The 47591-nt window shown below is 73.1% G+C and carries 42 protein-coding genes; 15 read left to right on the plus strand and 27 right to left on the minus strand.

The genetic code is table 11. The features are described from left to right. Positions 1–347: 347 nt before the first annotated feature. Complete coding sequence (locus AR3_RS17190) at positions 348–1001, minus strand: O-methyltransferase (RefSeq protein ID WP_067915234.1); 654 nt, start codon at positions 999–1001, stop codon at positions 348–350. A gap of 57 nt (positions 1002–1058) precedes the next feature. On the opposite strand from AR3_RS17190, the gene AR3_RS17195 reads away from it, so the two are divergent. Next, positions 1059–1661 carry a TetR/AcrR family transcriptional regulator gene (locus AR3_RS17195; protein WP_067915235.1) on the plus strand — a complete coding sequence of 201 codons (603 nt, stop codon included), beginning with the start codon at positions 1059–1061 and terminating at the stop codon, positions 1659–1661. Positions 1662–1672: 11 nt separating this feature from the next. On the opposite strand, the gene AR3_RS17200 is transcribed toward AR3_RS17195, so the two are convergent. After that, complete coding sequence (locus tag AR3_RS17200; RefSeq protein WP_067915269.1) at positions 1673–2185, minus strand: hypothetical protein; 513 nt, start codon at positions 2183–2185, stop codon at positions 1673–1675. Positions 2186–2374: 189 nt separating this feature from the next. Between AR3_RS17200 and AR3_RS17205 the strand changes: the two genes are divergently transcribed. Then, complete coding sequence (locus AR3_RS17205; protein ID WP_067915236.1) at positions 2375–2746, plus strand: ClpX C4-type zinc finger protein; 372 nt, start codon at positions 2375–2377, stop codon at positions 2744–2746. A gap of 82 nt (positions 2747–2828) precedes the next feature. Here the strand turns inward: AR3_RS17205 and AR3_RS17210 are convergent, their stop codons facing one another. The 3 genes from AR3_RS17210 to AR3_RS17215 all read right to left on the minus strand — a co-directional run bounded on the left by AR3_RS17210 (position 2829) and on the right by AR3_RS17215 (position 4035). After that, a complete protein-coding gene (locus AR3_RS17210; protein WP_067915237.1) occupies positions 2829–3026 on the minus strand; it encodes a DUF397 domain-containing protein in 198 nt (65 codons plus the stop codon). A gap of 24 nt (positions 3027–3050) precedes the next feature. Further along, entirely contained in the window at positions 3051–3326 is a 276-nt protein-coding gene (locus AR3_RS29795; RefSeq protein ID WP_083951623.1) for a DUF397 domain-containing protein, read from the minus strand. A gap of 115 nt (positions 3327–3441) precedes the next feature. After that, complete coding sequence (locus AR3_RS17215) at positions 3442–4035, minus strand: DUF5753 domain-containing protein (RefSeq protein ID WP_106258303.1); 594 nt, start codon at positions 4033–4035, stop codon at positions 3442–3444. 261 nt (positions 4036–4296) lie between these two features. Here AR3_RS17215 and AR3_RS17225 point away from each other — a divergent pair, with 261 nt between their 5' ends. The 3 genes from AR3_RS17225 to AR3_RS17235 all read left to right on the plus strand — a co-directional run bounded on the left by AR3_RS17225 (position 4297) and on the right by AR3_RS17235 (position 9592). After that, positions 4297–5571, plus strand: a complete 1275-nt coding sequence (locus AR3_RS17225) for a DNRLRE domain-containing protein (protein WP_146150189.1) — start codon at positions 4297–4299, stop codon at positions 5569–5571. A 673-nt stretch (positions 5572–6244) separates the two neighbouring features. Further along, positions 6245–8761 (plus strand): DEAD/DEAH box helicase, encoded by a 2517-nt coding sequence (locus tag AR3_RS17230; RefSeq protein WP_067915270.1) that lies wholly within the window; start codon positions 6245–6247, stop codon positions 8759–8761. A 30-nt stretch (positions 8762–8791) separates the two neighbouring features. After that, positions 8792–9592, plus strand: coding sequence for a carbon-nitrogen hydrolase family protein (locus tag AR3_RS17235; protein ID WP_067915241.1), 801 nt, complete (start codon positions 8792–8794; stop codon positions 9590–9592). Between the two features lie 15 nt (positions 9593–9607). Here the strand turns inward: AR3_RS17235 and AR3_RS17240 are convergent, their stop codons facing one another. From AR3_RS17240 to AR3_RS17260, 5 genes are all read right to left on the minus strand, one after another. Next, a complete protein-coding gene (locus AR3_RS17240) occupies positions 9608–10657 on the minus strand; it encodes an NAD-dependent epimerase/dehydratase family protein (RefSeq protein ID WP_067915242.1) in 1050 nt (349 codons plus the stop codon). Between the two features lie 84 nt (positions 10658–10741). Continuing rightward, the gene (locus AR3_RS17245) at positions 10742–11299 is read right to left on the minus strand and encodes a Clp protease N-terminal domain-containing protein (protein WP_067915243.1); all 558 of its coding nucleotides are present in this window, start codon (positions 11297–11299) and stop codon (positions 10742–10744) included. A gap of 4 nt (positions 11300–11303) precedes the next feature. Continuing rightward, on the minus strand, positions 11304–11537 hold the full coding sequence (locus tag AR3_RS17250; protein ID WP_067915244.1) for a helix-turn-helix domain-containing protein: 234 nt from the start codon (positions 11535–11537) through the stop codon (positions 11304–11306). A 69-nt stretch (positions 11538–11606) separates the two neighbouring features. Then, a complete protein-coding gene (locus AR3_RS17255) occupies positions 11607–12626 on the minus strand; it encodes a CNNM domain-containing protein (protein WP_067915245.1) in 1020 nt (339 codons plus the stop codon). Continuing rightward, positions 12623–13966, minus strand: coding sequence for a hemolysin family protein (locus AR3_RS17260; RefSeq protein ID WP_067915246.1), 1344 nt, complete (start codon positions 13964–13966; stop codon positions 12623–12625). The genes AR3_RS17255 and AR3_RS17260 overlap by 4 nt, the downstream gene beginning before the upstream one ends. 235 nt (positions 13967–14201) lie before the next feature. Between AR3_RS17260 and AR3_RS17265 the strand changes: the two genes are divergently transcribed. Then, positions 14202–15206: a hypothetical protein gene (locus tag AR3_RS17265; protein ID WP_067915247.1), complete on the plus strand. Its 1005-nt coding sequence runs from the start codon at positions 14202–14204 to the stop codon at positions 15204–15206. 9 nt (positions 15207–15215) lie between these two features. On the opposite strand, the gene AR3_RS17270 is transcribed toward AR3_RS17265, so the two are convergent. From AR3_RS17270 to AR3_RS17280, 3 genes are all read right to left on the minus strand, one after another. Beyond that, complete coding sequence (locus AR3_RS17270) at positions 15216–16418, minus strand: Cmx/CmrA family chloramphenicol efflux MFS transporter (RefSeq protein ID WP_067915248.1); 1203 nt, start codon at positions 16416–16418, stop codon at positions 15216–15218. A gap of 95 nt (positions 16419–16513) precedes the next feature. Continuing rightward, positions 16514–17086 carry a TetR/AcrR family transcriptional regulator gene (locus tag AR3_RS17275; protein WP_067915249.1) on the minus strand — a complete coding sequence of 191 codons (573 nt, stop codon included), beginning with the start codon at positions 17084–17086 and terminating at the stop codon, positions 16514–16516. A 41-nt stretch (positions 17087–17127) separates the two neighbouring features. Further along, entirely contained in the window at positions 17128–18501 is a 1374-nt protein-coding gene (locus AR3_RS17280; protein ID WP_067915250.1) for an FAD-binding oxidoreductase, read from the minus strand. Between the two features lie 250 nt (positions 18502–18751). Between AR3_RS17280 and ileS the strand changes: the two genes are divergently transcribed. Further along, positions 18752–21865: an isoleucine--tRNA ligase gene (gene ileS / locus AR3_RS17285; protein ID WP_067915251.1), complete on the plus strand. Its 3114-nt coding sequence runs from the start codon at positions 18752–18754 to the stop codon at positions 21863–21865. A 235-nt stretch (positions 21866–22100) separates the two neighbouring features. On the opposite strand, the gene AR3_RS17290 is transcribed toward ileS, so the two are convergent. Next, positions 22101–23561, minus strand: a complete 1461-nt coding sequence (locus AR3_RS17290) for an aldehyde dehydrogenase family protein (protein ID WP_067915252.1) — start codon at positions 23559–23561, stop codon at positions 22101–22103. Positions 23562–23949: 388 nt separating this feature from the next. Here AR3_RS17290 and AR3_RS17295 point away from each other — a divergent pair, with 388 nt between their 5' ends. Both AR3_RS17295 and AR3_RS17300 read left to right on the plus strand, forming a co-directional pair. Then, a complete protein-coding gene (locus AR3_RS17295; protein ID WP_067915253.1) occupies positions 23950–24858 on the plus strand; it encodes a type IV toxin-antitoxin system AbiEi family antitoxin in 909 nt (302 codons plus the stop codon). A 783-nt stretch (positions 24859–25641) separates the two neighbouring features. Further along, on the plus strand, positions 25642–26544 hold the full coding sequence (locus AR3_RS17300; protein ID WP_067915254.1) for a DUF1444 domain-containing protein: 903 nt from the start codon (positions 25642–25644) through the stop codon (positions 26542–26544). Here the strand turns inward: AR3_RS17300 and AR3_RS17305 are convergent. From AR3_RS17305 to AR3_RS17325, 5 genes are all read right to left on the minus strand, one after another. Continuing rightward, positions 26498–27550, minus strand: coding sequence for a lysylphosphatidylglycerol synthase transmembrane domain-containing protein (locus AR3_RS17305; protein WP_067915255.1), 1053 nt, complete (start codon positions 27548–27550; stop codon positions 26498–26500). The two genes, AR3_RS17300 and AR3_RS17305, sit on opposite strands and share 47 nt — an antisense overlap. 771 nt (positions 27551–28321) lie before the next feature. Then, positions 28322–29389: a threonine aldolase family protein gene (locus tag AR3_RS17310; RefSeq protein WP_067915256.1), complete on the minus strand. Its 1068-nt coding sequence runs from the start codon at positions 29387–29389 to the stop codon at positions 28322–28324. Beyond that, positions 29370–30065, minus strand: a complete 696-nt coding sequence (locus AR3_RS17315; protein WP_067915257.1) for an SDR family NAD(P)-dependent oxidoreductase — start codon at positions 30063–30065, stop codon at positions 29370–29372. Before AR3_RS17315 ends, AR3_RS17310 begins: the two co-directional genes overlap by 20 nt. A gap of 189 nt (positions 30066–30254) precedes the next feature. After that, positions 30255–30803: a hypothetical protein gene (locus AR3_RS17320; RefSeq protein ID WP_067915258.1), complete on the minus strand. Its 549-nt coding sequence runs from the start codon at positions 30801–30803 to the stop codon at positions 30255–30257. A 247-nt stretch (positions 30804–31050) separates the two neighbouring features. After that, a complete protein-coding gene (locus tag AR3_RS17325) occupies positions 31051–31779 on the minus strand; it encodes a histidine phosphatase family protein (RefSeq protein ID WP_067915259.1) in 729 nt (242 codons plus the stop codon). Positions 31780–31835: 56 nt separating this feature from the next. Here AR3_RS17325 and AR3_RS17330 point away from each other — a divergent pair, with 56 nt between their 5' ends. After that, positions 31836–32204, plus strand: coding sequence for a hypothetical protein (locus tag AR3_RS17330; protein WP_067915260.1), 369 nt, complete (start codon positions 31836–31838; stop codon positions 32202–32204). Further along, positions 32197–32622 (plus strand): hypothetical protein, encoded by a 426-nt coding sequence (locus AR3_RS17335; RefSeq protein ID WP_067915261.1) that lies wholly within the window; start codon positions 32197–32199, stop codon positions 32620–32622. The genes AR3_RS17330 and AR3_RS17335 overlap by 8 nt, the downstream gene beginning before the upstream one ends. 54 nt (positions 32623–32676) lie before the next feature. Here the strand turns inward: AR3_RS17335 and AR3_RS17340 are convergent, their stop codons facing one another. Continuing rightward, positions 32677–33444, minus strand: coding sequence for a nuclease-related domain-containing protein (locus AR3_RS17340; protein ID WP_227022995.1), 768 nt, complete (start codon positions 33442–33444; stop codon positions 32677–32679). A 315-nt stretch (positions 33445–33759) separates the two neighbouring features. On the opposite strand from AR3_RS17340, the gene hrpB reads away from it, so the two are divergent. Further along, complete coding sequence (gene hrpB / locus AR3_RS17345) at positions 33760–36333, plus strand: ATP-dependent helicase HrpB (RefSeq protein ID WP_067915262.1); 2574 nt, start codon at positions 33760–33762, stop codon at positions 36331–36333. Positions 36334–36345: 12 nt separating this feature from the next. Here hrpB and AR3_RS17350 read toward each other — a convergent pair whose 3' ends face one another. Then, complete coding sequence (locus tag AR3_RS17350) at positions 36346–37119, minus strand: TetR/AcrR family transcriptional regulator (RefSeq protein WP_067915263.1); 774 nt, start codon at positions 37117–37119, stop codon at positions 36346–36348. A 120-nt stretch (positions 37120–37239) separates the two neighbouring features. Here AR3_RS17350 and AR3_RS17355 point away from each other — a divergent pair, with 120 nt between their 5' ends. Beyond that, positions 37240–37947 carry a hypothetical protein gene (locus AR3_RS17355; protein ID WP_227022994.1) on the plus strand — a complete coding sequence of 236 codons (708 nt, stop codon included), beginning with the start codon at positions 37240–37242 and terminating at the stop codon, positions 37945–37947. A gap of 228 nt (positions 37948–38175) precedes the next feature. On the opposite strand, the gene AR3_RS32255 is transcribed toward AR3_RS17355, so the two are convergent. Genes AR3_RS32255 through AR3_RS31160 form a run of 3 tightly spaced genes read right to left on the minus strand, consistent with a single transcriptional unit; the run spans position 38176 to position 40227 of the window. Beyond that, positions 38176–38949, minus strand: coding sequence for an anti-sigma factor family protein (locus AR3_RS32255; protein ID WP_067915265.1), 774 nt, complete (start codon positions 38947–38949; stop codon positions 38176–38178). After that, positions 38946–39566 (minus strand): sigma-70 family RNA polymerase sigma factor, encoded by a 621-nt coding sequence (locus AR3_RS17365; protein WP_083951625.1) that lies wholly within the window; start codon positions 39564–39566, stop codon positions 38946–38948. Before AR3_RS17365 ends, AR3_RS32255 begins: the two co-directional genes overlap by 4 nt. Before the next feature lie 52 nt (positions 39567–39618). Next, on the minus strand, positions 39619–40227 hold the full coding sequence (locus AR3_RS31160; protein ID WP_067915266.1) for a COG4315 family predicted lipoprotein: 609 nt from the start codon (positions 40225–40227) through the stop codon (positions 39619–39621). Positions 40228–40452: 225 nt separating this feature from the next. Here AR3_RS31160 and AR3_RS17375 point away from each other — a divergent pair, with 225 nt between their 5' ends. After that, positions 40453–41085: a DUF2269 family protein gene (locus tag AR3_RS17375; protein WP_217998601.1), complete on the plus strand. Its 633-nt coding sequence runs from the start codon at positions 40453–40455 to the stop codon at positions 41083–41085. A gap of 112 nt (positions 41086–41197) precedes the next feature. Continuing rightward, positions 41198–43270, plus strand: a complete 2073-nt coding sequence (locus tag AR3_RS17380) for a CehA/McbA family metallohydrolase (RefSeq protein WP_227022993.1) — start codon at positions 41198–41200, stop codon at positions 43268–43270. Between the two features lie 174 nt (positions 43271–43444). On the opposite strand, the gene AR3_RS17385 is transcribed toward AR3_RS17380, so the two are convergent. The 3 genes from AR3_RS17385 to AR3_RS17395 form a co-directional block, all read right to left on the minus strand. After that, entirely contained in the window at positions 43445–45901 is a 2457-nt protein-coding gene (locus AR3_RS17385) for a GMC oxidoreductase (protein ID WP_067915267.1), read from the minus strand. After that, a complete protein-coding gene (locus AR3_RS17390; protein ID WP_067915268.1) occupies positions 45901–47013 on the minus strand; it encodes an alpha/beta fold hydrolase in 1113 nt (370 codons plus the stop codon). Before AR3_RS17390 ends, AR3_RS17385 begins: the two co-directional genes overlap by 1 nt. A gap of 270 nt (positions 47014–47283) precedes the next feature. Continuing rightward, positions 47284–47591, minus strand: a 308-nt coding sequence (locus AR3_RS17395) for a response regulator transcription factor (protein ID WP_169803851.1), incomplete at its 5' end; no start/stop codon positions are given.

Consider the following 47591-nt stretch of genomic DNA (forward strand, 5'->3'; position numbering starts at 1 on the left):
ACCTCTCTGTCGCGTCCTGGACGATCTCCCACCGTCCGACCGTCCGGTACGCCGAGTCGTAGATGTCGCACCCGTCACCGGGCTGCAGGGCGTAGTGCTTCAGGTTCCCGCCCCAGTACCGCAGGATGCGCCCCAGCTCCTCGGCGGCCTTCCCGTCGAAAGCGGTCTCGCCCATATCGACTTCGAGAACGAATTTCACCGGCACCCCTTTTCTGCGTTTTCGTGCACTTCAATCGTCTCATTGAAGTGCTGGTTGGGACTTTCGGTGGCATTCCCCCTGATCGTCGGGGGTTCATCCCCTCGAAAACCTCAACTCGGGGTGCAAGCGGCGGTGTCATCGGAACCGGTCAAAGACGGCAGCTGATCTCCATGCCGTCCTCCACGGGGAACGTCGCACTGTGGTACCCGTTGGCGGGGTCGCGGACGTACTCCAGATAGGGCGCCACGTCGGGCATGGTGACGTCGTCGCCGACGACGAGGGTGCCGGGCGCCAGGCGCGGCTCCAGCACCCGCAGCACCGGCAGATACAGCTCCTTCCAGCCGTCGAGAAGGACGAACCCGGCGGGTTCGTCGAGGGCCGCCAGGGTCTCCAGCGCGTCCCCCTCCAAGAGAGTGATCACGTCGTCCAGGCCGGTCTCGGCGAAGGTGCGGCGCGCCGCGGCCGCCTTGTCCGGGCTGAGCTCCGTGGTCACGACGCGTCCGGTGCCGTTGTCGCGCACCGCGGCGGCCAGGAACAGGGTGGAGATGCCGAACGACGTGCCGAACTCCACCACGGTGCTCGGTCGGACGGCGCGCACCAGGCTGTAGAGGAGCCTGCCTCCCGCCTCCGAGACGGGCATGTAGACGTCCGAGGCGGCGTCGGCGCGTTCGTGCGCGGTCATCGCGGCGAAGGCGTCGAGATCGGCTGCGGCCAGGGCCTCCTTGTCGCGGTCGGCGGCCGCGAACATCCGGTCGAGAGCGTGCGCGACCCGCGGGTCGGCGAGCGTGTTGGCGTACGTCATGCGCGTCAGAGTAGACGCAACGTTGCGTCTAGTCTAGCCGGGTCTATCCTGCGGCACATGACAGGCGCAGCGCACACCGCCCGGCGGCACCACGGCAACCGGCACGGCCGCAGCGAGGAGGCCCGCCGGGCCGTCCTCGAGGCCGCCGACGACCTGCTCGTCGAGAAGGGGTTCGCGGGGGTCACGATCGAGGGCATCGCCGCGCGCGCCGGCGTCGCCAAGCAGACCGTCTACCGCTGGTGGAAGACCAAGACCGACATCCTGGTGGAGGCGTTCCTGCAGGACCTCGCCGAGGACCTGACGCCGCCCGACCACGGCGACCTCGCCCGCGACCTGCGCGCCTACCTGCGCTGGCTGTCCTTCTTCCTCGGGCGCACCGACGCGGGCGCCGTGTTCCGCGCGCTGATCGCCCAGGCCCAGCACGACCCGGCGTTCGCCGCCGACTTCCGCGCCCGCTGCCTCGACCGCCAGCGCGCCCTGGACCGCCTGCCGCTGGAACGCGCGGCACGGCGCGGCGAACTGCCCCCCGACCTGGACGTGGCCGCCGAGACCGAACGGCTCGTCGGGCCCGTCTACTACCGCGTCCTGGTCACCGGCGAACCGGTGGACGACGACTTCATCGACGGACTCGTCGACGCCTTCCTCGCCGGCCTGCGCTGACCCCGAGACGCTCAGCCGACGCTGACGACGTCCTGGAGCAGGCCCCACACGAAGTGGGCCACGTACGACTCCCGGTCGGACGTCGTGAACGTCACGTGCCAGCGGCTCGGCGCCTCGCCCGGATGATGCTGCACGACGTCGAAGCACCGCTCCAGGTCGCCGACGACACAGCTCCACGGCCGGAGATCCGCGACGTCCTTCACCTCAGGTGCCGTCGCCTCGTCGTCCCTGACCAGCCACTCATGCAGCACCGCCCCGTTCGGGCCGACCAGGATCTCGAACCGCAGATCCGGCCACAGCGAGAACGGCGGCCACCACGCCACCTCGCACTCGACGTCACCGATCCGACGTCGCCTCGTGTCGAGCGGCGGACCCAACACGGCCTCGTACCGGCCCCGCCCACGCGGAAACGTCCGCGACCGCACGATGCGCTGCCAGCGGGCGTTCACCTCCCGCATCTCGGTCCGTGAGGCCCCCAGTGACCGCATCGCCTCCGCGACCAGATCGGGCTGGTAGTCGGCCATCCGCCGAAGCAGAACAAGCTGGAACTCCCGCCGCGCGAACCCCTTCACACCCCCAGCCCTACCGCTCCGAGAACGCCGGCACCCCCATGCACGCTCGAATGCCCGCAGAACGCTTCCCGAGACGCAGCTTGTCAAGGAAACCTTGACGCTCCTATGATCATGTCAAGGCAACCCTGACAGGAGGGCGAAGTGAGAACGTTGAGCACGCCGTCCGAGGACCTCCGCTGTTCGTTCTGCAACAAGCCGCACACGGAGGTGGCCAAGCTGGTCGCCGGACCCGGCCTGAACATCTGCAACGAGTGCGTGGACCTGTCCGCGGCCATCATCGAGGAGTACCGCGACAAGCCGGTCGAGATCCGCCTGCCGATGTGGGAGTCGATGACGGACGAGCAGATGCTCGACCACATCCCACGCGTGTTGGCGGCGGCCGATCAGGTCGAAGCCAACCTGCGCTCCTGGGTCCAGGAGCTGCGCCGGCGAGGAGTGACCTGGGCGAGGATCGGAAAGGCCCTGGGCATCTCCCGCCAGGCGGCCTGGGAGCGTTTCTCAGGCGAGGAATAACCCGCGTCCCTCTAGCCGTCAACGCGCACAGCGCCCGAAGCAAGGCGCTGTGCCCCCACGCCGCCACAGGGACGGGCAAGTGTCAGGGGAGGCGGCCGAAGTCTCCGTCCTTGATGCGCTCGAGCAGAACGGCGAACTCTGCGCGGGAGACGGTGAGGTGTACCGCTGCCGGAGCTTTGGAGTCTCGCGGGCCGATGCCCTGCGACAGGCCCGCGACCTCGACGCATGCCTCGTCGTTGATCACGCCGCTGTGGGAGCTCTTGCGCCACCGCACACTCATGGAAGCATCTCCGTGCCGATCGAGCTAGCGTGGCTTGCTGATCGCTGGCTGTCTGCCGCGGCGCTCCTGTTGCGTGTCCAGTGCAGGGGGCAGACGTCCCTGTTCATGGAGTCGATCGAGCGTTCCGTTCTTGATCCTCTCAACGAGAGCTGCGAACTGCGTGCTGGATAGAGGCAGGTGTCCTGCTTCAGGGTTCTTAGAGTCTCGCAGACCGACTCCTTGTTGCAGCACGGCGACCTCGACGCATGCCTCGTCGTTGATCACGCCGCTGTGGGAGCTCTTGCGCCACCGCACACTCATGGATGCCTCTTCAAGTACTGATCAATAAGATTGCGAGAGCCGTCCTCTGCCAGGGCCTTCGCGCCGATACGGTGGAACGTATCCTCTATCTCTCTGACTTCGCTCGGCGCTTCGATCAAGCGGCCGCCCCCTGAGCGCCTGAGTACGCGACGTCGCGAGACTCCTGGCTGATGATCTGTATCGGGCCGTCCATCCCCTGGTACTCGCCTGCCTCGAAGGGCACGACGCGCAGGATGACGTCCCGGCGATCGGCCATCTCCCGCAGATGAGCGAGCTGCGCCCGCATGACGTCCCGCCCGCCGATGGGGCGCGCAAGGACAGCTTCGTCGATGAGAAACCAGAGGCTCGCGAGGTGGTCGTTGGTCAGGATGCATCGCTTGCGTTCGAGGCGTCCGGCATGAACTTTGTCGAGATCCTTGTGCTTGGTCGGCTGAACGAGCGCCCAGGTGTACTCGTCGGTCTGTAGTGGAAGCGGCAGAACCTGCCCGTGGTACCACCGGATGGAATTCGCCGGCCTCTCGTACTGGATGAACTGTCGAAGCCGCTCGAGGTCGCGGCCCATGCGGGCGTACCAGAGGATCGGCTCTAGCAGCCGTCCAGTACCGCAGGACCCGTCGATGATCCTCGCGTGGTCTTCTTGGAGACGGTGTCGCTCGGCTTCAATGTTCGAAACAGTCGAGCGGGCTGCGCACGAAATCGCGCCGGGCATCGCCCATTGCCTGACTCATAGCAATCGTTGCAGTAAATCCTGACATAGGCGCATGACATGGAATCAAGCGGTCACGCATCCGTATGACCGGGCACCAGGCGGGCGGCCAGGCGCCCTCGGAAAGGCCTCACGCGATCAGGATGACCGATCAGGATGAATTGTCCGCTTTTGGACGCCAAGGGCGGTCGCTGCCCTCCCGCGGAGCCGCTCAGGCGTCTTCTATCGCGTAAGCCCCGCTAAGCCACTCTTTGGGAGAAACGGATGAGGAGCAGGCGAAGCGTGGTGGGGGCCGCCCTGGCGTCACTGCTGGCGGTCACGGTCGCGGGGACGCCAGGGGCCAAGGCCGAGCAGGAACCGCCCCGGGTCCTGGAGCAGATCGTGGCGGTGAAGCGGACAGACTGGGCCACGGTCTCCAAGCGGTTCCCGAACACACCGTCGTGGAACCCCACCGGCGACGCCCCCGTGGGAAGAAGCGTCAGGGCGAGGACGACGTACCGTTCGTTCTTCCGCATGGACCTGCGGCCGCTGGCCGGAGCGACGGTCCAGGCCGCAATGCTGGAGCACCCGGTCGTCTCGGCGGTCTCCTGTGACACACCGGCGCCCGAAGTGTGGGCGACCGGCGACATCGACGCCGCCACGACATGGAAGCGGCAGCCGGCCTGGCTTAAGAACGCGGGACCGACGTCTGGCACCTGCTCGGGACACTGGCTCGAGGCCGACCTCGCCGAGATCGTGCGCGACGCGGTCGCGGCCGGGCAGACGCAACTCACCCTCGGCATCCGGGCCGCCGACGAGTCCGACCCGCGCAGCTACAAGACCCTCAGCAACACCCCGATCATCTCGGTGACCTACAACAAGGCGCCCGACAAGCCGACCGCGCTCAGCATGCTCTCGCACTTCAAGCCGTGCGGCCCGGACCGGATGTGGGTCTCGCAGACCGCTCCGCAGCTCAACGCGACGATCACCGACCCCGACCGGAACGAGACCGGCGGCGGGGACCTCGTGACGGGCCGCTTTGAGTGGTGGCGGCCCGGCGGGGAACGGATCGGCGGCGCGGAGTCCTGGACGGGCAGCTCCGGCGCGAACTTCTCCGTCACCGTCCCGGAGGGCCAGCTCAAGGACGGCGAAACCTACGCCTGGCGGGTCCAGGGGTACGACTACGTGACCACCGGGCCATGGTCGGACTGGTGCGAGTTCACCGTGGACGCGACCCGGCCGGACAGGGGGCCGACGGTGACCTCCGACGACTACCCGCCGACCGGCGAGCACGGCGGAATCGGGATCCCCGGCACGTTCACATTCACCGCCAACGGGGTGGATGACATCGTCGAGTTCCACTACGGGGATTCGCCGGATGTCCTGAGGCCGGTGCCCGCCGACCGGCCGGGCGGCTCGGCAACCGTCACCTACACCCCGGTCCGCGCCGGCTGGCAGAGCCTCTACGTGCGCGGCGTCGACCGGGCGGGCAACCCCAGCCCGATCGTGCAGTACGAGTTCACGGTCGCCTGGCCCGCCGCCGCGGGAACCCGAAAGTAACATCCTCGGCCACCGGGCCGGCCGCGCCTCCGGCCCGGTGGCCCTCGGGCCGGAGGTGAGCGATGCTCTTTTCCACCCGTCCGGCAGGTTGGAGACCAACCGTGCGGCGATCTCCTGGAGCCTCGCTTCGCCTTCCTCCTCTGTCAGCGCCATGGTCACTCCCCATCCGGCTTTCCGCGGAGATCTCCACGAGATGCCCTGAGCGGATCAGGTCGGCGATCGAGTCGACCAGGTAGTACCCGCGTCCGCCTTCAACAGGTTCCCCTCGCCTTTCCGTTCCGGGAGACGTTTCGCGTTCGACCGGAAATCCGGGGTAGACGAGCAACGGCCGCTGCACGCGGTACACCTTTCGGGTGTGCTGATGAGGTCCGCCCCAAAGTCCGCGCCTGGAGAACGGGGGTCCGGTGTGAACAGGAAGACGTCGTCCTGTCCTCCGTAGCCGTCCAGCACCGTCCCCTCAAGAAGCTCCTTCGGCATCAGGTCACGCTGCTCACACACTCGGTCACGTGCGTTCGACTTCGAGCGCCACCCGTTCCGACCGCCGACCGCCGGCCGCTGGTCGCCGGTGGTGAGGAGTTGATCGGGTGCCGCGTGCCGTTGGGCGGGGGTCGTTCGGTGGGCGACCTCGGATGATGGGGGATCGTGGCGCGGGCACCCTGTGGGCACGGGCAGGATGGAGGACGTGAGACTCATCGATCAGCTTCCTCCGAGTACCGACGTCGACCCCGATGCGCTGTTCGAGGCGTTCGGACGGTGGGTGTCCGGACGCGGGATCACCTTGTATCCCACGCAGGAGGAGGCGCTGATCGAGGTCGTGTCCGGCGCCAACGTGATCCTGGCGACGCCGACCGGGTCGGGCAAGAGCCTGGTGGCGGCGGGGGCGCTGTTCACGGCGCTGGCGCGCGACGAGGTCGGGTTCTACACCGCGCCGATCAAGGCGCTGGTGTCGGAGAAGTTCTTCGACCTGTGCGAGGTGTTCGGCCGGGAGAACGTCGGCATGATGACCGGCGACGCCAGCGTCAACGCCGACGCGCCGATCATCTGCTGCACCGCCGAGGTGCTGGCGAACATCGCGCTGCGCGACGGCGCCGACGCCGACATCGGCGTGGTCGTCATGGACGAGTTCCACTTCTACGCCGAGCCCGAGCGCGGCTGGGCGTGGCAGATCCCGCTGCTGGAGCTGCCGCAGGCCCAGTTCCTGCTGATGTCGGCGACGCTCGGCGACGTCTCCTTCTTCAAGGAGGACCTGACCCGGCGGACGGGGCGGCCGACCGCGGTGGTGTCGTCGGCCGAGCGGCCCGTCCCGCTGATCTACGACTACCGCACCACGCCGCTGCACGAGACGATCGAGGAGCTGCTGAGCGAGCAGAAGGCCCCGATCTACCTGGTGCACTTCACCCAGGCCGCGGCGATCGAGCGGGCGCAGGCGCTGATGAGCGTCAACGTGTGCTCCAAGCAGGAGAAGCAGCGGATCGCCGAGATGATCGGCGGGTTCCGGTTCACCACCAAGTTCGGCCGGAACCTGTCGCGGTTCGTGCGGCACGGCATCGGCGTGCACCACGCGGGGATGCTGCCCAAGTACCGGCGGCTGGTGGAGCGCCTGGCGCAGGCGGGCCTGCTCAAGGTGATCTGCGGGACCGACACTCTGGGCGTCGGGGTCAACGTGCCGATCCGCACGGTGGTGTTCACGGCGCTGAGCAAGTACGACGGGCACCGCGTGCGCCGGCTGCGGGCCCGCGAGTTCCACCAGATCGCCGGGCGGGCCGGACGGGCCGGGTTCGACACCGTCGGGTACGTGGTCGCGCAGGCCCCCGAGCACGTGGTGGAGAACGCCAAGGCCCTCGCCAAGGCGGGCGACGACCCCAAGAAGCGGCGCAAGGTGCAGCGCAAGAAGCCCCCGGAGGGCTTCGTCGGCTGGGACGAGGACACCTTCCGCAAGCTGCAGGCCGCCGAGCCGGAGAAGCTCAAGTCGCGGTTCCAGGTCAGCCACGCCATGCTGCTGTCGGTGATCGCCCGGCCGGGCAACGCCTTCCAGGCGATGAAGAAGCTGCTCACCGACAACCACGAGGACCGGGCGGCGCAGCGCCGCCACATCTCCCGGGCCATCGCGATCTACCGGTCGCTGCTGGAGGCCGGGGTGGTGGAGGTGCTGGACGAGCCCGACGAGCAGGGCCGCTACGCGCGCATCACCGTCGACCTGCAGGAGGACTTCGCGCTCAACCAGGCGCTGTCGACGTTCGCGCTGGCCGCGTTCGAGACCCTGGACCCGTCCTCGCCCACGTACGCGCTGGACGTGCTGTCGGTGATCGAGGCGACGCTGGACGACCCGCGGCAGATCCTGGCCGCGCAGGAGAACAAGGCGCGCGGCGAGGCCGTCGCCGAGATGAAGGCGGAGGGCATCGAGTACGAGGAGCGGATGGAGCTCCTCCAGGACGTCACCTACCCCAAGCCGCTGGAGGAGGAGCTGGAGGCGGCGTACGCGGCCTACCGGGCCGAGCACCCGTGGGTCGCCGACCATCCGCTCAGCCCCAAGTCGATCGTGCGGGACATGTACGAGCGGGCGATGACGTTCACCGAGTACATCGCCCACTACGAGCTCGCGCGGGCGGAGGGGCTGCTGCTGCGCTACCTGTCGAGCGCCTACAAGGCGCTGCAGCAGACCGTCCCCGAGTCGATCAAGACGGACGAGCTGATGGACCTCATCGCCTGGCTGGGCGAGCTGGTCCGCCAGGTCGACTCCAGCCTGCTGGACGAGTGGGAGCAGCTGGCCCATCCCGAGGAGGGGCCCGTCGAGGAGCCGATCGAGGAGAAGGTCGCCAAGGTCACCGCCAACGCGCGGGCGTTCCGGGTGCTGGTGCGCAACGCGATGTTCCGCCGGGTGGAACTGGCCGCGCTGGAGAAGTACGAGCAGCTGGGCGAGCTGGACCCGGACCTCGGCGCCGACGGCTGGGCCGAGGCGATGGAGGGCTACTGGGCCGAGCACGACGACCTGCTCACCGGCCCCGACGCGCGCGGCCCCAAGCTCCTGATGATCGAGGAGGTGCCGGAGGAGGGCCTGTGGCGGGTCCGGCAGGTCTTCGACGACCCGGAGGGGCACCACGACTGGGGTATCAGTGCCGAGGTGGATCTGAAAGCCTCGGACGAGGCGGGGGAGGCGGTCATCCGCGTCACCGGCGTCGACCGGCTCTGACCGCCGACCGGCTCCAAGGAGGGGATTCCCATGGTCCAGGTGGCCGTCGCGCAGTTCGCGCCCGGGCTCGACAAGGAGCAGAACCTGGCGGACCTGCGCAAGCTCGTCGAGGAGGCGGCGGCCCGGGGCGCCCGGGTCGTGGTGCTGCCGGAGTTCGCCATGTTCACCGCGCCGCGCATCGACGAACGGTTCGTGGCGTCCGCCGAGCCGTTGGACGGGCCGTTCGTCACCGCGCTCGGCGAGCTGGCCCGGCGGCACGGCGTGCACGTGGTCGCCGGGATGGGCGAACGCGTCGACGATCCCGACCGCATCTCCAACACGCTGGTGGCCGTCGATCCCGACGGCGGGATCGCCGCGACGTACCGCAAGATGCATTTGTACGACGCGTTCGGTTTCCGCGAGTCGGACGTGGTGCGGCCCGGTGAGATCGCCGAGCCGGAGACGTTCACCGTCGACGGTCTGCGGTTCGGGATGCAGACCTGCTACGACGTGCGGTTCCCCGAGGTGACGCGGCGGCTGGTGGACGCGGGCGTGGACGTGCTGGCCCTGCCCGCCGACTGGGTGCCCGGCCCGCTCAAGGAGGACCACTGGCGCACGCTGGTGCGCGCCCGCGCCATCGAGAACACGATCTACGTGGCGGCGGCCGACCAGCACGGGCCGACCGGCGCCGGCAACAGCATGATCGTCGACCCGATGGGCGTGGTCGTGGCGTCGCTCGGGGAGGGCACCGGGACGGCGGTCGCCCCGGTGTCGGCGCAGCGGATCGCCGAGGTCCGCGCGACGAACCCGGCGCTGCGGCTGCGCCGCTTCACCGTCGTCCCGCGCACCTGACCCTGCGCCCGCCGCCTACGGGCGGCGGCCGACGCCCGTGACCAGCTCGCGCAGGCGCATCGGCCCGCCGGCGCCGCCCGCCAGCGGGGGCGTGTCCAGGCCCGCGCCGCTGCGCAGCCCGTCGAGGAACTCCCGCAGCGTGTCCAGGGCGTTGCGGCGGGGCCTCCAGCCCAGCTCGGTGTGGGCCCGGGACACGTCCATGATCGGCAGGTGCAGGGCGAGGTCCAGCAGCTGCGGCGAGGCCGGGACCAGGCCGAGCTCCCACGCGACGGTCAGCGCGGCCCGCACGCCGCGCGCGGGCATCCGGACCTTGCGGGCGTGCAGCAGCTCCGCCAGCTCGTCCGGGCCGATCACCGGGTCGGCGGCCAGGTTGAACGGGCCGCGCACGTCCCGGGTGACCGCCAGCCGGTACGCCTCCCCGGCGTCGTCGGAGTGCAGCGCCTGGAACCGCAGCCCGGGGACGTCCGGGACCACCGGGATCAGTCCCGGACGCACCAGCGGGTTCGGCAGGAACGGCCCGGCGAACAGTCGGCGCTGCCCGGACGCCGACTCCCGTTTGAAGATGAACCCCGGCCGCATCCGGACCACCCGGCAGCCGGGGTGCTCGGCCTGGAAGGCGTCCAACTGCCGCTCCACGTACGCCTTCTCCCGGCCGTAGGCGGCGCCGGGCCAGCTGTGCGTGGGCCAGGACTCGTCCACCGGGCGGTCCTTGGGGCCGGGGGAGTAGGCGCCGACGGACGAGGCGTACACCAGGGCGGGCACCCCCGCGTCCGCCACCGCCTGGAACACGCGGGCGCTGCCCACCACGTTGACGCGCCAGGTGATCGACGGGGCCCGGGTGGGCTGGAACAGCCAGGCCAGGTGGACCACGGCGTCCGCGCCGCGGAACAGGCCGGCCAGGTCGGCGTCGGTGACGTCGGCCCGGACCCACTCGGTCTTGTCGATCTCCAGCTTGGGGCGGCGGCGGGCGAGGCCCAGGATCGAGGTGATCTGGTCGTCGGCGGCCAGCGCCTGCACGGTGCTGGTGCCGACGTTGCCGGTGGCCCCTACGACGACGACCCGCATGATGCCCTCCTTCGCGAGGTCGGCTGCAGGTTCTCGCGCCGTACCCCGCGGCGCCCGGCCCATGCGTCCCCCGGCCGGGCCGGGTCAGGCGGCCTCGCCGGTGATCAGCCGCGTCACCTCGGCGCGCACGGAGTCCACGGCCACGCCGGAGGCCTCCAGGATCCGCACGGCGGGGCAGTCCTTGTCGTGCAGCACGCCCAGGAGCAGGTGGCCGGCCTCGATGCGGTTGTGCCGGAGCCTGATCGCGTGCCGCAGGGCCAGCTCCAGGGACTTCTTGGCGCCCTTGCTGAACGGCACGTGCCACCGCCTGCCGCGGCGCCACCGGCCGGGCGGGGCGTCCAGGGCGCCCTCGCCGAACGTCTCCTCCGTCGCCCTGCGCACCGCGTCCAGGTCGATGCCGATGGAGCGCAGCGCCTCGGGGTCGAGGGGGTCGTCGTCGGCCCCGGCGCGGGCGAGCCGGGCCCGCAGCTCGTGGACCTGCACGCCGTGCCCGCGCAGCGCCCGGCCCGCCGGGCCGTCGTCCTGGGCGAGGGCGAGCAGCAGGTGCTCGGGGCCGATGTGCCGGTGGCCCAGCTCCCGCACCGCCTCCTCCTGGGCCAGCGTCACCGCCGCCCGGGCGTCCTTGGTGAAACGTTCGAACATCGCCTCATCGCTCCTTCTTCAGGATCCGCCGGCCGCCGCCGTACTTCTTGTGGACCGCCTGGCGGCTCACCCCCAGGCACACCGCGATCTCCTGCCAGGACCAGCCGCGTTCGCGGGCGTTGGCCACCTGCAGCGCCTCCAGCCGTTCGGCCAGCTCGCGCAGCGCGCGCACGGCCCGCAGCCCGACGGCCGGGTCCTGGCTGCCCGCCTCTTTGGCGAGCGTCACTCCGTCGTCCATGCTGTCAATCTAGGTTGACAAGCGGAGAAGTGTCAACCCTTGTTGACATGCGTTCGGGCGGGCCGCGGGTCAGGCCGGAGCGAGCAGCGTGGTCAGCAGATCGTCCAGTTTGATCAGCCCGGCGGGACGGCCGTCCGCCGCCAGCACCAGGCCGAGCCGGCTGTGGTGGGCGCGCAGCGTCGCCACCGCCCCGGCCACCGGCGTGCCGATCGGCATCGCCGGCACCGGATGGGCCATGTCGCGCGCCGTGGTCCGGGCGCCCCGGGCGAGCGCCACGTACGCGTCCCGGACGTGCACCATCCGCGCGGGCCGCCCAGGCGCGATCCCGCGCACCATGAGGCGGATGAGACCGTGCCGGGCGGCGGTGTCCACGATCTCCCGCGGGGTGGCGGTCGGCGGCACCGCCACGATGTCGCCGATCGGGACCACCAGGTTCGCCAGCGGGGCGCGCGGCGCGTCCAGGGCGGCGGTGAGCAGCCGCACGTCCGTCTCCCCGATCAGCCCCAGCCGCCGCGACTCCATCACCAGGCTGCGCAGCTGCTCGGGCGTGCGCGACACGCTCGTCGTGTCCCGCGGCGGCACGCCCACCAGCCGCAGCAGCAGGTTGGTGGCGGCGTTCAGCGCCGCCAGCGCCGGGCGGGTGACCGCCGAGAACGCCCGGAACGGCGGCGCCAGCAGCATCGCCGACCGCTCCGGATGCGTGATCACCCACGACTTGGGCGCCATCTCGCCCAGCACCATGTGCAGGAACGTCACCAGGCCCAGCGCGAGCACGAACGCCACGGCGTGCGCCGCCGCGCTCGGCAGCCCGGCCGCGTGCGCGAGCGGCACGAGCCTGTCCGCGATCACCGGTTCGGACACCAGGCCCAGCCCCAGCGAGCACATGGTGACGCCCAGCTGAGCCCCCGCCAGCATCAGCGACAGCTCGCGGATCGCCGCCACCGCCGACCGGGCCGCCCGGCTGCCGCGCGCCGCGGCCCGCTCCAGCCGCGGCCGCCTGGCCGCCACCAGCGCGAACTCCGAGGCGACGAAGAACCCGTTGCCCGCCAGCAGCGCCGCCGTCACCGCCAGGCCCGTCGGCAGGTTCACTCCACGCTCCTCTCCCGGCCCTCGCGCGCCGCCGGGACCGCGCGGATGCGGATCGTCTCGGGGACGTGCCGGCGCACCGTCACCACCTCCACCACGGCGCGGCGCGGCGGCTCGTCCAGGCGGGACGGCGGCAGGTCCACGGTGACCACGTCGCCGGGCTCGGCGACCCGGCCGAGCCGTTGCAGCAGCAGCCCGGCGACCGTCTCGTAGTCGCCCTCGGGCAGCGCGATCCCGGTCTCGTGCGCCACCTCGTCCACCCGCAGCCCCGCGTCGGTGACCCACCACCGGCCGCGCCGCCGCGCCGGGACGACGCCCGCGTCCAGCTCGTCGGCGATCTCCCCGACCAGCTCCTCGGCCACGTCCTCCCAGGCGATCAGCCCGGCGAACCCGCCGTACTCGTCGATCACGCAGGCCACGGCGGTCCCCGCGGCCTGCAGCCGCCGCACCACGTCCGGCAGCGGCAGGCTGGTCGGCAGCATCGGCGCGGGCCGCGCCACCTCCCCCACGGGGGTGCGCGCGCGGGGGTCCAGCCGCACCAGCTCCTCCAGGCCCACCACGCCCAGCACGTCGTCGACGCTGTCGCCGACCACCGGATAGCGGCTGTGCCCGGCGGAGGCGATCACCTCGGCCATGTCGGCGACCGGCGTGCCCGCCGGGACGGTCACCACGTCCACCCGCGGCACCATCGCCTCCTCGGCGGTGCGGTCGGAGAACGCCAGCGCCCGTTCCAGCAGCTCGGCGTGCTCGCGCTCCAGCTGCTCGCCGGACTCGCCGATGATGTGGCCGAGCTCCTCCAGCGTGGCGCCGTGGTGCAGCTCCTGCACCGGCTCGACGCCGACCGCGCGCAGCAGCCGCTCGGCCGCGCCGTCGAAGAACCGGATCAGCGGCGCCGCCGCCGTCAGGTAGACCAGCGTGGACGGGGCCAGCGCGCGGGCCAGCGGCTCGGCCTTGGCCAGCGCCAGGTTCTTCGGGAACAGCTCGCCCAGCACCATCTGGACCACCGTGGCCAGCGCCAGGCCCGCGGCGACGGCGAACCCGCCGACCGCGCCCGCCGGGACGCCGGCCGCCGCCAGCGCCGGGGCGATCAGGTCGGCCAGCGCGGGCTTGGCGAGGAACCCCACCACCAGGGCGGTCACGGTGATGCCCAGCTGGGCGCCGGACAGCATGAACGACAGCCGCTCCATCACCCGCACGGCCCGGGCGGCGCGTCGGTCGCCCCCCGCCGCCAGCGCCTTCAGCGCGGGCCGGTCGGCGGTGACGAACACGAACTCCTGGGCGACGAAGTACCCGGTCGCGGCGGTCAGCACCACGACGGCCGTCAGCCCGAGCGCCAGGTCCACCGAGCCTCCCTCCCGTGCGGGGAACCTGGAGATTTTCCATATCCCCGCTCCGCCGTCCACCACTCGGGACGGCGCCGCCGCGGCGGACCGCCCGAGGAAGCGCGAGAAAGCGGGGAGGTGTGTTCGAGGGGCGCCACGGGGAAGGGCCTATTTGGCATTCTGGAGTGAGTTCCGCCATATGCGGGAGGAACGACAGGGCATCGGTTGCATGGTTCCCTGAGCGCCGGGAGTGCCCATGACCGACGACAACAGTCCCCGTCCCGTCTTCGATCCGGCGATCCCGACCGACGACCGGGCGCTGCTGGCCGCGGCGCCGGAACGGCTGACCCCGGCGAGCCTGCCCGCCCCGCCGCCGGCCCGGGCGAGCGCCGCCACGATCCTGGGCAGGGCGATCTGGATCCCGCTGTTCGCGTTCTTCTACGGCGTGCTGCCCGGAGGCTGGCTGCGGGTGCTCTTCCTGACCTCCCTGGACGACGACGACCTGTCGGGCGGGGCGTCCCGGTGGGGCCGCACCGCGGTGGCCGCCATGATGATCACCCCGGCCGTGCAGATCGTCCTGATCCTGCTCGGCCGCGGCGAGCTGGCCGCGCTGCTGGCGGCCGGCAGCTTCGTCGCCTGGACGGTCGGCGCGCTGCGGCACCTGCGGGAGCCCGCCTCCTCCCGGGCCGCCCGCGAGCACCACGGCCGCTACCTGCTGCCCGCCGACTTCGACCGGCCCGCGGCCCGGCTGCTGGTCCGGGCCCAGCGGGCGATCGACACCGTGCTGGCGTCCCGGGCGCACGGCGCCGGGCTCCTCGACGACGTCAACAACGCGGTGGTGCTGCCGCGCCAGGAGTGGGCGATCGCGTGCGCGCTGGCCGAGCACACCCGGCTGCGCCGCGACCGCCGCGCCCAGCGGCCCGAGCTGCTGACCGCGCCCGTCCGCGAGCTGCTGGAGCCGCAGCGCCGCGCCCTGGAGCTGTCGGTGCGGGCGATCACCGAACGGGTCGAGGCGCTGGAGGAGTACGCCCGCCGGGCCCGCTCCGCCGACGACGCCTACCACGAATGGCAGGTGCTGCGGCGGCTGCCCGAGCAGAACGCCCGCTACCAGGACCTGCTGGCCCGCACCGTCGGCCACGACCTGGCCCGCGACGAGATCAGGCGGCTGGCCGACGACGCCCGCCGCGCCGAGAACGCCCTGCGCGACAGCATCCGCTCCGCCCTGCGCACGGGCCGCTTCCTCACCGAGATCCCGGCCTGACCGGCGCCGTCACCCCGCCGTCCGCGGCGCCGGCTCGGCCGCGGCGGCCGCGTCCGCCGTCGCGGGACGGCGGTCCAGGACGGCGCCGAGCGCGACCGTGCCGAGCGCGGCCAGGCCCAGCCCGGCGCCGATCCACCCGACCGCCGGATACCCGGCGCCCGCGTCGATCGCCAGGCCGCCCAGCCACGGCCCCGCGGTGATCCCGACGTTGAACGCCGACACGTTGGCGGCCGTGGCCAGCGTCGGCGCCGCTCCGGCGAGCGCGAACACCCGGGTGTTCAGCGCCGGGGCGCAGGCGAAGCCGAACGCGCCCAGCAGGAAGACCAGCGGCACGGCCAGGGCGGGCGTGCCCAGCGACAGGGCCAGGGCCGCGGAGACGGCGACGGTCGCCGAGATGCCCGCGTACAGCGTGCCGAAGGGGTGCGCGTCGGACGTGCGGCCGCCGATCGTGATGCCGACGAGCGACCCGACCCCGTACAGCACGAGCACGGCCGGCACCCACCGTTCGGCCAGCCCGGTCGTGTCGGTGAGCATCGCGCCCAAGTAGCCGAACGTCACCAGCAGCGCCCCCGTGGACAGGGCCGTCGTGCCGTAGGCGAGCCACAGGCGAGGGGCGGCCATGACGCGCAGCTCGTCGCGAACCCGGGGCGCGGCGGCCGGGTCGGGGCGACCGCCGGGCACCGTCGCGATGACACCGGCCATGGCGAGCGCCGACAGCGCGGCCACCGCCCAGAACGCCGCCCGCCAGCCCAGGGACTGCCCGATGAGCGTGCCGCCGGGCAGCCCGACGATGGTGGCGACCGTCAGCCCGCCCGCGACGACGCTCATCGCCCTGCCGCGCGCGTCCTCGGCCACCAGGCCCAGCGCGGTGACCGACGCGACCGCCCAGAACCCGGCGTACACGAACGCGCCGACCGCGCGGGTCGCCAGCAGCAGCCCGTAGCCGGGCGCCAGCGCGCCCGCCACGTGGGTGAGCGCGAAGACCGCCAGGAAGGCCAGCAGGGCGGCGCGGCGCGACCGGCGCAGGGTCAGCACGGCCAGCACGGGCGCGCCGACCAGCATCCCGGCGGCGAACGCCGAGATCAGCAGCCCGGCCCGCGGGACGGACACGCCGAGGTCGGCCGCCATGCCGGGCAGCAGCCCGGCGATCATCAGCTCCGAGGTGCCCTGGGCGAAGATCGCCAGGCCCAGGACGTAGACGGCGGCGGGCATGGTGCCCCCTCTCGTTTTGAGATGAACAGTCCAAAACTGGCGCGAAAAAAGAGGCGGCTCGGCGGGCCGGGCGGCAGCTCAGCCGAACGCGGGCGTCACAGCGCGTCCAACGCGGTGCGGGCGATCGCCTCGAGGGCGCCGCGGTCGGCGCCGCCGCGCTGGGCCACCCGCATCCCGCCGAGCACGGCGATGACGAAATGGGCCAGGTCGTCGGGGTCCTTGTCCGGATCGATCTCGCCGGTGCGCCGCCCCTGGTCGAGCACCGCGCGCAGCGCCGCGAACCGCCGCTCGTAGTTGCGCCGCAGCCACGCCGCGGTCTCGGGGTCGCGCTGCCCGAGCTCGACGGTCGCGTTGACCACCAGGCAGCCCGCCGGGTCGTCCGGATCCGACTCGACCACGTGCCGCATCAGCGCCCGCACCTTCTCCCGGACGGGCAGGTCGCCGTCCAGGACCTCCATCATCGCCGCGTCCTTGGCCTCGGCGTAGCGGCGCAGGGCGCGGGTGAACAGGTCGCGCTTGCTGCGGAAGGTGTTGTAGATGCTGCTGCGGCCCAGGCCCGTCGCCGCGCACAGGTCCTGGGTGGACGTCGCCTCGTACCCGGCGGTCCAGAACGCGCGCATCGCCGCGTCCACCGCCCGGTCCTCGTCGAACCGCCTCGGTCGCGCCATGCCCGCACGCTAACAGGTTTTGGAACGACCGATGCAAAACCTCAGCGGAACACCTTGCCCGGATTGAAGATCCCGGCCGGGTCGAACGCCTCCTTGACGGCCCGGTGCAGGGCCAGCACCGCCGGACCGGCCTCGTCGGCCAGCCCCCGCATCTTCAGCAGCCCCACCCCGTGCTCGCCGGTGACGGTCCCGCCCAGGGCCAGCGCCTCGTCGATGATCCGGTCGAACGCCCGCTCCGCCCGCGCCCGCGCCGCCTCGTCCCCCGGCGGGACGATCATCAGCGGGTGCAGGTTGCCGTCCCCGGCGTGCGCGACGTTGGCGATCCGGATCTCCTCCTCGGCGCCGATCCGCTCGATCCGGGCCAGCATCTCCGGCACCAGCATGCGCGGCACGCACACGTCCTCGGTCAGCACCGGGCCGAGCCGCTCCAGCGCCGGGTAGACCAGGCGCCGCGCCGCGAACAGCGCGTCGGCCTCCTCCGGGTCGGTGGACCGCGCGCTCCACGCGGCGCCCGCCGACGCGAAGCACGCCTCGATCGTCGCGGCCTCCTCGTCCCCGGCCGCGCCCGGCGCGTCGCACCGCGCCAGCAGCAGCACGTCGCCGCTGTCGCTCAGCCCCATCTGCTTCCAGTCGTCCACGGCGCGCAGGCAGTACCGGTCGACCAGCTCGAGCGCGCTCGGCACCACGCCGGACGACGTCACGGCGGCGACGGCCCGTCCCGCGTCGGTCAGCGCGTCGAAGCAGCCCACGACGGTGCGCTCGGCGGCCCGCGCGCCGCGCAGCCGCACCGTCACCTCGGTGATCACTCCGAGCGTGCCCTCCGACCCGACCAGCAGCCCCGCCAGGTCGTACCCGGCCACGCCCTTGGCGGTGCGGCGGCCCACCCGCACCACCTCGCCGCGTCCCACGACCGCCTCCAGGGCGAGCACGTAGTCGCGGGTGACGCCGTACTTCACGCAGCACACGCCGCCGGCGTTGGTGGCGACGTTGCCGCCGATCGTCGACCACGGGGAACTGGCCGGGTCCGGCGGGTACCACAGGCCGTGCTCGGCGCACGCCGCGCGCAGATCGTCGTTCACCACGCCCGGCTGCACCACGGCCAGCCGCTCGTCGGCGTCGATCCGCAGGATCCGGTCCATCGCCTCGAACGAGATCACCACGCCGCCCGCGACGGCGTTCGCGCCGCCCGACAGCCCGGTGCCCGCCCCGCGCGCCACGACCGGCGCGCCGCGCTCGGCGCAGCACGCCACCACCGCCGCCACCTCGGCGGTCTCCCGCGGCCGCACCACCGCGGCGGGCGGCTCGTAGGGGGCCCAGGCCGCCTGGTCGTGCGCGTAGGACGCCAGGACGTCGGGGTCGGCGACGACCCGGCCGGCGGGGAGGGCCCGTTCCAGCGCGGCAGCGATCTCGGTCATACCGGCACAGTATTCGCTCCGATCGGCGAGCCGGGCGTTTCCTTCGCGGCGGGTCGTCCCCCCGCAGACGGGCACGGAGCCTCGCTATCATGAGGTGATCGGCCGAGGTCCGGACGGTGACCCGGCCGGCGACGGGGCGCCGGGAGCGCGGCCCCCGCCAATCCCCAGGAAGACCGGCTGAGGGCCGGTCCTTTTCGTGCCCGCGCGCCCCCTCGGCGGGGCGGGCGATTCCGTGAGGAGGGTGACGTCCATGTATCCCAGGGACGGCCGAGGGAACGCGGTCGAGGGGAGCCCGTCCTTTCCCCAGGTCGAGCGCGAGATTCTCGACCTCTGGGCCGAGGGCGACACCTTCCGCCGCTCGGTGGAGGCGCGTCCGGCCGGGCGGCGGGGCTCCAACGAGTACGTGTTCTACGACGGGCCGCCGTTCGCCAACGGGCTGCCGCACTACGGCCACCTGCTGACCGGGTACATCAAGGACGTCGTCCCGCGGTACCGCACGATGCTCGGCCGCCGCGTGGAGCGCCGCTTCGGCTGGGACTGCCACGGCCTGCCCGCCGAGGTCGAGGCGGAGAAGCAGCTCGGCATCACGACCAAGACCGAGATCCTCGACATGGGCGTCAAGCGGTTCAACGACGCCTGCCGCGAATCGGTCCTGCGGTACGTGGAGGAGTGGCGGCGGTACGTGACCCGCCAGGCCCGCTGGGTCGACTTCGACAACGACTACAAGACGCTCGACCTGGACTTCATGGAGAGCGTCATGTGGGCGTTCAAGACCCTCTACGACAAGGGCCTGATCTACGAGGGCTTCCAGGTCCTGGCGTACTGCTGGCGCTGCGAGACCCCGCTGTCCAACGCCGAGACCGGCCTGGACGACTCCTACCGGGAGCGCGTCGACCCGTCCGTCACGGTCGGCTTCGAACTGGAGTCCGGCGAGACCCTGCTGGTGTGGACGACCACCCCGTGGACGCTGCCCAGCAACCTCGCCGTCGCCGTCGCCCCCGACGTCGACTACGTCGTCGTCGCCCACGAGGGCAAGGAGTACGTCATCGCCGAGGCCCTCCTCGACCGCTACCGCAAGGAGCTCGCCCCCGAAGGCGCCGAGCCCGCCGTCGCGCGGCGGCTGCGCGGCGCCGACCTCGTCGGCCGCCGGTACCGGCCGCCCTTCGACTTCCTCGCCGGCACCGAGAACGCGTTCCAGGTGCTCGCCGGCGACTTCGTCACCACCGACAACGGCACCGGGATCGTCCACATGGCGCCCGCCTTCGGCGAGGACGACCAGCGGGCCTGCGACGCCGCGGGCATCCCGACCGTCGTCACCGTCGACGACGCCGCCCGCTTCACCTCCCAGGTGCCCGACTACGCCGGGCAGCAGGTCTTCGAGGCCAACAAGCAGATCATCCGCGACCTGCGGGAGCGGGGCGCGCTGCTGCGGCACGAGTCGTACGCCCACTCCTACCCGCACTGCTGGCGCTGCGACACCCCGCTGATCTACAAGGCCATGTCCAGCTGGTTCGTGGCCGTCAGCAAGTTCCGCGACCGGATGGTCGAGCTCAACGACGAGATCCACTGGGTGCCCGGGCACGTCAAGAAGGGCGCGTTCGGCAAGTGGCTGGAGAACGCCAAGGACTGGTCGATCAGCCGCAACCGGTTCTGGGGCTCGCCGATCCCGGTGTGGAAGTCCGACGACCCCAACTACCCGCGCGTCGACGTGTACGGGTCGCTGGACGAGATCGAGCGCGACTTCGGCGTCCGCCCCGCCGACCTGCACCGCCCCACCGTCGACGAGCTGGTGCGGCCCAACCCCGACGACCCGACCGGCAAGTCGATGATGCGGCGCGTCCCGGCCGTGCTCGACTGCTGGTTCGAGTCGGGCTCTATGCCGTTCGCGCAGGTGCACTACCCGTTCGAGAACGGCGACTGGTTCGACGACCACTACCCGGGCGACTTCATCGTCGAGTACCAGGGCCAGACCCGCGCCTGGTTCTACTACCTGCACGTGCTCGCCACGGCCCTGTTCGACCGGCCCGCGTTCCGCACCTGCCTGGCGCACGGCATCCTCCTCGGCGAGGACGGCCGGAAGATGTCCAAGAAGCTGCGGAACTACCCGGACGTCTACGAGATGTTCGACCGGTACGGCGCCGACGCCATGCGGTGGTTCCTGCTCAGCTCGCCGGTGGTGTCGGGCGGGGACATGCCGGTGACCGAGGCGGGCATCCGCGACGCCGTCCGCCAGGTGATCAAGCCGATGTGGAACGCCTGGCACTTCTTCGCCCTGTACGCCAACGCCACCCCGTACGAGGCGAAGTTCCGCACCGACTCCCCGCACGTGCTGGACAGGTACATTCTCGTCAAGACCGGGCGGCTGGTGCGGGACGTGCAGGCCGCCCTGGACGGCTACGCGCTCGGCGCCGCCTGCCAGCACATCCGCCAGTTCCTCGACACGCTGACCAACTGGTACGTGCGCCGCTCCCGCGCCCGGTTCTGGGACGGCGACGCCGACGCCTTCGACACCCTCTACACGGTGCTGGAGACGCTGTTCCGGGTCGCCGCGCCGCTGCTGCCGCTGATCACCGAGAAGGCGTGGCGCGGCCTGACCGGCGGCGAGTCGGTGCACCTCACCGACTGGCCGGACGCGGCCGCCTTCCCGTCCGACGACGCGCTCGCCGACGGCATGGACCGCGCCCGCGAGGTGTGCTCGGCCGCGCTGTCGCTGCGCAAGGCCGCCGACGTGCGGGTCCGGCTGCCGCTGCGCACCCTCACCGTCGCCGCGGCCGACGCCGACACGCTCCGCCCGTACCTGGACCTGGTCGCCGACGAGGTGAACGTCAAGCGCGTCGAGCTCAGCGACGACGCCGCCGAGCACGCCGAACGCGTGCTCACCGTGCTGCCCCGCGTGCTCGGCCCGCGCCTCGGCAAGGACACCCAGAAGGTCATCCGCGCCGTCAAGAGCGGCGACTGGGAGGAGCGCGACGGCCGGATCGTCGCCGGCGGCGTCGAGCTGGAGGAGGGCGAGTACGAGACCCGCCTGGTGCCGCGCGACTCCGGCCAGGCCGCGCTGATCGGCGACGGCGTCGTCGTCCTCGACACCGAGATCACGCCGGAGCTGCGCGTGGAGGGGCTCGCCCGCGACCTGGTGCGCGTCATCCAGACCGCCCGGCGCGAGCTCGGCCTGCACATCTCCGACCGGATCACCGTCGCCGTCGACGGGTCGTCCGAGGTGGCCGCCGCCGTGGAGGCGCACGCGGCGTTCATCGCGGGCGAGACCCTCGCCGAGGACCTCCGCTTCGGCGAGACCGGCCCCGACGCCTACAAGGGCGAGGTCGGCGACGGCGACCCGGTCACCGTCTCCGTCCGCCGCGTCTGATCCGCTTCGCCGCCCGGCCCGCCGCCACGGCGGGCCGGGCACGCTTCCGCGGGCCGGACGCCCGCGTCGTCCAGCACGCCACCGCAGGAGCCGACCCGTTCGGCGGGCTGCGCCATAACCTCGAACCGAGGCGGGCGCGACACAGAGCTCCTCTGCAGCGCCCGTCCGCGGCCGACCGCGATCAGTCGCCGCACCACCTGAAACCGGAACGTCACAGGCGGTCCGCCGTACGTCGTCAGAACGGATAGTGCGCGTGCTGGGTGGCGACGGTGAGCCAGCGGGTGTTGGAGAACGCCTCGATGCCCCAGCGCCCGCCGAACCTTCCGTACCCGGACGCCTTGAACCCGCCGAACGGGGCCTGCGGCTCGTCGGCCACCGACTGGTCGTTGACGTGCACGATGCCGGTGCGCAGACGCCGCGCCACCTTCAGCCCGTGCGTGGCGTTCTCGGTGATGATCCCGGCGGTGAGGCCGTTGTCGGTGTCGTCGGCCTTCGCCACGGCCTCGTCGTCGGTGGCGAACGTGTCGATGACGCAGACCGGGCCGAACGACTCGGCGTAGTACAGCTCGGCGTCCTTGGGCACGTCCGTCAGCACCGTCGCCGGGTGCACCGCGCCGTCCGGCTCACCGCCGCCGACCAGCACGCGGGCGCCCCGAGAGACCGCGTCCGCGACCAGGGCCGCCACGCGGCGCGCCGCGTCCGCCGAGATCAGCGGGCCGATCACGGTGGCCGGGTCGGACGGGGCGCCGGTCGGCAGCCCCGCCGCCTTCGCGGTGAACTTCGCGGTGAACTCCTCGGCCAGCGACGCGTGCACCAGCACCCGGTCGCCGGACATGCAGATCTGCCCGGCGTTCATGAACACGCCGAACACGGCGGCGTCGACCGCGTAGTCCACGTCGGCGTCGTCCAGCACGATGATGGCGTTCTTGCCGCCCAGCTCCAGCAGCGCGGGCTTGAGGTGGCGGGCCGCCGTCTGGCCGACGATCCGGCCCACCTCCGTCGAGCCGGTGAAGTTGACCGCGCGCACCCGCGGGTCGGCGATGAGCGCGTCGGCGACCGAGGCGGCGTCGGCCGGGTCGTTGCTGACCACGTTGAGCGCCCCGTCCGGCAGCCCGGCGTCGCGCAGCACGTCGGCGACGAAGTACCCGCAGGCCAGCGGGGCGTTCTCGCTGGGTTTGAGCACCACGGCGTTGCCGGCCGCCAGCGCCGCCGCCACCGCCCGCACGCCCAGGATGATCGGGGCGTTCCAGGGGGAGAACGCGGCGACCACGCCGACCGGTTCGCGCACCGCCAGCCCGAGCGCGCCCTCCTCCTGCGCCGCCAGCACCTCGCCGCGCGGCGCGGTGATCGCGGCGGCGGCCTCGCGCAGCATGTCGGCGGCCAGGGCCACGTTGAAGTACGCCCACGGGCGGGTGCCGCCGACCTCGCCGGCCATCAGCGCGGCGGCCTGCTCGCGGCGCTCCTCCAGCAGGTCGGCGGCCTTCAGGAAGATCGCCCGGCGGGCGAAGGGGGCGACGTCGGCCCAGCCCTCGAAGGCCGCCTGCGCGGCGTCCACCGCGAGCGCCACGTCCTCGGGACCCCCGGCGGCGACCGTCGCGAACGTCTCGCCGGTGTAGGGATCGAGGTCCGCCGTCGTACGGCCCGACCGCGCGGGGGCGTCCTTGCCTGCGATCAGCAGCTGTCGGGTGGTGGTCATCCTGCCAGCCTTGTGGTCTACGCCACAGTCGTGCAGGATCATCTTCCGCTGAGTGGAAGGCCAGATCGTGACGCGGCGGGCCGACCGGGAAGGCTCCCGCCGCACGGGGCACGGCGGGAGCCTTCAGGAACACGTACGCATCAACGGCCCTCCGCAGCTCGACCCAGCTGATCGCGCGCTTCACGCGGGGGACCCGCAGCCCTTGTCGAACCGTTGCTGCAACGAAGCGACCCGCTGCCGGCAGCCCGCCCGCCGTGATGCCTCTGATTTCGTGGCGGACCGTCGTTGACGACGAAGTGCACAACACGCCAACAGGGGCGTCGCGAGGTTATCCACAGATTCCGGAGTGCCTTCCGTAGAGCGTCGGCCAGAGCGCACCATCATCGGCATGAACGCGCTTGCATCGCCCGGCACCGGCGCCGCCGACCTCACCTGGAGACGCGTCCGGTCCGGTCTGGCCGTCCCCGTCGGCGTCGACACCGCGGTTCCTCTCGAGCGGGCCGACTCCCTGACCGCCCGAGCGGCCGTGATCAGCCGTCTCCTGGCGCCGGACGCGGTCATCGCCCGCAGGACCGCCGCCTGGATCTGGGGCCTGGACGTGCTGCCTCCCGGAGTGGACGAGCGCCGATGGGACGTCGAAGTGGCGCTGCCCGGCCACGGCGAGGCAGGGGACGAATTGTCGGACGAGGACATCGTCGAGGAGGGCGGCGTCAAGGTGACCTCCATGGCGCGTACGGCGCTCGACTGCGCCCGCTGGCTGCCGCGCCGCGAGGCCGTGGCGGCCCTCGACCAGTTCCTGCGGCGCGGCGTCGATCCGGCGTCCCTGGCGGCCATGGCCCGCGGGCTCGCCGGAAGCCCCAACGCCCGGCGGTTGCGCGACGTACTGCGTCTCGGCGATGCCGGAGCCGCATCCCCGGGAGAGAGCTGGACGCGGGTGATGGTCATCGACACCGGCTTTCCTCGACCGCGCACCCAAATCCCTGTCAACGGACCCCGCGCCGAGCCGCTGTTCATCGACCTGGGCTATGAGGACTACCGCGTCGGCCTGGAGTACGACGGCGAACGCCACCACACCGAGGCCCGAGCCCGGGCCCATGACGAACGCCGCCGCCGGTGGCTGCGAAAGGAGGAAGGGTGGGAGATCATCCCCGTCACCAAGAACCTGCTCGTCCGGCCCGCCCCGTACATGGAGGCCCTGCTCACCGCTCTGCTGCGACGCGGGTGGAATCCGGACGACGCCACGATGAACCGCATCGCCACCCGCCTGGCCCGGCTCAACCGCCGCCCGCCGCGTTGACACCGGACAGGAAGCGTCCACGCGACCACCGAACGGGTGCCGCTTCAGACGTCCCGCAGCGACCGGCGAACGCGTTCATGGTGCTGCTCGCTCTGCTAGCGGCCTTCCATCGGGCTTGGTCTCTTCGGCGTGTCACCGCCCCAAGCGCCCGTGTCGCATGCCGGCCGCCTGTCGGCGGTACGCGGCGACCTGCTGACGGTCGGCGGACCGTCCCGAACGGCCCACCAGGAAAGCGGCCCGATCCTTCGCAGTCGTCAGAGCACATGAGCAGGTCGGGAAGTCCCGCACCGCCCAGCCGAGCGAACGCCCCGTCCGAAAAGACACCCCTTCGGGAGCAAAACCGAACGCCCATGGCGAGGACGGACGTCATGGGGCATGCGGGGACGCAAGCTCTCGCGACGCGGGAGGGCGACGGCGGTGGGTCCGCCACGGGCGCGGCCGCATGGCCGAGGCGTCGCTCTGCGGCGCGCCCGGGCATCGCGTCGACCGTGGTCGCGTCAGTTCTGGCGTTCTTCGGCGACCGTGTGGCCCTGCCGCGCCGGACGAACCAGGCACATCAGAGGCCTGTGGGCATCGGGGCGGCGTCTCTGGCGGCGGCGTTCGCGGCCGCCGCGCAGCCCGCCCTGATCATGAGTGGACGTCACACGCGAGCCCCCGGTCGGCACCGCCGAACCCGGTCGCGTCGCCTCCGCGCCCTCCCCGGGTTCGGGGGCGTCCGGCGTGGCGCCCGCCTAGATCACGTAGGCTGTCCTCGCCATCGAATCAGCCGTTCTGAGGGGTCACATGGAATCCGGCGACGGGGACGCCGGGGCCGTCGTCGGCGACGACCCGCTTCTCCCACTGGTGCTGACGGTGCTGGAGCACCACGGTTACACCTGCACGGTGATCAGCGCGAACGAGGTCGAGGTGTCGCGCCCCGACCGCGACGACGGCAACCGGAACCGCATCATGCTCACCAACCTGCGCCAGTGGACCGCGCTCGAGCCGCGCGACCAGTGGCCGGCGCTGGTGGCCGACTTCCTCGGCAGCCTGATCGCCGCGGCCGAGGCCGATCAAGACGACAGGCTCGACCTCGACGACTACGCGGCCGTGCGGTCGCTGCTGCGGATGCGCCTGTACTCCGACGAGATCGGCGACGAGCTGGACATCGTGCACCGTCCCGCGGCGCCCGGGCTCGCCGAGGTCGTGGTGATCGACAAACCCACGACCCTGATGATGCTGACCACCGAGATCGCGAAGGGGTGGCCCGTCGACCGGGACGAGCTGTTCCGCGTGGCACGGGAGAACGTCCGGTCCGACGGGCCGCTGGACGTCGACGTCCAACCCGCCGGCGAGACCCGGCTGGCGGCCCTGTACGGCGACACCGCCTACGTCACCGGGCACGCCCTGTGGGTCGGGGACTATCCGGTGACCGGTCCGTACGGGACGCTGCTCGCCGTCCCCAATCAGAGCGTGGTGCACGCGGCTCCGCTCGACCGGGCGTTCCCCCACGCGATGAACGCGCTGGTCGGACGCGCCTGGGAGGAGTACCTGCAGGGGCCGCGTTCGGTCCGTCCGCACATCTACCGATGGCACGAAGGCACGCTGACACTGGCGGGCCGGGTGGAGCAGTCGGCGGAAGGGTCGCTGGCCGTTCACATCACCCCGGAGTTCCAGGACTGCCTGGAAGAACTGATCCGCGGCTGACCCGCAGCGTGCGGAACGCCATCAGCCCCACCGGCACGGGCGCCCAGTAGGTGATCAGTCGGAACAGCAGGACGGCCTGCACCGCGGGAGCGGCGGCGACGCCCAGAGCGGCGAGCGCCGCGACCAGTGCCGCCTCTGTGGAGCCCATGCCCCCGGGCGAGGGCAGCGCCGTGCCCGCCGCCGCCCCGATCAGATAGGCCGCGAGCAGCGCCGTCATGTCGCCGGTGTCGGCGGCGCCGGGCACGGCGAGCACGCTGATCCCGAACGCCAGTCCGAGCACGAAAGTGGTGCCGGCGGAGGCGGCCAGGGTGAGCGCGAGGTCGCCGGGGCGGCGGCAGAGGTCCGTGACGCCTGCCAGGACCCGTCCCACCGGCGCCGAACGGACCGCGCGACGCCACCACAGGGCCGCGACGGGCACCAGGACCCCGGCCGCGGCGAGCAGCGGCCAGGACGGCAGCAGTCCGACGACGGTGGTGGCATGCGACCCCAGCGCGTCCGCCATGCGGTTCCCGCCGCCGCTCAGGGCCAACACGGCGCCCAACATGAGCAGGTCCGCGGGGACGCCCGCGATCTGGAGGGCCGCGACGGCGACGACCGCGCGCCCCGGCGGCATCCCGCGGCACACCAGGTACCGCGTGTTGACGGCTGCCGCACCAAGGCCGCCAGGGGTGACGCGGTTGGCCGCAGCGGCCGTGAACTGGGCCAACGTCGTCTCGACCATCGGCAGCCGATGCCCGGCCGCCCCTCGCAGTGCGACGGCGGCCAACACGTAGTGCACTACAGAAAGGAGCACCAGTGCCGGTACCAGTTCCCAGCGCACGCCGTGGAAGGCGGTTGCGGCCGTGCGCAGCGGCGCGGTGCCGTACACGAGCACGATCACGCTCACAACGCCGGTCAACAGCAGGCCGACGAATGCGCGCCGCTTCCAGCGCCCCGATCGCACCGGGCCGGGAAACGTCGCCACGGCCGCGGCACCGCCGACCTTCAGCTCGACCTCCTCAGACACCGCCCCCGCAGGCCGAGGCTCCTCGGACGCGAGTACCGCCGGCTGGGCGTCTGCCAGATGGGCTTGCGCAGGACGCGGGAGGCTCGCCCTGGTCGGAGAGCGCTCCGCAAGCTCGTGTGCCGCGGAATCGGCCTCGCCGGCAGTGTCCCCAGCCCGAGGACGAGTAGGCCGCCCTGATGCTCCGGGCGCAGAGCCGGTCGCCGCCGGGATCGCCTGGCCTGCGGCCAGGTCCGTTGATCTCGCGCTCGCAGGCGGCCTGGAGGCCGCGACCTCGAGGGCCGCTTCCTCCGGAGCCGCGGTCCCGACGGACGTCATATGGACGGCGCCGGCGGGGATGGTGTCCACACCTTAGTTGTCGACGTCCTGGCTGAAGGTTATGCAACCAGGCGATTCATCAGAGGCTAACGTTCATCGGATGTCGGGAGGAGGGGGAACCTGCCGCGGCGCCGGAACGTCCGCGCGCTCAACGCCAGTGATTCCTACGCATGCAAGGGGGCGATGATAGGGGAAGTCGAACGGTGAATTCTGCTTGCCACGTGGCTGACGATGCCCGTGCTGTTCGCGTAAGTCGCGTTCCGGAAGTGGGGGAGTGGCGTCCAGGCAGCGGACGCTTTCAACTTTGCGGTGTGCAGGCGGCGTCAAAGCGCCCGCTGTGGACCTGTGAGCCGACGCGTCGGGCATCCCCAGAAATGCGAAAGGCAAAAGAGCAGACCGCAGTATGGCATGGGCCCGACTCAGAACTCCGAAACCGAAAGGGTGCCGCAAGGGTCGTCAAGCGGACAGTTCTTCGGCGAGGGCGGTGACGAAGGCGTCGATCTCCGCTTCCGTGGTGGCGAACGAGCACATCCAGCGGACCTCGCCGGTGTGCTCGTCCCAGGTGTGGAAGGCGTAGCGCTTGCGCAGGCGGGCGGCGGCGTCCCTCGGCAGGACGGCGAAGACCGCATTGGCCTCCACCGGCCGGACGATCTCGACGCCCGGAAGGTCCCGGACCCGGACCGAGTCGGCCAGCCGTCGCGCCATCGCGTTGGCGTGCCGCGCGTTGCGCAGCCACAGGTCGCCGTCCAGGAGCGCGAGGAGCTGGGCGGACAGGAAGCGCATCTTGGACGCCAGCTGCATGCCCATCTTGCGCAGGAACGGCAGGCCGCGCACCGCCTCGGGGTCGAGCACCACGACGGCCTCGCCCATCATCAGGCCGTTCTTGGTGCCGCCGAACGACAGCACGTCCACTCCGACATCGGTGGTGAGCGCGCGCAGGGGGACGTCGAGCGAGGCGGCCGCGTTGGCGAGGCGGGCGCCGTCCATGTGCACGCGCATGCCGCGCTCATGCGCGCACGCGGTGACCGCCGCGAGCTGCTCGGGGGTGTAAACGGTGCCGAGTTCGGTGCTCTGCGTCAGGGACACGGCGGCGGGCTGCGCGTGGTGCACGTCGCCCCACCCCCAGGCGTACCTGTCCACCAGGTCCGGCGTCAGCTTGCCGTCCGGGGTGGGAACAGCGACCAGCTTGATCCCCGCGACCTTCTCGGCGGCGCCGCACTCGTCGACGTTGATGTGGGAGGTCTCGGTGCAGATCACCGAGCTCCAGCGATCCGTCATCGCCTGCAGGCCGACGATGTTGGCGCCCGTGCCGGTGAAGACGGGGAAGACCTCGGCCTGGTCGCCGAAGTGCCGTCGGACGACCTCGCGCAGCCGCGCGGTGTACGCGTCGTCCCCGTAGGCGGGCTGGTATCCGTCGTTGGCGGCGGCCAGGGCGGCGAGGATCTCCGGGTGCGCCCCGGCCCAGTTGTCGCTGGCGAACCCGGCGCTCGGACCGGGGGCGCCGTCAGGCTCCGGTGAGGTCAAGGCGTCGTCCGTTCAGTTCGTCGGCGGGGCGGTCCCACAGCTCGGCCACGGCCTGGGCGAGGTCGTCGACGTGGGTGTGCCGCGAGTAGTCGGCGTCCGGGGCGTCGCGCTTCATGGCGTCGGTCAGCAGGGCCCTGACCACGAAGATCGTCGCCGCCGAGGCGGTGCCGGACAGCGAGTCGGCCAGGGCCAGCGTCCACGCCTCGGCCGCCGCCTTGGCCGCCGCGTACGCGGCGTTGCCCTGGGCGGGGCGCTGCGCGGCGGGCTGCGACACGATCGCGAACCGTCCGGCGGGGGAGCGTCGCAGCTGGTCGTGGAAGGCGAGCGTGGTGTGCTGCAGGGTGCGGACGAGCAGGTCGTGCAGCAGTGTCCAGTCGGCCAGGTCGGTGTCGGCGAACGTCCTGCCGCCGCGCCAACCGCCCACCAGGTGGATCAACCCGTCCGCGGCGCCGTGCTCTTCGGCGGTCCGCTCCGCCCACGCCCGGGTGCCGTCGGCGTCGAGCAGGTCCACGACCGCGGGGTGCACGTTCGGCTCGTCCCACTGCCGCGGGCGCACGTCCCCCGCGACGACCCGTGCTCCGCCCGCCGCGAGACGGCGTACCACGGCCCGACCGGCGGGGCCGCCCGCGCCGGCCACCACGATCACGCGGCCGTCCACGCTCGAAGTCTGTGCCATGCGCTCATTCTGCACGCCCGCCGAACGACGGCCGACGCGGGATCACGCCGACGCGCCACCGGCCGCGGGGTGATCGCAGCTCGATCCGTTGACCAGAAAGCCGGTATCGGCCGCATCGGCCGGCCGCTTGGCGCTCTGATAGGCACGGCCGCTCGCGGCCAGATAGCCGTCGGCGAACCGTTGGATCGGTCAGGACGCCGTTTTCCGGTCTGCGCGAGGGCGGGCGGTCAGGGGGCGCGTCTCACCTCCGACGGCGTCGTCGTCGGAGGTGAGACGGGTGCGCAGGGCGTCGAGGTCCTCGCCGAGGCGGGCCAGATTGGACTGGAGGTCGCGCCACAGGCCGACGCGCTGCTCCACGCGCGACAGACGTGCGCGCAGGTCGCCGACGCGTTGTTCGACGGTCTCCAGGCGGGTGCGGTCGGCCGCACTGTCGCGGCCCTGGCGGAAGACCCCGGAGGCGACGGCGGCGAGGTCGCGTTCGGTGTCGTCCATGCGTTCGTCGAGGCGGGGAAGGACGCGGTCGTTGAGCTGGGCGACGAGCGAATCCAGGTCGGACCGCAGCGAGCGCAGCTCCGCCCGCTGAGCGTCGAGGCTCTGCTCCATGCGGCGCAGGCGTTCCTCGTACTCCTCCCAGCGGGGCCGGTCCGGCCCGAGCCGGGCCACCAGGTCCAAGCCCTGCCGCAGGCGGTGCTCCGCCTCCGCGACGACGTGTCGGACGAGACCTGGGACCACGGCCATGGAGGCTCCTCGAAACGGAAATCGATGCCGAAGCAGGGGACAGTGCCTGAACTCTAGGCGAACTCCTCCTTGACGAATGACGTCGTTTCAGTGAACGTGCGCGGACAAGCGACCCCGCGTCAAGGGCGGGCGGGGTGCGGAGGGCATCTGCCCATTCGGAGACGAACGTTCGTCGGGGAGGGGGACGAGGCGCCGCGCTGCCTCGCGCCGTTCAAAGGACGCAGGGAGTGAAGAGGGCCCGGTGCCGCTAAGGCGTGGTCGGGTCGGTTTCGAAGAGGTGCGCGCGGTCGTCGAAGACGACGGGGCGCAGCGCGTCCTCGCGGCGCCGCCAGCGGGAGACCGAGCAGTTGCCGATCGGCTCCTTCTCGATCTCCATGATCTCCTGCTCGGACAGGCCCTCGATGATGTAGCGGGTCGTCACCACGACCGCGTCGTGCGCGACGATCAGCACGCGCTCGCCCGGCGACGACAGTTCCAGGTCGCGGTAGAAGCTGCGCAGCCGCAGCGCCAGGTCCGCCCATGACTCGCCGCCCGGCGGGCGGTAGTAGAACTTGCCGAGGCGCCGCAGCCGCGCGGCCTCCTGCGGGTGGCGCCGCTCCACGCCGAGCGAGGTGAGGCCCTCCAGGACGCCCTGCTCCCGGTCGCGCAGCCGCTCGTCCACTTCGATGCGCAGCCCGCCCGGCTCGTCCGGTCCGAAGTGGGTCTGCGCCAGGGCGATGCGGGCGGTGTCCTGGGCGCGCAGGTAGGGGGACGCGACGACCTTGGTGGGACGCTCGTCGTCGGGCAGCTTCGCCAGCCAGCGGCCGAGGGCGGCGGCCTGCCGCCGCCCGGTCTCGGTGAGGGGGATGTCGGCGTCGCGTTCCGGGATGCCGGCCTCCTCGGCGCCGGCGGCGCGGGCCGCGCGGTAGGCGGCGTTGCCGGCGCTCTCCCCGTGCCGGGTCAGGATGAGCTCCTCGAGGGCGTTCACGCCGTTCATGATTCCACGGGACCGGACGGCCGGCGCTCTACGACCGCTAGTAGTCTCGGACTGCTATGTCGAGCGCCCTGTCCACCGTGATCATCATTGCGGCCCTGCTCGCCGCCGCCTACAGCCTGGTGACGGCCCTGCGTGATCGCGCGATGGGCTGGGACCACCTGGCCGCATTGGGCGTCCTGGAGGCGCTGCTGGTCGCCCAGATGGCGGTCGGCTTCGTCAAGCTGGCGGGCGACGGGAAGGGCCCCGACGACACCGCCACGTTCGTCGGCTATCTCATCGGCGTCGTGATCATCCCGGTGGTGAGCGCGGGCTGGGGGCTGCTCGAACGGACCCGCTGGGGCCCGGGGGTCATCGTGGTGGCGTGCCTGGCCGTGGCGGTGATGGTGGTGCGTCTCGGGCAGCTGTGGGAGGGCGCCGTTGTCTGAGGAGACGGCTCGGCCGGCGGAGGCGGCCGGGACGGGCGGCGGTCCGGGGCGCATTCTCGTCGCGGTGTACGGGATCTTCGCGCTCGCCGCCGGGGCGCGCGCCGCGGTGCAGATCGCCACCCGCTTCTCCGACGCGCCCGTCGCCTACTCGCTGTCGGCGTTCGCCGCCGCCGTGTACGTGCTGGCCACCGTGGCGCTCGCCCTCGGCGGGCGCACGTCGCGGCGCGTGGCGCTGGCGTCCTGCTCGATCGAGCTGGCGGGCGTGCTCGTCGTCGGCACGCTGAGCCTCACCGACAAGGAGGCCTTCCCCGACGAGACGGTCTGGTCGGTGTACGGCCAGGGGTACGGGTTCGTGCCCTTGGTGCTGCCGGTCATCGGTCTGTACTGGCTGCGCCGCACCGGCCGCCGTCCACGCTGAACGCCCCGCGCGGGCTGGCGGCGCGGGGCGCCCAACGTGGCAGGACGCCGCCGGTCAGGCGGCCTCGGAGGTCATGGTGCGGCCCCCGATGGGCAGGGCGTGCACGGCGGCCCGCGCCACCGTCTCGACGTCCTCGGGGGACAGGGCGGCGTGCGGGTGGCGGACGATCCACAGCAGCAGCCGCAGCGGGCGGGCGAACACGATCCCGTCGGCGGTGAACGGGTCCTTCTTGACCTTTCCGCCGTGCACCGCGTGCAGCGGCACCACCTTGAGCTCCATGCCCGCGCGTTCGGAGATGAGGCGGCCGGCGGTGGCGGCGGTCTCCTTCAGCTCGCGGGTCATCGCGGTGCGGGTGCGGCCGTCGATGAAGAGCCGCCCGCCGAACCTGTTGATCTCGGTGTCGGGATGCCAGGCGTCGTTGCGGATCAGCCACACCCCGCCGGGGCCGACGAGCAGCTGGTCGATGGTGCCGTGGCCGGGGACGGTGCGCGTGTGCAGGACCCGGTGCCCGCGCAGCTCCAGGGTGTACCGCAGCAGCCGGGCCATCCGCTCGTCGCCGCGCAGCCCGCGCCGCCAGACGTGGGACCGGTGGTGCACCCACCAGTGCAGCGCCGTGTCGGCCGCCGCGACCACGAGCGCCGCCGCGACGCCGAAGACGCCGTTGACCAGCACCGCGCCGAGCACGAGCGCCGTGCCGGCGAGAATCGCGCGGGTGCGCAGCCTGGCCTTCTGGCCGCGCTGCCACAGTTCCTCGTACACCGCCTGCGGGGACCCGCCGGTGAAGGCCTCCCGGTCGCGGAAGTAGATGGAGCTGCCGAACATCCCGGTCCTCTCTGCGCCTGCACTGACGAGTTGATTATGGGGATACAGGAGCCCCGGCCCGCTGTCGTCCCCCGGGTGAGGGGGATCGCCCGGGAAGGCAACCGCGGCGGAAGAGATGCCCCTGGTCACGGCGCCGCCGCGGAATATCTGCCGCGTCTTCTCGGCGGCGGCTTTAGAACGTTCTAGCCGCAATGGTGAAATGCGCGGTGCAACTATCACCGCAAGACCCCGCGCCGTATTTTCTACGTGGTATTTCTCACACGGCGGGGCGGTCGTGGGGCGTGACCGCCCCGCGCGGCCCGGCACACTGGAGCGGTGTCCGACGAACGCCTCCGAGCAGCCCTGTCCGACCTGCCCGTGCGCCGCGCGCTGCCCGGGCTGCGCGCCGTGTTGGACGACCGCGGCGTCGCCGTGCTGGCGGCGCCGCCGGGCACCGGCAAGACGACGCTCGTCCCGCTCGCGCTGGCGGGCCTGCTGCCGGGCGACGGCGCCGGCGACCCCGGCGGGAAGGTCGTCGTGGTGGAGCCGCGGCGGCTGGCCGCGCGCGCCGCCGCCCGCCGCATGGCCTGGCTGCTCGGCGAGCGGGTCGGCGGACGGGTCGGCGTCGGCGTCCGCGGCGAGCACCGCCCCGGTTCGCGGGTCGAGGTGGTGACCACGGGCGTGCTGCTGCGGCGGTTGCACGACGAGCCCGAGCTCGCCGACGTCGCCGCGGTGATCCTGGACGAGTGCCACGAGCGGCACCTGGACGCCGACACCGCGACGGCGTTCCTGCTCGACGTGCGCGCCGCGCTGCGCCCCGAGCTGCGGCTGGTCGCCGCGTCCGCCACCGCCGACACCGCGCCGTGGGCGCATCTGCTGGGCGCCGCGGACGGCGAGCCCGCGCCGGTCGTGGAATCCGAGGCGGCCCTGCACCCGGTGGAGGTGATCTGGGCGGCGCCGGAGCGGCCGCCCGCGCCGCCGCACGGCATGCGCGTCGACCCGGCGCTGCTGGCCCACGTCGCCGCCACCGTGCGGCGCGCCTTGGCCGAACGCGACGGCGACGTGCTGTGCTTCCTGCCGGGCGTGGGGGAGATCGCCCGGGTGGCGGGGCTGCTGTCCGACGTGGGCGTGGACGTGCTGCAGGTGCACGGCCAGGCGCCCGCCGCGGCGCAGGACGCCGTGCTGGCCCCGGGGGAGCGGCGGCGGGTGGTGCTGGCGACGTCGGTGGCCGAGTCGAGCCTCACCGTGCCGGGCGTGCGCGTCGTCGTCGACTCCGGGCTGGCGCGCGAACCGCGTACCGATCACGCGCGCGGCCTCGGCGGCCTGACGACCGTGCGGGCCTCGCGCGCCGCTGCCGAGCAGCGCGCGGGACGGGCCGGACGCGAGGCCCCCGGCACGGTCTACCGCTGCTGGAGCCAGGCAGAGCACGAACGGCTGCCCGCCCGCCCCCGCCCCGAGATCGAACTGGCCGACCTGACCGGCTTCGCGCTGCACGCCGCCTGCTGGGGGGACCCGGACGCGGCGGGCCTGGCGCTGCTGGACGCCCCTCCGCGGGCCGCGATGCGCGCCGCGCGGGACACGCTGCGGGCCATCGGCGCGGTGGACGGCGACGGCAGGGCCACCGAACGCGGGCGCGCCTTCGTGCGCGTCGGCGTCCACCCGAGGCTGGCCCGGGCCCTGGTGGACGGCGCCGCGCGGGTCGGCGGACGCGCCGCCGCGCAGGTGGTCGCGCTGCTGTCCGAGCCGCCGCCCCGCGGCGCGGGCGACGACCTGACCGCGCTGTGGCGGACGCTGCGCCGCGGCGGCCCGCCCCCCGACGCCTACGCCGCCCGTTGGCGCGACGAGGCGCGGCGCCTGGAGAACGCCCTCCCCGCGGACCTCCGTTCGGCCTCGCCCGACCTGTCGAACCCGGACGACCCGACGGGGCCCGGGTACGACGACGCGGTGGCGGGCACGGTGGTCGCGCTGGCGTTCCCCGAGCGCGTGGCGAAGGCGCGGCCCGACGGCGGCTGGCTGATGGCGTCCGGCACGGGCGCCGCCCTCGCCGAGGGGTCGGCGCTGGCGGCGGCCCGCGCCGAGTGGCTGGCCGTGGCGGTGGCCGACCGTCCCGCCGGGGCGGCCTCGGCGCGCGTCCGGCTGGGCGTCGTCGTCGACGAGGACGTCGCCCGCCTCGCCGCCGCGCCGATGCTGGCCGAGGTCGAACAGGTCGCCTGGCGGGACGGCGACGTGGCCGCCCACCGCGTCGAACGGCTCGGCGCGATCGAGCTGGCCGTCCGTCCGCTGCCCGACCCCGATCCCGAGCGGGTGCGCGCCGCGCTGCTGGACGGGCTGCGCGCCGAAGGGCTGGATCTGCTCACCTGGACGCCCGCGGCCGTGGCGCTGCGCGAACGGCTGGCGTTCTGCCGGCGCGTCCTCGGCGAGCCGTGGCCGCGGGTGGACGACGAGGCCCTCGCCGACCACGCCGCGCGTTGGATCGCCGAGTCCGGGGCCCGGCGCCGCGCCGACCTGGCCCGCATCGACGTCGCCGCCGCGCTGCGCGCCCTGCTGCCGTGGGAGTGCGCCGCGCGGCTCGACGAGCTGGCGCCCGAGCGCATCGAGGTGCCGTCCGGGTCCCGCATCCGCGTGGACTACTCCGGTGAACGTCCGGTGCTGGCCGTCAAGCTGCAGGAGCTGTTCGGCTGGAACGCCGCGCCCCGCCTGGCCGGGGGACGCGTCCCGGTGGTGGTGCACCTGCTGTCCCCGGCCGGGCGTCCCGCCGCCGTCACCGCCGACCTGGCCTCGTTCTGGCGCGACGGGTACCGGGCCGTACGGGCGGAGCTGCGCGGCCGCTACCCGCGTCACCCGTGGCCGGAGGACCCGGCCGCAGCCGAACCGACCCGGCACGCCAACCCGCGCCGCCGCGGCCGCTGAGCCGGGGCGCGGTCAGCCGCCGCCGACGCGCGAGCGGATCAGGACCTCGACGCCGTCCAGGACGCGGCGCAGGCCGAATTCGAACGCGTGCTCCGGCCCGACGGCGCCGCCGTACTCGCGGGCCGCGGACGTGCCGACCCGGTCGGCGAGCGGGTAGCGGCGGAAGTCGGCGTGCTTCTGGAGCACGGGCGCGGTGGCCTGCCACCACTGCTCGTCGGTCATGCCGGTGCGGCGCTCGGCCTGGGCCACCTCCACCGACGTGCGCGCCGCGCTCTGGGCGAACCCGGTGACCAGGGAGATCACCGAGTCCATCTCCACGTCGCTCAGGCCGAGGCCGTCCACGGCGCGCAGCTCGGCCTCGTACGCGTCCAGCAGGTTCGGGCCGAGCGGCGGCCGTCCGGTGGACACCTGCAGCATCCACGGATGGCGGTGGTACAGCGCCCAGCGTTCCCGCGCCACGTGCTCCAGCCGGGCCCGCCAGCCGCCGGGCACGCCGTCGGGCGGGGTCAGCTCCCCGTGCACGCGGTCCAGCATGACGTCGATCAGCTCGGCCTTGCCCGGCACGTACGTGTAGATCGCCATCGTGGACACGCCGAGCTCGTCGGCGATGCGCCGCATCGACAGGGCCTCCAGGCCCTCGGCGTCGGCGAGCCGGATCGCCGCGGCGGCGATGCCCTCCACGGTCAGGCGCGGACGCGGACCGCGCCTGGGCCGCCGCTCCTGCGCGCCCCACAGCAGCTCCAGGCTGCGCCGCGGGTCCCCGGTCCCGCTGTACTCGGTGGTCACCCGCCCATCCTCGCAAAGCACCGACCCGCGGCGATCATCCGGGCGGACACCCGAACCGGGGCCGCCGAGGCCCGCCCGGCGTCGTCCGCGGGACGCGTCGGCGGCGCCTACCCTGAACCGGTGAGCACCACCCGACGGAACGCTGGCCCCGGCGGCGGCCCTGCGCTGATGCTGCCCGGCCTGCGCGAGGTGTACGACGCGTACGTGCGGGCGGCCGACGAACTGCCCGCCCTCGGCGCCGCGCTGCGGGCCGAGGTGTGGACGTCCGCGCAGCTCGGCACGCTGGAGGCGGCGGCCCCCGACGCCGCGGCGCGCCGCGCCGCCCTCGCGGACCTGATCACCGCCCTGCGGTCCGCCGGAACGCCCGCCGCGCGCCTGTTCCTGCGCGCCCTCGCCGCGATCGGGCCCGCCGAGGCCCGCCCGGCGGCCGCGCGCGCCGCCGGCGGCCCGGACGAGGGCCCGCCCTGGGCTCGGCGACTCGGCCAGGTGGCCCCTGGCCAAGTCTGGCTCGTCCAAGAGGGACCCCTGGACGGCGACAGGATCATCTGCGAATTCCGCTACGTCCCCGACGGGTCCGATCTGCATGCGCTCGCCGTCCGGCTGGGGCACGACGACGTCCCGAGCGAGGTCGTCATCGTGGGGGACGTGCCCGCGCTCATGAACGCCGCCCGCCGGGCGATGCAGGCCGAACTGTGCGTCGTGCAGCCCTGCGACCCGGCCGCGGCAGGGCCGCGGCTGCGCGCCGCCCTCAACACCGACGCGCCCCTGCCCGAAGACTGCTATCCCGCGCTCGCCCTCGCCCGCCATCGCGCCGATCTGCTGCCGTGAACGCGCGCGTCCGAAGAACCGGGAAGGTCCCCGACCTGCGGGCAGAAAAAGAAGGCTGCACGGCCACGAGGACGGAGCCGTGGCCGTGCAGCCGTTCACCCTCGGCCCGGAACGGGGTCGCGGCCGGCCCAAGGCGGGGATGGGCCGGACGCCGCCCCGGGCAGCGCTCCGGGCGGGGCGGAAGGGGGAGGTGCGGCCGCGGGGTCATCCGGCACCTCCCCGGTGGTCTCAGGCGGGCACGGTGAGCAGCGTGCGGCCGCCGTTCCGGCCGATCGTCCGCACCTCGAAGCGGGCGATCTCGTCGGGCGTCAGCGCGGTGCCGCCCTGCACCATCAGCGGGGCCGGGGAGCCCGGCACGCCGTAGCCCTTGGGCGGGACCGACCAGCCGACCACCGTGTGCGCGCGGCCCGTCCGGTCCACGGCGACCAGCTCGCACTGCAGCGGTCCGCGCACCTTCGCCAGGCGCAGCCCCACCCGGCTGCCCCACTGCTTGCCCTCCATCGCGACCGTGCCGGTCACGCCGCTGGCGGAATCGGTGGCCTCGACGCGGCGCCCCTCCCGCATGAGCTTCTCGACGCTGCCGTCCACGACCTGGACCGCGCCGGCGCCGACGGCCGCCGCGCTTCCACCGGCGCCCGCGCCGCCGTCCCCGGCCCGGTCGCCGCCCATGGTGAGGCCCGTGCCGAACGCGCCCGCCAGCAGCACCACCCCGGCCGCCGCGCCGACCAGCGCGCGCGCCACCCGGCCGCGCCGCGCCTTGCGCGCGCGGTACCGCAGCATGTCGGTGACCACCTCGGGCGGCGGCGGGACGGGCTCGGCGTCGCGCGGGTCCTCGATCGGCGGCATGCCGTCCAGCTGCGCCGCCACCCCCCGCAGCACGGCCAGCTCCTCGTGGCAGGGCATGCAGGTGCTCAGGTGAGCCTCGAAGGCGCGGCGGTCCGGCTCCTCCAGCAGGCCGAGCGCGTACGCGCCGACGTCGATGTGCGAAGTGCCCGTGGTCACGGCGTGACCCCCCTTTCCTCCAGGGCCACACGCAGCGCCCGGAGCGCGTAGTAGACCCGGGACTTGACCGTGCCGACGGGGATGCCCAGATGCCGGGCGGCCTCGTTGACCGAACGGTCCCGGAAGTAGGTCTCGTTGAGGATCTCGCGGTGCGCGGGGGACAGCGACTGGAGGGCTTCGGAGACGACGACAGAGCGCAGGAGGTCCTCCAACCCGTCGGGGGCGCGCAGGTTCTCCAGCGGGCCCTCGCCCGCCTCCTGCGGCCGGGCGTTCTTGCGGCGCTGGTCGTCGATGACGATCCGGCGCGCGACGGTGGCCAGCCACGGCAGCAGCGAGGTCGCGTTGGCGTCGAGCTGGTGCGCGCTGCGCCAGGCGCGGATCATCGTCTCCTGGACGACGTCCTCGGCCCAGTGCCGGTCGCCGCCGGTCAGCCGCAGCACGAACGACAGCAGCGGACGGCCGTACACGCGGTACAGCTCGGTGACGATCACCTGGTCGTCCACCGCGTCGACGGGACGCGGACCGCGGAACCAGCTCCAGGGTCCGGCGTCGCCGTCGCCGCCGCGGCGGGCGCGGCGGCGCGACGGCGACACGGCGGTCGAAGATTTGTGGGCCATTGGGGGGTTTCTCCGCTGATGGGGGAACGGGACGTCTGAAAGGGGGAGGGGGTCAGCCGCCTGGGACGGCCCCCGCGCCGGAACCGCCGGGCACCTGGGCCTTGGTGCCGTTGGGCCGGGCGACGAACCAGAGGTTGTTCACCCCCTGGCCGTTCTGGTCGCCGGGCGAGGAGTCCTCGGAGTAGTGGTAGAGCGGCCAGCCGCCCACGGTGACCTGGACGGTCCCGTCGGGGCGCCGGATCCGGCCGACCCTGGTCGGGTCCACGCCGGTGATGGACAGGTTCGGCTTCCACAGCACCGGCGGCCACGTCTGCGCGCAGGGCCCGACGCACCGCGACACCGACGGGTTGGGGCTGTCGCGGTCGTACCGGTACACGGCGCGTCCCCGGTTGTCGACGAGGATCCTGCCGAGCTGGTAGTCGTCCATGGCGCGCAGGCCGGTCGGAGCGGCGGCGCCGCGGGGTTCGATGGGCGGCGTCCCCCGCCAGGGCCACCCTCCGGTGGTGGGCCTGGCCGGGGCCGCCGCGGGCGCACCCGAAACCGGACCTCCCGGCACCGTGCCCCCAGGGACGCCGCCGCCGCTGAACAGGTTGCAGCCCGCGAGCGTCGTGCAGGCCGCGACCGCGCTCCCCATGAGGACGACCCGTCCCCGGACGTTCATGTGCCTCCTCTGCTGTGGCGTGGTGACGCGTCGGCAAGCAGTACGGGGCGCGCCCGGGGGCGGGTTCAACGTTCCGGCGAGGAATTCGGCGGGACGGGCGGCGGCGCCGCGACGGCTACCTTGTCCGGGGTAGGCCGCGCCGCGCCGGGTACGACGAGCGCGGCAGCCCCGAAGCCTCCGCCCGTGCGATGTGGCGCCCGGAACCTCCGCGACACCCTCGGCGGCATGGACACCACGACGCACGTCGCGCAGACGGAACGCCGCCGCACCTCCCCGCCCGCCGGCTCCGCCGGCCCCTCGGCCGGAGCCGACCCCCGCCGCGGTCCGAAGCGGCTGTCGCCGCGCATGCGCAAGCTCACACTGCTCATCCATGTGATCGCGGCGGTGTCCTGGCTGGGGCTGGACGTGGGCCTGCTCACCCTCAGCGTCACCGGCCGGATCAGCGACGACCCCGAGACGATCCGGGCCGCGTACGTGGCGATGGACGTGTTCGGCGACGTCCTGCTGATCCCGGTCGCGCTGTTCACCCTCGTCACCGGCGTCCTGCTGGGCATGGGCACGCGCTGGGGGCTGCTCCGGTACCACTGGGTGCTCACCAAGCTGGTGCTGACCCTGGTCGCGTTCACCGCGACGGTCGCGGCGCTGCGTCCCGGCCTGGAGCAGGCCGCCCGCGACGCCCTGCGCACGCCGCCCGAGGTCGGCGCCGCCGCGTCCGACGTGCTGGTCGCGCCCTGCGTCGCGCTGGCGCTGTACACGTTCATGACGGTGCTGTCCGTCTACAAGCCGTGGGGGATGACCCGCTTCGCCCGCGAGCGGCTCGGCCGTCCCGGCGCGCACGGCGCGGCCCGAGGAAAGTGACCGCATCCCGGGCGGAGGATTCTCCATCCGGGTGGGAGGAACCGCTTCCCCCGACGAATCCGGCCGCACCGGACCCTTTGCCGCTCAGGGGTTGCGTGCGACGCTGGCCGCCATGCCCGATGACGGGGAGGTCACCATGCACGACTGCGAGCCACCCGACCCCGCCGACCCGGAACTGCCCGCCCGAGTGCGCGAAGCCTTGGCCGAATACCGGAGGCTTCTCGCCGAACACGGCCCCACCTGGGGCGAAGACCCCATCCCCTACGTCCGGGAGATCGAGACCAGCGCGTACCTCATGGGCGGGATGGAGTTCTGGAGCGCCCTCCAGCGCGCCGCCGCCGCGCGCCGTCCCGGCGCCACCGACGCCGAGCTGCGGGAGGTCATCGCCGGGCTCGACATCGACGAGATCATCCGGGACGTCCTCGACGGGCGCGTGCTCGACAACCTGGCCGCGCTGCGCCTCACCCCGGACGGCGTCTCGCTGGAGGCCGTCACCCAGGTGCGGCTGCCCGGCACGGTGCCGCGCACCCCCCTGCTCCTGGACTCCTCACGCGACGAGGCCGTCACCGTGGAGGTGGACGGCGAACCGCACCGCGTCCCGCCGCGCGGCGCCCGGATCGTCCCCGTCCGCGCCGACTCCCGCATCGTGGTGGACGGGACGGCGGTGTCGCTCGACGCGCTCTCCCGCCCCGCCGCCAAGGCCCGCCTGCGGCTGCGCGCCGGAGTGCCCTGCCGGTGGAGCGTCGCGGGGGAGAACGGCCAGGGCTGGTACCCCGACGGCGTCCCCCGCAGGCTGGACGCCCACCGCATGCCCTACTTCCACGGCGACGACCTGGTGCTCGACGTCCCCGCCGAACCGCTGACCGTGCGCGTCACCCGCGGCATGGAATACCGCACCGCGGAACTGGTCGTCACTCCCGAGGCCGGGCGCGAGACGCTCGTCGAGCTGACGCCCCAGCGGCTGTACGACGCGGCCGCCCGCGGCTGGTACGGCGGCGACATGCACGTCCACATGAACTGGGCGGGCGACACGGTCGGCACGCCCGCCCACGCCGCCGCCGTCCAGCACGGCGAGGACCTGCACGTGCTCAACCTGGTCGCCGGGAACGTCGCCTCCGAGCGGGTGTACGACCGCGAGGCCCTCGACCACTGGGCCGGCGCGGACCTGCCCTGGTCGGACGCCGCGCACGTGGCCCGCCTCGGCGTCGAGTACCGCAACGACCTGCTCGGCCACCTGTACGCGTTCGGCGTCACCGCGCCGCCCGGCCGCTACCACACCGGGTTCCTCGGCACCGCCGACTGGCCGCCCAACGCCGAGGGCTGCGCCGAACTGCGCCGCCTGGGCGCCGTCCTCGGCTACAGCCACCCCTTCCACATGCCGATCGGCGAGGACGACCCGCCCGAGGCCGCGCTGCGGGGCGGCCGCGACTGCTCCGCCCGAGAGATCGTGGTCGACGCCGCGCTCGGCCTGGTCGACTCGCTCGACGTGCTCAACCACTCGTCCGTCCAGGCCGCCGCGGTCGTCTACCGGCGGCTGGTCGGGGCGGGCAACGCCCTGGCGGTCACCGCGGGCACCGACGCCATGCTGTCGTTCCAGCGGCGGGGCAGCCAGTCCAGCCCGCCCGGCTGGGCGCGCGTCTACGCCCGCGTGGACGGGCCGCTGACCGCCGCCGCGTTCGCCGACGCGATCCGCCGCGGCCGCACCTTCGCCACCACCGGCCCCTGGCTGGAGCTGGACGTCGACGGCCACGGCCCCGGCGACGCGCTCGACCTGGCCCCCGGCGACACGGTCGCCGTCACCGCCCGCACCATCGGCCCCGAGGTGCTCGAGCTGGAGCTGCGCACGGCCGACGGCGTCCTCGCCAAGGATTCCCCGCCCGAGCTGACCGCGGAACTCACCGTCGGCGAGCCCACCTACGTCGTCGCCGTGGCGACCGGCCCGCCGCACCTGCGGTCCATGCACTCCGCCGGCGTGTACGCCCACACCAGCCCCGTGTACATCGACGTCGCCGGGCGCCGCGTCGCGCGCCCCGCCGACGTGCGCTGGTGCCTGGACTACCTCGACGGCCTGGAACGGCTGATCCGCGCGGAGGCCCAGCGCGACGACGAGCGGCAGCTCGCCGACCACCTCGACCTCATCGCCCAGGCCCGCGACGTCTACCGGTCCCGTCTCGCCGACGCCTGACCGGCGCCCAGCCCGGGAAGAGGCACAGCCCGGAAAGAGGCGCGGCCCGGAGAGAGACGCGGCCCGGAGAGAGGCGCCATCTGAAAAGAGACGCGACGCGAAAAGAGGCGCGGCGCGAGGGCACCCCGCAATTCCCTCGCGCCGCGCGTCCGGACGGCCCCGACGCGATCCCCGTCACTTCGCGTGGGGGCCGTACACATCCCACAGCGCGCCGGCGAAGAACCGACCGAACCGCACCAGCGCCTCCGCGGCGTCCTCGCCGGACGCGCGGAACGTCGCCAGCTGGCGGGCGAAGTCGGGCAGCCGGATGTGCAGCACGCCCGCGGCCACCGCCGTCGCGTCCGCGTCCCCGCCCTCGGGCACGTGGCCGTCCAGGATCCGCACGTACAGGGTCGAGGTGTCCGGCCAGATCCGCGTGGGCGGACCGTGCACGACGTTCTTGTGCCCGACCAGGGTGCGGGGCCGGCCCTCGCCGTCGGTGAAGTACAGCCGGTACTTCATCAGCCGGCGATCGTCCGCGCCGCCGGGCGCGAGACAATTGAACCGGCCCCGCCGGACGGTCCGCCGGCCCCCGCAACCGGCGGACTCCACCCACCCCTCGGCCCGTGCGGTGTGCTCGGGCTCGGCCAGGAAACGGTCCACGTCGTCCGCGGTGATGGTGAGGCGGAACGTGAGGCGTTCGCGTTCCTCCGCGACCTCCCCCGCGCGCGGGTCGCTCTCGCCGAACGTCACGAACCCCTTCATCACTTCGGTGAACGACAGCGACGTACGGGCGGACGCCCCGCGGGACGACCCCCGGTCCCGCTCGGGGCTCCCCGAATCCGTGCCGTACGCCGCGCCGTCCCCCGCCCCTTCAGGCGGGCCGGCCTCCCCCGAGGCCGGCCCGGCCCCCGTGCCCTTCGGGTTGCCCGCGTCCGTCGCGGCCCCGTTCTCCTCGGGCGGCCCGAGGACCGTCCGCCGGCGGCCGCCGCGCTCCAGCGCGTGGCTGCACAGGCGGTCGGCCATCGCCGCGATCGTCAGCGAGGGGTTCGGCCCCACCGGGCCGGGCATCGCCGCCCCGTCGGCGATGAACAGGCCCGGGTAGCCGAACACCTCGCCGAAGGCGTCGCAGACGCCCTCGCCCTCGTGGCGGCCCATCGGCGCGCCGCCCAGCGGGTGCACCGTGATGACCCGCTTGCGGAACAGCATCTGGTCGCCGGCGTCGGCGTACTCCGCGCCGAGCACGTCGGCCATGGCCCGCATGGTCTTGCGCAACCGCGCGTAGTGCGCCTCGCTGGTCTCGGCGCTCCACGACACGTTCAGCCGCCCGCCGCGCAGCTCCAGGCGCCCGTCGGCGACGTCGCGCCCCATGCCCAGCAGCGGCAGCGAGCTGACCGACAGCGCGCCGTCGCCGATCAGGTCGGACAGCTCCTTGGAGATGTTGGTGTCCGGGGCGTCCTTGAAGAACTCCACGAACCGCTGCCACAGGAACTTCACGACCCGCACGATCTGCTCGTCGGGCTCCAGCCCCGGCACCATCCAGTCGACGAACGACGGGTAGCCGCCCTCCTGGATGTAGGCGCCGCGGCCGGCGCCCGGCGCGCCGTCCAGGGCGTCCGGCAGCCGGATCGTGCTGGTGATCACCGGTCCGCGGCTGGCGTCCAGCGGCCGGATCCGGTTGCGGTCCTTGGCCTTGAGCAGGAACGACAGCAGGTCGCCGTTGCCGCTGAACCGGGTGCCGAGCGCCGCGCTCAGCTTCGGGAACGCCTCGCGCGACTTCAGCAGCAGGAACGTCGTGCCGTAGGTGCCCGCCGCCAGGATCAGCTGCGAGCACGCGATGGTGCGGACCGGCCGCCTGCCCTTGGGGACGTCGACGTCGTGGTGGACGTAGTCGACCTCGTAGCCGCCGCCGGGCCGCGGACGGATCGCCTTGACCTCGTGCTCGGTGCGCAGGTCGGCCCCGTGGAACGCGGCCGCCGACAGGTACGTGTGGTCGAGGCTGTTCTTGGCGCCGTCGTTGCAGCCGATGTCGCACTCGCCGCACAGCCGGCACGTGCGCCGCTTCACGCCGTGGACGTTGCCGTAGGCGGGCTCGGCGATCGGCAGGCCCACCCCCGGCTCGGCGCCGCGCGACGGCGCGAAGCTGATGCCCAGCGGCGGCAGGCTGTAGTGCAGCCCCAGCTCGGCCGCGGCGTCCTGCATCGCCTGCGTCTTCGGCGTGTCGCGGTAGGGCTCCCGGTCGAGCGGGTAGGGGGCGACGCCGATCATCTCCTCGACCGCGTCGTAGTGCGGGTCGAGATCGGCGCGGCTGACCGGCCAGGGCTCGTACCCGCCGCCCGGCAGGTCGGTGACGAACCAGCGCTCGTCCTTGCGCAGCAGCACGTTGGCGTAGATCAGCGACCCGCCGCCGAGGCCGGACGACACCACCGAGTCGAAGCCCTTGAAGCTCCACACGTCGTACATGCCGTACAGCCCGGCCTCGGGGTCCCAGAACGCGCGGCCGATCTCGGCGGGGCCGCGGGGGAAGCTGCCGGGCGGGTAGGGCCGGCCGCGCTCCAGCAGCACGACCGACCGTCCGGCCTCCGCCATCCGGTACGCGGCCACCGACCCGCCGAACCCCGAGCCGACGACCACCGTGTCGACATGCTCCATCAGGCCACCTGCCGGGTGAGACTGTGCTGCCGGATGTGCTCCAGGATCGCGGGGAAGACGTCCACGTGCGCGTTGCGGCCGACGATCGGGTCCACGTGCGAGTACCGCGGAATGACCTTCAGCGTGTGCCGGCCCGGCGCCCGCCGCGACAGGATCCGGTGGCAGACGATGTTGGAGTCGGTGAAGACCCGGTTGTCCGAACCGGTCAGGAACAACGTGGGCGGCAGGTTCTCGGCGGCGCCGCGCAGGTAGTCGTCGGGCAGCGCGGCGTAGCGCGGGTCACCGGGGCGGTTCTTCACCGCGTGCCCGGCCTTGACCATCTTGTAGATGTGCCGGTAGTAGCTCAGCCCGGTGACCGGGAACAGGTCGGCCCACCGCTGGTGCGTCTCGGGAGCGAGGCTGTCGTGGTCGTAGAACATCGCCGGCCGCCCGGTGCCCCACATGAAGCTGACCATGTGGCAGTCGGGGTTGTCGCACTCGTTGTGCACCGCCGACACCAGACGGGAGATCATGCGGTTGCGGGTGAAGCGGCCCGCCCGCGCCGAGTAGGCGTCCAGCACCGACACGCCGAAGCCGTACTCGACGATCCCGGGGCCGTACTTGAGCTTCAGCCGGGACCAGGCCGGCACGCGGGTGACCAGGGAGACGCTGTTGGTCACCGCGCTGGCGACGTCGGTGACCAACCCCGCGGACATGCTCATGAAGAACGACACGGCGCCCAGGCACTGCGCGACGACGTGCACCCGCCGGCCCCCGATGTGGCGGCGCAGTTCCCGCATGGCGGCGGGGTGGTCGTACAGCGCGATGTCGTCGAGGCTGTAGTGGTTGGTCTCGGCGTTGTAGGGGAACCGGTTGCTCATCCGGAAGTCGAGCGCCCAGACGTCGGTGTACCCGTTGTCCAGCAGGAAGTTCGTCATGTTGCGGTGCTCGGGCATGATGAACATGTCGCTGGACGCGGGCAGTCCGTGCACGAGCAGCACGACGTCGTCGCAGTCGGCGCGGTGAAAGCGCGTCAGGCTCAGCCCCAGACCGTCCTCGGTGGCGAACGGGTGCACCGAGATGTCGGCCTTCTCCACGCCTTCGTGCGTGTAGCGCGCGACGGGTCGCTTCATTCCTTCGACCTCCCCCAGCTCGGGAACAACCATGGCGTCCCCCTCGGTCCGGGGACATCGTGGTAAACCCTGACTTCCGAAGCGTCTTTCACAGCGACGTCTCGTGCGTGTTTATCCGGACGTCCCCGCAGTGTCATTTGACGCGGCGCGCGCCGCGATCGTTTCGACGGCGACCCGGGTCCGCCCGCGAGTGCGGCGCCGCGGCGCCGCGCCCGGGCGGGGCTGCTCGTCCTGCTACTCGGCCTGCTACTCGTCTTGCTGCTCGGCCTGCTACTCGTCCTGCGCGGTGACCTGCAGCCGCGCCAGCGCCTTGACCAGGTTCACCCGGGAGGTGATGTCGAGCTTGGAGAAGATGTGCGACAGGTGCGTCTCGACGGTGCGGACGCTGATGAACAGCCGCTCGGCGATCTGCTGGTTGGTCAGCCCGTCGGCGACGAGCATGGCGACCTCGAACTCCCGCTGCGACAGGCCGAACTGCTCCTCGCCGCCCCGGCGGCCCGACCCGCCGCGCCCGGCGCCCGCCGTGCGGACGCCGAGCCGCCGCTGCTCGTACATGGTCTTGGAGTGCAGCAGGCGGG

The organism is Actinomadura rubrobrunea NBRC 15275 (genome assembly GCF_001552235.1).
GTDB lineage: Bacteria > Actinomycetota > Actinomycetes > Streptosporangiales > Streptosporangiaceae > Spirillospora > Spirillospora viridilutea.

What these genes read in the sequence shown, in the direction of transcription:
- AR3_RS17385 (WP_067915267.1), bottom strand. Translation starts at nt 45,901, where the DNA reads ATGGAGCATGTCGACACGGTGGTCGTCGGCTCGGGGTTCGGCGGGTCG.
- AR3_RS17390 (WP_067915268.1), bottom strand. Translation starts at nt 47,013, where the DNA reads ATGAAGCGACCCGTCGCGCGCTACACGCACGAAGGCGTGGAGAAGGCC.
- AR3_RS17190 (WP_067915234.1), bottom strand. Translation starts at nt 1,001, where the DNA reads ATGACGTACGCCAACACGCTCGCCGACCCGCGGGTCGCGCACGCTCTC.
- AR3_RS17300 (WP_067915254.1), top strand. Translation starts at nt 25,642, where the DNA reads ATGGAATCCGGCGACGGGGACGCCGGGGCCGTCGTCGGCGACGACCCG.
- AR3_RS17245 (WP_067915243.1), bottom strand. Translation starts at nt 11,299, where the DNA reads ATGTTCGAACGTTTCACCAAGGACGCCCGGGCGGCGGTGACGCTGGCC.
- AR3_RS17320 (WP_067915258.1), bottom strand. Translation starts at nt 30,803, where the DNA reads ATGGCCGTGGTCCCAGGTCTCGTCCGACACGTCGTCGCGGAGGCGGAG.
- ileS (WP_067915251.1), top strand. Translation starts at nt 18,752, where the DNA reads ATGTATCCCAGGGACGGCCGAGGGAACGCGGTCGAGGGGAGCCCGTCC.
- AR3_RS17330 (WP_067915260.1), top strand. Translation starts at nt 31,836, where the DNA reads ATGTCGAGCGCCCTGTCCACCGTGATCATCATTGCGGCCCTGCTCGCC.
- AR3_RS31160 (WP_067915266.1), bottom strand. Translation starts at nt 40,227, where the DNA reads ATGAACGTCCGGGGACGGGTCGTCCTCATGGGGAGCGCGGTCGCGGCC.
- AR3_RS17365 (WP_083951625.1), bottom strand. Translation starts at nt 39,566, where the DNA reads ATGGCCCACAAATCTTCGACCGCCGTGTCGCCGTCGCGCCGCCGCGCC.
- AR3_RS17200 (WP_067915269.1), bottom strand. Translation starts at nt 2,185, where the DNA reads ATGGCCGACTACCAGCCCGATCTGGTCGCGGAGGCGATGCGGTCACTG.
- AR3_RS17295 (WP_067915253.1), top strand. Translation starts at nt 23,950, where the DNA reads ATGAACGCGCTTGCATCGCCCGGCACCGGCGCCGCCGACCTCACCTGG.
- AR3_RS17210 (WP_067915237.1), bottom strand. Translation starts at nt 3,026, where the DNA reads ATGAGTGTGCGGTGGCGCAAGAGCTCCCACAGCGGCGTGATCAACGAC.
- AR3_RS17265 (WP_067915247.1), top strand. Translation starts at nt 14,202, where the DNA reads ATGACCGACGACAACAGTCCCCGTCCCGTCTTCGATCCGGCGATCCCG.
- AR3_RS17280 (WP_067915250.1), bottom strand. Translation starts at nt 18,501, where the DNA reads ATGACCGAGATCGCTGCCGCGCTGGAACGGGCCCTCCCCGCCGGCCGG.
- AR3_RS17230 (WP_067915270.1), top strand. Translation starts at nt 6,245, where the DNA reads ATGGAGGACGTGAGACTCATCGATCAGCTTCCTCCGAGTACCGACGTC.
- AR3_RS17315 (WP_067915257.1), bottom strand. Translation starts at nt 30,065, where the DNA reads ATGGCACAGACTTCGAGCGTGGACGGCCGCGTGATCGTGGTGGCCGGC.
- AR3_RS17325 (WP_067915259.1), bottom strand. Translation starts at nt 31,779, where the DNA reads ATGAACGGCGTGAACGCCCTCGAGGAGCTCATCCTGACCCGGCACGGG.
- AR3_RS17250 (WP_067915244.1), bottom strand. Translation starts at nt 11,537, where the DNA reads ATGGACGACGGAGTGACGCTCGCCAAAGAGGCGGGCAGCCAGGACCCG.
- AR3_RS17340 (WP_227022995.1), bottom strand. Translation starts at nt 33,444, where the DNA reads ATGTTCGGCAGCTCCATCTACTTCCGCGACCGGGAGGCCTTCACCGGC.
- AR3_RS17225 (WP_146150189.1), top strand. Translation starts at nt 4,297, where the DNA reads ATGAGGAGCAGGCGAAGCGTGGTGGGGGCCGCCCTGGCGTCACTGCTG.
- AR3_RS17215 (WP_106258303.1), bottom strand. Translation starts at nt 4,035, where the DNA reads ATGCCCGGCGCGATTTCGTGCGCAGCCCGCTCGACTGTTTCGAACATT.
- AR3_RS17375 (WP_217998601.1), top strand. Translation starts at nt 40,453, where the DNA reads ATGGACACCACGACGCACGTCGCGCAGACGGAACGCCGCCGCACCTCC.
- AR3_RS29795 (WP_083951623.1), bottom strand. Translation starts at nt 3,326, where the DNA reads ATGAGTGTGCGGTGGCGCAAGAGCTCCCACAGCGGCGTGATCAACGAC.
- AR3_RS17270 (WP_067915248.1), bottom strand. Translation starts at nt 16,418, where the DNA reads ATGCCCGCCGCCGTCTACGTCCTGGGCCTGGCGATCTTCGCCCAGGGC.
- AR3_RS17195 (WP_067915235.1), top strand. Translation starts at nt 1,059, where the DNA reads ATGACAGGCGCAGCGCACACCGCCCGGCGGCACCACGGCAACCGGCAC.
- AR3_RS17235 (WP_067915241.1), top strand. Translation starts at nt 8,792, where the DNA reads ATGGTCCAGGTGGCCGTCGCGCAGTTCGCGCCCGGGCTCGACAAGGAG.
- AR3_RS17380 (WP_227022993.1), top strand. Translation starts at nt 41,198, where the DNA reads ATGCCCGATGACGGGGAGGTCACCATGCACGACTGCGAGCCACCCGAC.
- AR3_RS17275 (WP_067915249.1), bottom strand. Translation starts at nt 17,086, where the DNA reads ATGGCGCGACCGAGGCGGTTCGACGAGGACCGGGCGGTGGACGCGGCG.
- AR3_RS17240 (WP_067915242.1), bottom strand. Translation starts at nt 10,657, where the DNA reads ATGCGGGTCGTCGTCGTAGGGGCCACCGGCAACGTCGGCACCAGCACC.
- AR3_RS17290 (WP_067915252.1), bottom strand. Translation starts at nt 23,561, where the DNA reads ATGACCACCACCCGACAGCTGCTGATCGCAGGCAAGGACGCCCCCGCG.